The sequence below is a fragment of the Thioalkalivibrio sp. ALJ15 genome (assembly GCF_000383695.1).
GTDB lineage: Bacteria > Pseudomonadota > Gammaproteobacteria > Ectothiorhodospirales > Ectothiorhodospiraceae > Thioalkalivibrio.
In genome coordinates this window covers 273965-330966 of record NZ_KB912059.1, presented here as the reverse complement: position 1 = coordinate 330966, position 57002 = coordinate 273965, and the positions used below count along the sequence as shown (strand labels likewise).

Sequence of the window (57002 nt, the reverse complement as noted above, 5' to 3'; positions counted from 1 at the left end):
GCTGCGCGGCCAGCGCGCTGACGGCCAGGGTGGGGGAGGGCTGGATGCGCTGAACGCGATCGGAGAGCTCGATATCCAAGGCGGGCCTCATGCGGGTTGGGCGGGGTGGGCGGCCGGGCGCGAATGCATAACCGGCCGCAAGTGGCGAAATAATACTGAAATCAGGCGCGGAGGATAAGGCGTGCAGCCAGATGAAGGCGAACAATTCAAGGTGGTATCGCAGTATCAGCCTGCCGGCGACCAGCCCGCGGCGATCCGCGCGCTGATCGATGGCATCGAGGCGGGGCTGGCGCATCAGGTCCTGCTGGGTGTGACGGGGTCGGGCAAGACCTTCACGATCGCCAACGTCGTCGAGAACCTGCAACGCCCGACTATCATCCTGGCGCCGAACAAGACCCTGGCCGCGCAGCTGTATGGCGAGTTCAAGGAGTTCTTCCCGAACAACGCGGTGGAGTACTTCGTCTCGTACTACGACTACTACCAGCCGGAGGCCTACGTCCCGTCCTCGGACACCTACATCGAGAAGGATGCCTCGATCAACGACCACATCGAGCAGATGCGACTGTCCGCGACGCGCGCCCTGCTGGAGCGCCGGGATGCGATCATCGTGGCCTCGGTCTCCGCCATCTACGGCCTCGGCGATCCGCGCAAGTACCTGTCGATGGTGCTCCACCTCCAGCGCGGAGATCGCATTGACCAGCGCGACCTGCTGCGGCGTCTGGCAGAGCTGCAGTACACCCGCAACGACACCGAGCTGCGGCGCGCCACCTACCGGGTACGTGGGGAGGTCATCGACATCCATCCCGCCGAATCCGAAATCGAGGCCGTGCGCATCGAGTTGTTCGACGACGAGATCGAGCGGCTGTCGTACTTCGATCCGCTGACCGGCGAGCAGCTGCGCACCGTCCCGCGCCTGACCATCTACCCGAAGACGCACTACGTGACCCCGCGCGAGACACTGCTGGAGGCGGTGGACCATATCCGCGACGAACTCAAGGAGCGTCTGGATTTCCTGCGCAAGGAGGATCGCCTGGTCGAGGCGCAACGCCTGGAGCAGCGCACGCTGTTCGACCTGGAGATGATCCTCGAGATCGGCTACTGCAACGGCATCGAGAACTACTCGCGTTATCTCTCCGGCCGGGCACCGGGCGAGCCGCCGCCCACCTTCTTCGACTACCTGCCGAAGGACGCGCTGCTGGTGGTCGACGAGTCGCATGTGTCGGTGCCCCAAGTGGGCGGGATGTACAAGGGCGACCGCTCGCGCAAGGAGACGCTGGTGGAATACGGTTTCCGACTGCCTTCGGCACTGGATAACCGCCCGCTGCGCTTCGAGGAATTCGAGGCCCTGCAGCCGCAGACCATCTACGTGTCCGCCACACCGGGGCCGTACGAGCGCGAGCATGCCGGGGCCATCGTCGATCAGGTCGTCCGGCCCACGGGGCTACTGGACCCGATTCTCGAGGTGCGCCCGGCGGGCAGCCAGGTCGACGACTGTCTGTCCGAGGTGCGCGACCGGGTGGAGCGCGACGAGCGTGTATTGATCACGACGCTGACCAAGCGCATGGCCGAGGACCTGACTGACTATCTTTCGGAACACGGCGTGCGGGTGCGCTATCTGCATTCGGATATCGACACCGTCGAGCGTATGGAGATCATCCGCGACCTGCGCCTGGGCGAGTTCGATGTGCTGGTGGGGATCAACCTGCTACGCGAGGGCCTCGACATGCCCGAGGTCTCGCTGGTGGCGATCTTTGACGCCGACAAGGAGGGCTTCCTGCGCTCCGATCGCTCGCTGATTCAGACCATCGGGCGTGCCGCGCGCAACGTGAACGGCAAGGCGATCCTGTACGCCGACAAGGTGACCGGATCGATGCAGAGGGCGATCGACGAGACCGAGCGCCGGCGGGAGAAGCAGATCGCCCATAACAAGGCGCACGGCATTACCCCGCAGGGCATCCGCAAGAATGTCGCCGACATACTCGAGGCCCGCAACGCTACGCCAGGCTCCGGGCGGCGTCGTGGCCAGAAGAAGGTGGCCGAGGATGCGCCCGACTACATCGACGCCCCGGAGCAGGCCGCCAAGGAGATCGAGAAGCTGGAACAGGAGATGTTCCAGAAGGCCCGCGACCTGGAGTTCGAGGAGGCCGCGCGGATCCGTGACCGCATCGAGAAGCTCAAAGCACTCGCGTTCCGCCCGGAAGCCTCGCTATCCTAAAAAGATTGCTCGGGTCACGAGCGCCAGTTGAGTACAGGTTCAATGGCTACTCCCGTATCCCTGCCCCTGGGGCCGGTCATGCTCGATGTGACAGGCCTGGAACTGACCCCGGAAGACCGTGAACGCCTGCGCCACCCGGCGACAGGCGGCGTCATCCTCTTTGCCCGCAACGCCGGTACGCCCGAGCAAGTGAGGGCACTCACCGATGCGATACGCGCGGAGCGACCCGGCATCCTGATCGCGGTGGATCAGGAGGGTGGGCGCGTACAGCGTCTGCGAGACGGTTTCACCGCGCTCCCGCCCATGCGCGAGCTGGGGCATGTCGATGATTACGATCGCAACAAGGCCTGTGAGCTGGCCCATGCGACCGGGGAATTGCTGGCGCTGGAACTGCGCGAGGTGGGAATCGATTTCAGTTTCACGCCTGTACTGGACCGGGACATCGACGTCAGCGAGGTGATTGGGGATCGTGCGTTCCACCATGATCCCGATGTCATCGCACGCCTGGCAGGCGAGCTGATTCGCGGGCTCGCGGCCGGCGGCATGGCCAGTGTGGGCAAGCATTTCCCCGGACACGGGGCCGTCCAGGCGGATTCCCATCTCGCGCTCCCGGTAGATGACCGCCCGCTGGCCGAGATCGAGGCCGATGACATCGCGGCCTTTCGCCCGGTGCTGGGCGATCTCGATGCCGTGATGCCCGCGCACGTCCTGTACCCACAGGTGGATGACCAGCCCGCCGGATTTTCGCGGATCTGGCTACAGGACATCCTGCGCCGCGAACTTCGGTTCCGCGGGGCAATCCTCAGCGATGATCTGGCCATGGCCGGCGCCGAGGCCATCGGCAGCCCGGCCGAACGGGCCGCGGCAGCGCGTGCGGCAGGCTGCGACATGGTGCTGATCTGCAACCAGCCCGAGCAGGCCGACGCCATCCTCGAGGCGCAGGAGGGACAGCCGCTCGATGCCCAGGCATTGCGAAGAGTCGAGGCATTGCGCGCACAGTCCACTGCGCATGAACCCAGGCGAATTCACGCCCTTCGCGCTCAGCTGCATCACTGGCTCGCGGCCCGTCAGGCAGCGACGGCCTGAAACCCCGTTCCGCGGCGGGGGAGTCACTCATTGGCGCACAGGCGCTCGCGCGCCTATAATGCGCCACCGGTTTGCGCTTGAGCAGCTGTTAATATTCACACTCACCACTGAAGTTGGAGATCAAAAATGGCCGACAAGCTCCTGATCGTCATGGTTAATACCGATCCGAGCAACCCGTCTGAACTGGGTGCCCCGTTCTTCCAGGCCACCGTGGCCGCCGCGATGGAATATGACGTTGAAGTCGTCATGACCGGCCGTGCCGGCGAGCTGGCCAAGAAGGGCGTTGCCGAAAACCTGTTTGTCCAGGAAGGCTCCAGCAAGAGCGTCTACGATTTCATGAAGGACGCCCACGAAGCCGGCGTGGTGATGAAGGTCTGCACCCCGACTCTGGATCTGTGGGGCAACGACCTGATCCCGGAAATCGAAGAAACCGTGGGCGGCGCCTACGTGATTTCCGAAGCCATGGACGACGACACCGTGACCTTTACCTACTAAGGGTCCACACGTCCGTAGCTTTGCCATCCGGCCGGCCCTTGTGCCGGCCGGTTGCGTTTAAGGGCCCTGTAGGGCCCGCGCATACCGGACCCAGACCTTGCCGTCTGCCAGACGCTCGGCCAACATCCTTCCTCCACCCCCCCACCGCAGGACCCTTGATGAGCCCGGAACAGGCCCGTGCAACGCTCCGAGATGCCGACTGCCTCTATAGCCGCGATGCAGTCGAGACCGCGATCGACCGCCTGGCCGAACGCTCGGCGCAGGTGCTCAAGGACCGTAACCCCCTGGTTCTGGGCGTGATGAATGGCGGGGTCGTCCTGATGGGCGGGCTGCTGACTCGCTGGTCGTTTCCAATGCAGGTCGACTATCTGCACGCCACGCGCTATCGCGGCGGCACGCGGGGAGGGGAGCAGCTGCACTGGCTGGCGCGCCCCCAGACTCCGATCCAGGGGCGCACCGTAGTGATCGTGGATGACATCCTCGACGGTGGCATTACCCTGGAAGGCATCCAGGCTTTCTGCGAAGAGCAGGGCGCCGAGAAAGTTTATTCCGTGGTGCTGGTGGACAAGGCCAACCCGGAACGCGATCCGGCCATTACCGTCGATTTTGCGGCCCTGGAGGTGCCGAATCGGTACGTGTTTGGCTACGGGATGGATTACCAGGATTACCTCCGCAACGCACCCGGCATCTTTGCCGTCGCGAACCACTAGGGATACCCGCCATATGTCGACACCCCGTCTTGCCGTGATCGGCGGCACCGGACTGACCCAGCTGAAGTCGCTGGAGATTACCCGCAGGCAGGTCATGCATACCCCGTATGGCGAACCGTCGGGGCCGCTGGTCTTCGGGCGGCTGAATGACACGGAAATCGTGTTTCTGCCGCGCCATGGCGCACGTCACACTATCCCGCCGCACCAGGTGAACTACCGGGCCAACATCTGGGCCCTGAAGCATGCCGGGGTCGACAACGTGATTGCGGTGGCCGCCGTGGGCGGCATTACCGAATCGATGAAGCCGGGCATGATCGCGATTCCCGATCAGATCATCGATTACACCTGGTCACGCGCCAACACCTTTTTCGAGGGCGGTGACCTCGAAGAGGTCACCCATATCGACATGACCTGGCCTTACAACCAGGGCGTGCGGGACACGCTGCTGAACGCGATTGATGACCTGTGCATCGAGGCTGCGGACCGAGGGACGTACGGGGCCACCCAGGGCCCGCGGCTGGAGACGGCGGCCGAGATCGACCGCATGGCGCGAGATGGCTGCGACCTGGTGGGAATGACCGGCATGCCGGAGACGGCGCTGGCGCGCGAACTGGAGCTGAACTACGCCTGCTGTGCCGTGATCGCCAACTGGGCGGCCGGTCGTGCCGAGGGCGAGATCACCATGGACGAGATCGGCCGCAACCTGGATCAAGGGATGACGCGGGTGAAGGATGTGCTTACGCACGTGATCGAGACGCTGTCCTGAGGCGCAGGACCGGGAACGATCGTCGTTTTCGGCCAGGGGAGCAGGCGGGCTAGAACAGACAGCTGACCCTCACCGATCCCCGACTTAACATAATATGTATTATGCGTCGTAATGGGTGGCGTTAACCAAGAGCCCCTGTCACCGGATTCGCAGATTCATTGTGCTGTTCAGACCATGGCAACGCGAACGCGTGACATGCCCATTCTTCGTCAGGACCAGGTCCAGATATCCCGGCCCACTGAGTTGTACGACCCTGCAATCCACTCCGATCCCTTCAAATTCCACTTCCAGTGGCACGACGCCTTCGAATTCCACTTCCTCGACGTCGTGGATTCGGGTGACCGTGCATGTAATGGAATACGCAGTACCCTCGGGCCCGGAGGCTTGCAGGCCGATACGCGATTCGTTGGGCGATGTCGACATCGCGTGAACACCTCCAGCCAGGGGCAATCCGGCAGGGATCGCCAGGAACACGACGGATCAGGATGTCTGGCCGATCGCGGGCGTCGGGTCGGTGCAAGTTCCGGCATCGCCGCCAGGCAGGCTTGAGTGCCCCTTGCGGCAATTGCAGGAATGAGGCGGCCTCCGACCGTTAATCCAACTGCAGTATGGCGGTCGGATTGGCAGCAGGCATCAGAATAACGGGTGGTTTTCCGGGAGAGCTTTGTCGGTCGTTATCAAGCGAGAAGTATGAGCCATGTGGGTGCGACTCGACCGAGGATCGCGAGCTACGCCAGTCGTTCGTCCTAAGCTCCCGGTGTGACTGATGGCGCAGGCACATCAGCTTCGGGCATTGCACCCGTTTGGTGAGGACGGTTCGGCAATTGCAGCCGCCCTCACCCCTATCGCCCCGCCCAGGGGCCAGGAGCCAGCGCGCGTTAGACGGCGCGCGCCTCGGCACGACGGCGACGCCACATCACCTGGGGTGGCGGAGCGCCCAGATGATCCTTGGCCCAGTTGATCGCCTGCGTGCGGTTTTTGACCTCGATCTTGCGGAAGATGTTGTACAGGTGGGACTTGACCGTGTGTTCACTGATGAACAGCTGTTTCGCGATATTCATGTTCGTCTCGCCTGAACCCAGCATGGCCAGAATCTCCAGCTCGCGCTGAGTCAAGCCACAGGCGGGCCGATAGGTGTTGGTGCGCTGCTGACGATACAGCCGCACCAGCCGTGTCATCAGGTGCCGGGACATCCAGAAGTCACCGTTCAGCAGGCACAGGATCCCCTTGCACAACAGGTCCAGCTGATCGGTCTTGTAAAAAATGCCCTGCAGGTACAGCACATCGAGGAGCCGGAGTGCCTCGTCCTCGCTGGGAATATTGAATCCGGCAAAGACCGTTTTTGCCCCGTCCGCGACGGCCTGCTGAACATGCCCAATGTCACGCTCGTCAAGGGAACTGGCGTCAAACAGGGCAAGGCTGTAATCCCTGAGCGTCTGGGCGACCTTTGGGGACCCAGGTTCTAGTCCCGTTACCGAACATTTGGTTTTCTCGGAAACGTACTCGATAAAAAGGGCCGACTGGGGGGATGCCGACGTTACAATCAGTACTTGTGAATCATCGTTTGAATCGTTCATGACGTCACCTGCTCTCCACATTTGAACCATTGATATTGGAAAGACGAGGCGGGTTCGAGTCAACCGATTAGATTTTTCAGACTTACCTCGGGTGCCCTTCCGATGGGCCTAGTACCAACTGCGTATGCGCACTTTTAGAAAGTATATAGACACAGGTCCGATGGTCCGTCAAGCACAGCGCGATGAAACTCATCCAACGGGCATACAAAGTGATTAGACGGCGTTAAGGCCGATGTGTGGCGCGGTCGATACCCTCGGTCATCACCTCGACAAGGAAGTCGATCTCATCCTCCGTGATTACGTAGGGCGGCATGAGGTACGAGACATTGCCCAATGGACGCAAAAGCGCACCTCGACCAAGGGCATACCGGTAGATTTCCAGGCCTCGACGTTCCTGCCAGGGGTAAGGCGTACGGGAGGCCTTGTCTTGTACGAGTTCAACCGCCGCAATCATGCCGTGTTGTCGCACGTCGGAAACATGGGGGTGATCCATAAGCGGAGCAAGACGTTTGGAGATGTGGGAGGCCAGCCCCTGGTTCCGCTCAAGAACGGGTTCTGTAGTAAAAATGTCGAGCGTGGCCAGGGCAGCACGACACGCTAAAGGATTACCCGTGTAAGAGTGCGAGTGGAGAAACATATTGAGTTTCTCATAGTCATCATAAAAGGCGCGGTAGATTTGCTCCGACGTCAGCACAGCTGCCATGGGCAGGTAACCGCCTGTCAGCCCCTTGGAAAGGCACATAAAATCCGGGATGACCGGCCCCTGCTCGCAGGCGAACATGGTGCCCGTGCGCCCAAAGCCCACCGCGATCTCGTCTGCGATCAGGTGAACGCCATAACGGTCACATGCAGCACGAAGCAGGCGCAGATATTCAGGGTCGTACATACGCATGTGCCCTGCGCACTGCACCAAGGGCTCCACGATGACCGCACAGACTTCATCCGCGTGTTCCGCGAGTGCGGCCTCCATATGGATGAACTGGCGCCGGGCCACATCGGCACAGGTCTCCCCGGGCTCGCGCTCGTAGCAGTCCGGAGCCGGTACGGTGATGACATCCAGCATCAGGGGCTTGTAGGTGGCGCTGTAGAGCGGGACATCGCTGACGGAAAGTGCGCCCAGGGTCTCACCGTGGTAGCTGTTCGACAGCCGTATGAACCGGGTCTTTTCGCTCCGGCCGCTGTTCAGCCAGTAGTGGAAGCTCATCTTGAGCGCGACCTCCACGCCGGCACTGCCGTTGTCCGCCAGGAAGACCCGGTCGAGTCCATCGGGGGTGAGGTCGATCAGCCGCTCACACAGCTCCACGACGGGTTCATGCGTACAGCCCGCAAGGATCACGTGCTCGAGCTGGTCCAGCTGGTCGCGCACCGCGGCATTGATTCGCGGGTTTGCATGGCCGAACAGGTTGACCCACCAGGAGCTGATGGCATCGAGGTACCGATTGCCGTCGAAGTCGTACAACCAGACGCCCTCCCCGCGCTGAATCGGGAGCAGGGGCAAGGTCCCCTCCTCTCCGTAATCCTTCATCTGGGTACAGGGGTGCCATAGGGCACGCAGGTCCCGGCGTTTGAGCTGTTCGTTATCCATGCGGTGAACTCTTTGGCGCTGTGGGCCCCTAGCCGCTGGAAACGCACCGGAGGGGCCAGTTTTCGATGGGCGGAAAGTAGCAGGGGGTCCCTGACCGGACAAGGCATCGCGCATGCGCCCCGGGATTCAGCCGGCCCCCTCTTCTGAGGTACTCTTTTCTGCCGGCCAGGAGGATCCCATGCATCCCGAATTTCCACAGCAGGACATCATCCATCTGAACCACGCGGCGGTCGGCGCCTGGCCGAGGCGTACGGAAGAGGCCGTTTGCGAGTTCGCGCGCGAGAACGTACGCCAGGGCTCGAAGGACTATGGCCGATGGCTCAAGCAGGTGGATGCGACGCGCGAGCTGGCACGCGCCCTGATCGGGGCCCGCGACGCGGCGGATATCGCCTTCGTCAAGAACACCTCGGAAGCGCTGTCGATGGTGGCCTTCGGCCTGCCGTGGTCGGAGGGGGAGAACATTGTCTTTCCCGCTGGGGAGTTCCCGTCCAACCGGGTCGTCTGGCACGCGGCGGGTGAGCGGTTTGGCATTGAGGTACGCGAGGTCAAGGTGGGTGATGAACCCGAACGCGACCTGCTGGCTGCCTGCGATCGCCGGACACGGCTGGTCGCGACCAGCGCGGTGCGCTATGACTCGGGCATCCGCGTGGATATCCAGGCACTCGGGGCAGAGCTGCGCGCCCGCGGGATCCTGTTCTGTGTCGACGCGATCCAGCACTTGGGGGCGCTGCCCTTCGACGCCCCGGGTTGCCACGCGGACTTTGTGATGGCGGATGGCCACAAGTGGATGCTGGCACCGGAGGGGATCGGGATCTTCTACGTCAATCCGGAGGTTCGCGACCAGCTCCGGTTACAGGAGTACGGGTGGAACATGCTGGCGCACGCCGGCGACTTCGCGAATCCGAGCCTGACCCCGGCCCCGTCGGCACGCCGTTTCGAACCGGGCAGCCACAACATGCTGGGCATCCATGCGCTGCATGCCAGCCTCTCGCTGCTCCTGGAGGTCGGGATCGAGAACATCGACCACGACATCTGCTTCCACTGGCACCACCTGGCCGAGGAGCTGGAGGCGATGGGGTGCGAGGTGCTTACGCCGCGTGGCCGCCGCGCGGGGATCCTGACTTTCCGGCCCCCTGCGGCGGATCTCGACGCCGTCTATGCGCGGCTTCAGGCCGGCGGAGTCCTGTGCGCGGTACGGGGCGGGGGCATCCGCTTCTCGCCCCACTACTACCTAACGGATCAGCAGATCGGGCGTGCCCTGGATCAGGTGAAAGAGGCGCTTGGGATCGCGGCCTGACGGGCCGCAGGGGTCGGATGCTCAGAACGTGTGGGTCTTGCGGTCGGAATTGAGCATGCCGCCCAGGTGTTCCTCGATCCGTCGGTGCGTCACACCCTTGTCGGACTTGTTGAACTGCACGCCAATGCCGCGCAGGCGGTTGCCCTGCGCCCTGGGCGGCGTGATCCACACGACCGTGCACGGGGTCGGCAGGCGGTCGGAATCCTCCAGCAGAGACAACAGCAGGAAGACCTGGTCCCCGAGCTTGTAGGATTTGTCCGTGGGGATAAACAGCCCGCCGTTGGTCACGAAGGGCATGTACGCGGCGTACAGCGCCGGTTTTTCCTTGATTGCCAAGGTCAGCATGCCCTGCCCGGCCATGTTCCCTCCCGTGACGGTGTCTGGACTCGCGAGTATCCCCTATCCCGCGTGGCGCGCGCCACCCCCCCTTTGGGGCATCGCTGTCAGCGTCGCCCCAGCGCAAGCGCGATGGTCTCGCTGCGAAGCGCCGGATTCAGGTTTGCGCCACTCTGGCGTTGCCACTCCAACGCCTGCTGCGCGAGCCATGCGAGACGACGCGCGCCCCGCGCGCGTGCGAAGTCCAGCAGCCGCTCACGCGGGAACTGCTCGCCAAAGGCATCCAGCTGCCCCACAAGTAGCAGGCGCTGCGCCGACAACAGCAAGGCCTGCAGGCGAGGGATCAGGCGTTCCGGCACGCTGCGCTGCAGGGCAGCAGCGGTGGAATGCAGATCCGCCGCACTCAGGAGCCCCGTCAGGATCTGTCGATCGGTCTCCCAGGCCTCCAGCGCCGCGGAATCGGTCAGGATCTCCCGCGCCAGGAGCGGACGATTGAGGCTCGCAGCATAAGCCTCCGCGACTCGTTCATACTGATCGGTTTCAGCCGCAAGCCACTCGTGGACCTGTTCTATCGAGGGACAGGCGACATCGACTTGCTGGCAACGACTCCGAATGGTTGCGGGGAGACTGGCCGGACGCGCTGCCTCGAGAAACAGCGTGGCCCCGGCGGGAGGTTCTTCCAGCGTCTTGAGCAGGGCATTGGCTGCGTTGACGTTCAGTGCGTCGGCCGGACGGATAATCAGCGCGCGCAGCGCCCCGCCCGAGCCACTCAGGGTGAGGAATTCCGTGGCGTCGCGTACGGCATCGACCAGGATATCCTTGCCGGGCTCGGCGGGCTCGGCGGGCTCCAGTAACCGTACCTCCGGGTGCACGCCGCCCTCCAGGCTGCGACAGGCGTTGCACTCGCCGCAGGCGGGTTCATCACTGGACACACGCTGACACAGCAGGCTCTGGACCACGCTGGTCGTCAGCAGGGCCTTGCCCACCCCGGGGCTCCCGCTGATCAGAACCCCGCTGGGGAGCCATCCATCCCGCCCGCGCAGCACGAGCCGCTGGCGGATGGGTTCGAGCCAGGGTGGCTGGGTCGACATCAGGCGCCCCGGGGCATGATCTTGGTGCGCCACTCTTGCAGCGCCTGACGAACCCGTTCCGCCACCTGTTCAGGATCGGCATGCCCATCAATAATCCGGTAGCGATCCGGGTAGGCGCGGGCCCGCTCCAGGTAGGCCTCACGCACCCGTGCGAAGAAATCCAGCGCCTCGCGCTCGATGCGGTCCCGTCGACCCCGCTGCACGGCGCGTTCCAGCCCGGTGGCCGGATCGATATCCAGCAACAGGACCAGGTCGGGCCGCAGATCGCCCTGCACCCATTCTTCCAGCCGGGCCACGCGCTCCATCCCCAGTCCTCGCCCTGCACCCTGATAGGCAAAACTGGCGTCGGTAAAGCGATCACTGACTATCCAGCGGCCCGCCGCGAGTGCAGGCCGTATCACCGAGGCGAGATGTTGCGCACGGGCGGCAAACATCAACAGCAGCTCCGCCTCCGGACACATACCGGGAAGGTCGGGATCGAGCAGCAACCCCCGCAACCGCTCGCCCAGCGCCGTACCCCCCGGCTCACGCGTGCATTCAGGCTCGATGCCCATGGCGCGCAGGGCCTCCACCACCGTGGCGAGCTGCGTGGATTTGCCCGAGCCTTCGATGCCTTCCAGTACCACGAAGCGTGCATTGCTGGATGCGTCGGTGGTCATTGGCGGTTCCGGATACCGTAGCGGCTGCCATCGCCGCCGAGTTGATAGCGAATTACGGCCTGGCGATGCTCGCGATACGTTTCGGAGAAGTGGTGCGTGCCGTCGCCCCTGGAGACGAAGAACAGGTCGTTCGTCTCGGCCGGCTGCGCGGCCGCCTCGATCGCCGCTCGTCCCGGCAAGGCGATGGGGGTCGGTGGCAGCCCGGTGCGAGTGTAGGTGTTGTAGGGGTGATCGCGCTGGAGCTCGGCGCGGGTGAGCCGTTGCACGCCGGGCTCCTGGACATAGAGCAGCGTCGGATCGGTCTGCAGCAGCATCCCGCGGCGGAGCCGGTTCACGAACACGCCTGCGACTCGATCACGCTCCTCGCCGCGGCCCGTCTCGCGCTCGATGATCGAGGCCAGGATCAGGAGCTCGTACGGTGACTCGACCGGGTGGTCCTCGGTGCGGGAATCCCAGGCAGAGTGCAAGGTGGCATCCATCGCGCGGTACGCGCGCCGCAACACATCCAGGGCATCGGTCCCGGAGCCAAAGAAGTAGGTGTCCGGCAAGAACCAGCCTTCGGGATGCTCCAGCTCTTCGAGGCCCAGCGCGTCCAGCAGGTTATCGACCCCGACGGATTCGGCTGGTCCTTCGATCTCGGGATGCTGGCGCAAGGCGCGCAGGGCCTGAGCAATCGTCCAGCCTTCCGGGACGGTCAATCGATGCTGGACGACCTCTCCACGCGCCATGGCGTGCAGCAGGCTGCGCGGGGTCGCACCCGCGTCCACCGCGTATTCGCCCGCCTGTAGCCGCGGTGCCAGTCCCTGGCGCCGCCCGTACAGCTCGATCATCCAGGCTTGCTCGACCCAACCGCGCCGCTCGAACTCCTTGCTCACCTGACGCAGTCCTTGCCCGCGTTCAAGCTGGAACCGCTCTGTCTGGTCGAGCGCCAGTGGCTGGTTGAGATCCTGGTGATAGCGATCGGCAAACCACCAGCCTCCAGCCATCACGCCGACCAGCACAATTCCGATTATCAGACCACTAATCCGCTTCATGGAGCGCCATACTCAGAACCCTAACCGGGTCATCCTGCCACGCCGTGTCCGGCATGTCCGTTTCGATCAGGCGGGCTGGGTGTAATCCCAGGCGCGCATTGCTGACATAAAGCCCGTCCACCTGATCCAGCGCCTGCGGTTCCGCACTCTGCTCGTGCACGGCGAAGCCACAGGAAGCCGCATGGTCAAATATCCAGGCCCTGCGCGTACCCGCGATCCCGGCCTCGTCCACCGGGGGGGTGAACAGGTCCATCCCCTGACGCCACCAGAGATTGCCTTGCGTGGCGCTCACCAGCCGCCCCTGCGTATCGCAAACGACCGCCTCGTCCCAACCGGCCTCCCAGCTTTGCCGGATCACCACCTGCTCCAGGCGGCTCGTGTGCTTGAGTCCTGCCAGCGCGGGCTGAATCGCCATGGCGACCCGCGACCAGCCCATACGCAGTGGCTTCGGTTCGGCACCGCGAGACTGACGCAGCACGGGACCCGCGGACACAACCCTCGTCATCTCCACATTTTCGGGTGGCGCGTAACCCCGGGGCCCCTGCCCCCTGGTCACAGTAATGCGCGCCATACGCTGCCCCTCTGGCGCCACCTGCTGCAGTTCCTCGCGAAGGAGCGCTGCGTCAACGCGCGGAAAGCCGAGTCGTTTCAGTCCCCGTTCAAGCCGTGCGACATGATAAGGCCACAAGCGTGGCTGGCCGCCCTCCATCATGATCGTCTCGAACAGACCGTCGCCCAGCAACAGACCCCGATCGTCGCCCGGCACACAGCTCTCGACGCCGTTCACGAGGATCACGCCCGGTTCTCCAGTGCATCCAGCAGACCTTGGGCCTTGTGGCGGGTCTCGGCGAGTTCACGGTCGGGATCCGAGTCCGCCACGATGCCCGCGCCGGCACGAAAGCGCAGTTCGTTGCCGCGCAGCACCAGGGTACGGATCAGGATGTTGGTATCCATGCGCCCATGCCGGCTCAAATAGCCACAGGACCCGGTGTACGCCCCCCGGGGCGCGCCATCCTCGAGCTCCTGAATGATCTGCATGCTCCGTATCTTGGGACACCCGGTAATCGTCCCGCCCGGAAACACGGCTCGGAGCACATCGCCCGCGCGCGTCCCGGGCTTCAACCGCCCCACGATACTCGAGACGATGTGATGGACCCGTCGGTAACTCTCGACGGTCATCAATTCGGCTACCCGCACGCTCCCGGCAGAGGCCACCCGGCCGATATCGTTGCGTTCAAGGTCGACCAGCATCACGTGCTCGGACCGTTCTTTAATATTGCCCTGTAGCTCGCTAAAAAGACGAGAGTCTTTATCCGCGTTGTCGTCGCGGCGACGCGTGCCGGCGATCGGCCGCGTCTCGACCTCGCCACCATCCACAGACACCAGACGCTCGGGCGATGAACTGATCACCTGACCCTCGGGAAACTGCAACCAGGCGGCGAACGGTGCTGCATTTGCACGCCGCAGGCGGGCGTACAACGAAGCCCCATCGAGTGCCTCTGGGCTGGTGGCCTTCCACTCGCGCGACAGATTCACCTGAAAGGTATCGCCCGCTCGAATGTACTCAAGTCCCTGCTTCACCGCCTCGCGATAGCGCTCGGGCGTCTCCTCGTCGATCACGAGCTCCGGCAAGGCCCCTGGCACCAGCACATCCTCGCGGCACAACTCGACATCGGCCCGCATCTCCGCGAGCGGGTCGGGTCCCTCCTCGCTCACCAGAAAGGTCTGATCGTCGTGGTGATCCACAATGATGGCGGCGGGAAAGCGGATGGCCCGGGCGGTGGGCAGCCAGGGATCCGCGCGGCAGCGGCCCAGGGCCGGTTCCAGCTGCCATGCCCATTCATACCCAAAATAGAGAAACCAGCCGCCGAGAAAAGGCAGATGGTCATAACCCGGCTCGATTTCAGAGGAGGCCCTTGAACCGCTCAGGTCCTGATCGAGCACGGCCAACAGATCGTCATCCGTTCGGGCATCGACCGTTACACCCGGAAAGGCGAACAGGATGGAGTAACGAGCCGGCGCCTGACCAATCAGGGCCGACTCGAGCAGGTGGGGATAGCGCTCCGGAAAGCGCCGGGCCAGGGGCGCCAGATCGATCCCGCGCCCCAGGCGTTCGACTGCCATATGGGCGGACTAGAGGGTGCGGAACACCAGGGTGCCGTTCGTGCCCCCAAAACCGAAGGAGTTCGACAGGCCGACCTTCGTGTTCATCTCACGCGCCTCGTTGGCCACATAATCCAGATCGCAGCCTTCACTCGGGTTTTCGAGGTTGATTGTCGGCGGAGAGACCTGATCGCGAAGCGCCAGTGCCGTGAACACACCCTCGATGCCACCCGCCGCTCCCAGCAGGTGTCCGGTCATCGACTTGGTGGAATTCACCAGCAACTTGTAGGCGTGGTCGCCAAAGGCCTTCTTCAGGCCCTGCGTCTCGGCCAGGTCGCCCGCGGGGGTGGAAGTACCGTGGGCGTTGATGTAGCCCACCTCTTCCGGGTTCACGCCGGCATCTTTCAGTGCGCGAAGCATGCACTTGGCGGCCCCCGCGCCATCTTGAGACGGCTGCGTCATGTGGTAGGCGTCAGCGTTCCAGGCAAAACCGGCGACCTCGCAGTAGATATGAGCCCCGCGCGCCTTGGCGTGCTCGTATTCCTCGAGCATCATCACGCCGGCACCGTCGCTGAGCACAAAGCCGTCGCGATCCTGATCCCAGGGGCGCGAGGCCCGCTCGGGGTCGTCATTCCGGGTCGACAGCGCGCGCGCCGCCGCAAAGCCGCCGATCCCCAGTGGCGTGGTGGCCATCTCGGCTCCGCCGGCCACCATCGCATCCGCATCGCCATAGGCAATCATCCGAGCCGCATCGCCAATGTTGTGCGTCGCGGTCGCGCAGGCCGACACGATCGAGATGTTCGGGCCCTGCAGGTTGCGCATGATGGAGAGATTACCCGCCACCATGTTGATGATGGCGCTGGGCACGAAGAACGGCGAGATCTTGCGAGCACCGCCCTTGAGATAGGCGGCATAAGACCGTTCGATATACGGCAGGCCCCCAATGCCGGACCCAATCGCGACCCCGATGCGGTCCGCGTTTTCCTCGGTTACTTCCAGACCCGAGTCGTCCAGCGCCTGAATCCCGGCGGCCAGACCGTAGAGGACGAACGTGTCCATCTTCTTCTGGTCTTTCGTCGGAACATAGTCATTAGCGTCGAAGTCCCGCACGGCTCCGGAAATCTTGACCGGCATCTCCGATGCATCGAACACGTCGATGGGAGAGATGCCGCTCTTGCCGGCCTTGATGTTGGACCAGGCCTTGTCGATGGTAGAGCCGACCGGGGACACAATGCCCAGTCCGGTAATCACGACACGTCGCTTAGCCAATGATGTTCTCCTCGGAAAGACTGAAATACGCGCTCAACGAAACGACGAAGGGCCACTCTGCTCGCAGAGAGGCCCGTCCGCGTCCTGTTCGAGCGCCCAGGGGGGCGCCCAATCAGTCCTTCATGTGCTCGTTGATGTAGTCGATCGCCTGCTGCACGGTGGTGATCTTCTCCGCCTGCTCGTCCGGGATTTCCGTCTCGAACTCTTCTTCGAGCGCCATCACCAGTTCCACGGTGTCCAGCGAGTCGGCACCCAGGTCGTCGACAAAGGCGGCACTGTTGGTGACGTCCTCTTCCTTGACGCCCAGCTGCTCGACAACGATCTTCTTGACGCGTTCTTCAATGCTACTCATGGTTCAGAAATCCCCTTCCAATTGAGGCGGCTTCGTTTGAAGGTTCGCCATTCTAGAGAAAAGCCCGGCTGCGTTCCAGGGAGACGCGAACCTCTCGGGCCTGCGCGGGACCGAGGGCCCCGCGGGTTGATCAGTGCATGAACATCCCGCCGTTCACATGCAGTGTTTCGCCGGTGATGTAGCCCGCCTCCTCGGAGGCGAGAAAGCCCACAGCAGCCGCGATCTCATCCGGCGCGCCCAGGCGCCCCAGCGGGATCTGGCCCAGCAGGTGTTCCTTGGTCTCGTCCCCGAGTTCGCGGGTCATATCAGTATCGATGAAGCCCGGCGCGACCGTATTGACGGTGATGTTCCGGCTGCCCACCTCGCGCGCCAGCGAGCGGGCGAATCCCGCAAGCCCCGCCTTGGCCGCGGCGTAGTTCGTCTGGCCGGCATTGCCGGCGGAACCGACCACCGAGCCGATCAGAATGATCCGCCCGCGGCGCAGCTTCATCATGCCTTTCAGCAGGCGCTGCGTCAGCCGGGCGGCGGAGGACAGGTTCGTGTTGATGATCGCATCCCACTCCTCGTCCTTCATCCGCATGAACAGGTTGTCGCGGGTAATGCCGGCATTGTTCACCAGCACCTCCACCGGTCCTTCCTGCTCCTGGATACCCGCCAGACCGGTCGCGACCGAATCGGCGTCCGTGACATCCATAGCGATACCGCGCCCGTTCCATTCGGACAACGCCTCGCTGATGCGCTGGGCGCCGGATTCGCTGGTCGCGGTTCCCACGACCTGCAGGCCCTGCTCCGCCAGACGACGGGCAATGGCCGCGCCAATGCCGCGGCTGGCCCCGGTCACCAGGGCCACTCGTTTGTTATCGGACATCATTCGCCTTCTGTAATTGGACGTACTGGGAATCGAGTGTAGAGGGTCAGCCGGCGTTCAGCCGGTTCACGGTGGCATCCAGGGTATCGCGATCGGCCACATCGAACAGTTCCAGCCCGCGATCGATCCGCTTGGCCAGGCCGGTCAGCACGCGCCCCGGTCCGCATTCTACCTGTACCGCAACACCCTGGCCGCGAAGCCCCTGTATGGCCTCCACCCAGCGCACCGGCCGGTAGAGCTGAGCGGCCAGATTGGCCTTGATCGCATCGGCCGTCTCGGCGGGCGCCGCGGTCACATTCTGCCAAACGGGGATTTGCGGGGCCGCAAAGCTCGTAGAGTCGAGAACCGACTGCAAACGCTCGGCGGCCGGGCGCATCAGCGCGCAATGGGACGGCACGGATACGGGCAGCTTGAGCGCCCGTTTCGCCCCGGCGTCCTTGGCCGCACCGACCGCTCGGTCGACCGCCGCGGCCGCCCCCGCGATCACCACCTGCCCGGGGGCATTCAGGTTGACGGCCTCCAGGACCCCGCCGCTCGCGTTGTCCGCACAGAGCTGCTCGACCGCAGCATCGTCGAGACCGAGAATCGCAGCCATTGCGCCCTCGCCCTCGGGCACGGCGGCCTGCATGGCGCGGGCACGTTCGGCCACCAGCCGCACGGCATCGGGGAAGCGCAGCACGCCGGCCGCGACCAGCGCGCTGTACTCGCCCAGGCTGTGGCCGGCCACAGCCGCGGGGCGCGCGTCCGCCTGCTGCGTCAGCAGCCGCCAGGTGGCCACGCCGGCAGCGAGCATGACCGGCTGAGTCCATTCTGTCTGGTTCAGTTGTTCGACCGGACCGTGCTGGCACAGGCTCCAGAGGTCGGCATCGAGGCAGTCCGACGCCTCCTGGAAGGTATCGCGTACGACCGCGTGGTCGTCGCCCAGATCGGTGAGCATGCCGGTGGACTGGGAGCCCTGCCCCGGAAAGACTGCGGCCCAGGTAGTGGTCATTCGCTATTCATCTCGCGCGTAAAAAGCGGGCGTAGTGTAGGGCCACGGGAAACACTGATCAATGTACACGCTCGCCATCCTCCGCGAATGGCGGCCACTCGGCGACCGGCACGGAGCCCTGCCACGCCGAAAACCCCGTGTTGACTTGTGTTCGCGCGTGGCATCCGGATAATGTCGCCACCGAATTCAATACGCGAGGAACTGCATGGCGAAGGAAGACGAAATCGAGCTGGAAGGAACGGTGGTAGAGACCCTGCCGAATACGACGTTCCGGGTAGAGCTCGAAAACGGGCACACCATCACCGCCCACATCTCCGGCAAGATGCGCAAGCACTACATCCGCATCCTGCGTGGCGACAAGGTGATCGTGCAGATGACCCCCTACGACCTGACCAAGGGCCGTATCGTCTACCGCAACAAGTAGTTCCGCCCCGGGGGTTGCGGGGCCGCTCGTAAGACATAAGGGTCGATCCCCCGAATGACGAAGCCCCGGCTGGACCGGGGCTTCGTGGTTTCTGCAGGCCGGGGTTTGGCTCAGGAGACAGCCGGCTCGCGGATATCGAGCTCCAGCCCGGATTCGCCCACCCGGACCACAACCTCGCCCCCCTGCGCCAGGCGCCCGAACAGCAACTCGTCGGCCAGCGGCTTCTTGATGTGCTCCTGCAGCGTACGCGCCATCGGACGCGCGCCCATCTTCACGTCGTAGCCATGCTCGGCCAGCCAGGCACGGGCATCCGGCTCCACCGTCAGGTGCACCTTCTTCTCGTCCAGCTGGGCCTGCAACTGCGTCAAGAACTTGTCGACGACATTCAGGATGGTCGCCTCGTCCAGCGGACCGAACTGGATGGTGGCATCCAGGCGGTTGCGGAACTCCGGCGTGAAGGTCCGCTTGATCGCCTCCGTGGAATCGCTGGAGTGATCCTGCTGGGTAAAGCCCACCGACGGGCGGCTGGCCTGCTCCGCACCGGCATTCGTGGTCATCACCAGGATCACGTTGCGGAAGTCCACCTCGCGGCCATTGGCGTCCGTCAGCGTGCCGTGGTCCATCACCTGCAGCAGCACATTGAAGACATCCGGATGGGCCTTCTCGATCTCGTCCAGCAACAGCACCGAGTGCGGATGCTTGAGGATGGCATCGGTCAGCAGCCCTCCCTCGTCGTAGCCGACATATCCGGGCGGCGCCCCGATCAGGCGCGAGACCGTATGGCGCTCCATGTACTCGGACATGTCGAAGCGCGCCAGATGAATCCCCAGCTGCTGCGCCAGCTGACGCGTCACTTCGGTCTTCCCGACCCCGGTCGGCCCGGCGAACAGGAACGAGCCGATCGGCTTGTCCATGTCGCCAAGCCCCGAACGCGCCATCTTGATCGAGGTTGCGAGCGTCCCGATCGCCTCGTCCTGGCCGAAGACGGTCATCTTCAGGTTGCGTTCGAGGTTGCGCAGCGTCTCCTTGTCGGAGCTGGAGACCGATTTCGGCGGGATGCGCGCGATCTTGGCCACGATCGTCTCGATATCCTGCACGCCGATGGTCTTCTTGCGCTGACTCATTGGCAGTAGCTGCCGGCTGGCACCGGCTTCGTCGATCAGGTCGATCGCCTTGTCCGGCAGAAACCGGTCGGTGATGTAGCGATCCGCCAGTTCCGCCGCGGCCCGCAGCGCCGGACGCGTGAAGCGGACATTGTGGTGTGCCTCGAAGCGTGACTTCAGCCCCCGCAGGATCTGCTCGGTCTCGTCCACGGTCGGCTCCGGCACTTCGATTTTCTGGAAGCGACGGGCCAGGGCGCGGTCCTTCTCGAAAATGCCGCGATATTCCTGGTAGGTGGTCGAGCCGATGCACTTCAGCTCGCCCGAGGCGAGCATCGGCTTGATCAGGTTGGAGGCGTCCATCACCCCGCCGGAGGCGGCACCCGCACCGATGATGGTGTGGATCTCGTCGATGAACAGCACCGCGCCGGGTTCCTTCTTCAGCTGCGCCAGCACGCCCTTCAGGCGCTTCTCGAAGTCACCGCGGTACTTGGTGCCCGCCACCAGCGCGCCCAGATCGAGCGCATAGACGGTCGCGGATTCGATCGCCTCGGGCACCTGTTCGTCGACGATACGGCGCGCCAGGCCCTCGGCGATCGCGGTCTTGCCGACACCGGCCTCGCCCACCAACAGTGGGTTGTTCTTGCGTCGGCGGCAGAGGATCTGGATCGTGCGCTCGATCTCGTGGTCCCGCCCGATCAGCGGGTCGATCTCGTCCTTGCGCGCCTTCGCGTTGAGATTGGTCGCGTACAGCTGCAGCGCATTGGTCTTTTCCTCGCGCTCGCCCTCGACCTGCTCCGGCTGTGGGTCGTTCGGGTTCTGCTGGGCCCCCAGCTCGTCTTCGCCCACCTTGGAGATGCCGTGCGAGATGAAATTCACCACGTCCAGGCGGCTGATGTTTTGCTGTCCGAGCACGTAGAGGGCCTGGCTGTCCTGTTCGCCGAACAGCGCGACCAGCACGTTTGCCCCGGAGACCTCCTTGCGGCCACTGGACTGCACATGAAAGACCGCCCTTTGCAGGACCCGCTGGAACCCCAGGGTCGGCTGCGTCTCGCGTGAGTCATTCGGCGGGATGCGCGGGGTGTTCTCGTCAATGTACACCTCGAGCTCGTCGCGGATGCGGTCGAGGTCGCCCCCACAGGCGCGCAACACCGTCGCGGCACTGGGGTTTTGCGCGAGCGCCATCAGGAGGTGCTCCACGGTCACGAACTCGTGGCGCTTCTCTCGCGCTTCCTTGAAGACCATGTTCAGGCTGAATTCGAGTTCCTTGTCGAGCATGGGAGTCAGACCTCCTCCATCGAGCAAAGCAGTGGATGCTGGTGGCTACGGGCGTAATCGTTCACCTGTGCCACCTTCGTCTCGGCCACGTCCCGGGTATAGATGCCGCATACTCCCTTGCCGCGTGTATGCACGTGCAGCATCACCTGGGTGGCCTTTTCGCGATCCATACTGAAGAAGGTCTCCAGCACCTCGACCACGAACTCCATTGGCGTGAAGTCGTCGTTGAGCAGTACCACCTTGTACTGCCGCGGTGGCTTGAGCTCCGGCCTCGATTCTTCGACCGCGGTATTGCTGTCGTGATCGGGGATCTGGGGCTTTTTCTCACTCATCGGTCGAACTCACGCTTTCAGCGGTTTAGTCATGCCAGTTCGGCCATCCAGGGAAACACGAATCCAATGTCTCCCTGGCTCCTTAGGCCACGTTCATGGTCGTTCGGTTCCGGGCTCGGACCAAGTGCCCGCACCCGCTGTCGTTACATGTGCTTGATCAGGGCCTCGCCAAAGGCCGAGCAGCTCACCGGCTCGACGTTGTCCATCAGGCGCGCGAAGTCATAGGTCACCTCGCCCGCGCTGATCGCGCCACCCATACCCTTCACCACCAGATCGGCGGCCTCGGGCCAGCCCAGGTGGCGCAGCATCATCTCGGCCGACAGGATCAGCGAGCCCGGATTGACCTTGTCCTGGCCGGCGTATTTCGGGGCGGTCCCGTGGGTCGCCTCGAACATCGCCGTGGTGTCGGACAGGTTGGCGCCGGGTGCGATCCCGATACCGCCAACCTGCGCGGCCAGCGCATCGGAGATGTAGTCGCCGTTCAGGTTGAGCGTGGCGATCACCGAGTAGTCCTCCGGGCGCAACAGGATCTGCTGCAGGAAGGCGTCCGCGATCACGTCCTTGATCACGATGTCGCGGCCGGTCTTCGGGTTCTTGAAGGTCTGCCACGGACCACCGTCCAGATCCTTCGCACCAAACTCCTCGCGCGCCAGTTCGTAGCCCCAAGCCTTGAACGAGCCCTCGGTGAATTTCATGATGTTGCCCTTGTGCACCAGCGTCACCGAGGGGCGATCGTTGTCGATCGCGTACTCGATCGCCTTGCGCACCAGGCGCTTGGTGCCCTCGCTGGAGACCGGCTTCACGCCGATGCCGGCGGTATCCGGGAAGCGGATCTGGGTTACGCCCATTTCGTTTCGCAGGAAGTCGATGACCTTCTTCACCTCCGGCGTGCCGGATTCGAACTCGATGCCGGCGTAGATGTCCTCCGAGTTCTCGCGGAAGATCACCATGTCGGTCTTTTCCGGCTCCTTCAGCGGGCTCGGGGTGCCCTCGTAGTAGCGCACCGGGCGCAGGCAGACGAACAGGTCCAGCTTCTGGCGCAGCGCGACGTTAAGCGAACGAAAACCGCCGCCCACCGGGGTGGTCAGCGGGCCCTTGATGGACACGCGATAGTCCTTGACCGCCTCCAGGGTTTCATCCGGCAGCCCGGAGTCGTCGTCGTAGACCTGCGTGGCTTTCTCGCCCGCGTAGACCTCCATCCATTCGATCGCCTTCTGGCCACCGTAGGCCTTTTCCACGGCCGCATCGGTCACCCGGCGCATCACCGGCGTGATGTCCACACCGATCCCGTCCCCCTCGATAAAGGGGATGATCGGGCGTTCTGGCACCACCAGCTTGCCCTGCTCGTCGACGGTGATGCGTTCGCCCTTTTCCGGGACCTGAATGTGCTGGTAGGCCATGCAAACTCCTTGTGCGCAAGAATTGAAATCGTTCTCCCGGATTATACATACCCATCCGCCCCCGCCGAGGGGAACGTGGTCTCGAGAACGCCAGCAAGACGGGCCGCTGCGTTATCATTCACGGCATGACCGAACGCCTGCCCTGCCATATCACCGTCGCCGCCGTCATCGAGCGGGACGGGCGCTTCCTGTTCGTCGAGGAGACCGACGACGGCCGCCATGTACTGAACCAGCCGGCCGGCCATCTCGATGCCGAAGAAGACCTGGTCGAAGCGGTGATCCGCGAGGTCCGCGAAGAAACCTGTCTGGACTTCCAGCCGGAGGCCCTGCTTGGCTGCGACCTGCTCGCGCTGGCGAATGGCGCGGTGACGCTGCGCGTCGCGTTCTGCGGCACGACAAGCGACCCCAGCCATCCGCCGGCCCGCGATCCCGCCATCCATGCCCTCCACTGGCTGACACCGGATGAGGCGCGTCGCGGATGGCCGCTGCGCAGCCCGCTGGTCCTGCGCAGCATCCGCCGCTATCAGGACGGGATGCGCCTGCCGCTCGCGGCGGCCGGCTCACTGGTTCATGCGGAGGGGCCGTGAGCGGTCCCGATCGGGTCATCGTGGGCCTGTCGGGCGGGGTGGATTCGGCCGTGGCGGCCAGCCGCCTGCTGGAGGCCGGCTATCGCGTGGAAGGCCTGTTCATGAAGAACTGGGAGGATGACGACGACGCGGAATACTGCGCGGCCGAGGCCGACTACGAGATGGCCCGCGAGGTCGCGGACTGTCTCGAGATCCCCTTGCACAAGGCGAACTTCGCCGAGGACTATCGCCAGCGGGTGTTCCGCCACTTCCTGCACGAGTACGAGGCTGGCCGGACGCCGAATCCGGACATCCTGTGCAACCGCGAGATCAAGTTCCGCTCGTTCCTGGAGCACGCCCGGCAACTCGGTGCGCAATGGATCGCCACCGGCCATTATGCCCGCGTGCGCCACCTCCCTGACCACAGCGAACTGTGCATGGCGGCGGATGCCAACAAGGATCAGACCTATTTCCTGCACACCCTGACGCAGGAGCAGCTGCGCCCCGCGCTGTTCCCGCTGGGGGACATCCCCAAGGATCAGGTCCGGGCGCGTGCCCGCGAGCTGGGTCTGCCCAACCACGCCCGCAAGGATTCCACCGGCATCTGTTTCATCGGAGAACGTCGCTTCCGCGATTTTCTGGCGCAGTACCTGCGGGCGCCGGAGGGCGAGATGCGCACGCCGGAAGGTCAGGTCGTGGGGCACCACCAGGGCCTGATGTTCTACACCCTGGGCCAGCGCCAGGGACTGGGCATCGGCGGGATCGACGGGTTTCCCGAGGCCCCCTGGTATGTCGTGGACAAGGACTTGGGAGGCAATCGGCTGATTGTCGCGCAGGACCCGCAGCATCCGCTGCTGATGAGTCCCGAGATCGAGACGGAGGCCGCCCACTGGATTCACCGCCCGCCCGAACCGGGACAGCCAGTCATGGCGCGTCTGCGTCATCGCCAGCCCTTGCAGCCCTGCCGGCTGGAATCCGTCGATGGGGACCGTCTACGCGTTCGCTTCGAAGCCCCTCAGCGTGCGACCACGCCCGGTCAGTCGGCGGTTTTTTATGACGGCGACGTGTGTCTGGGGGGGGGCGTGATTGCCACCCGCCGCACACTCGCCAGTGAGTCAGAAGCCCCGGTTCCGGTATAGTAGGCGCGTTTTCCGTATCCACCCACTCACGCCTGCTCCGGGAGCCCTCCGGCTTGGACCGTAACGACCACAACCGCACCCTGGCGCTGGCCGCCCTCTTCCAATGCGCGAGTCTGGTCAAGGACCTGGCCTGGCGCGGCAGCTGCGACGAGTACGAATTCGAGATCCTGATCGGCAGCCTGTTCGCGTTCGACGCGGAGACGCCCGAGGATGTCTACCGCGGCGCCAGCAGCTTGCGCCCGGGCCTGGAGCGGGTGCAGAGCCAGCTGCAAAACGGCGGCAAGCCACCGGATATGGAGATCACCCGCTACGCGGTGGGCCTGATCTTTCTGGAGCGCAAGCTGCAAAAACGCCCGGACATGCTGCAAAAACTAGGCGACGGCCTGCAGGGTGCCCAGCGGCAGGTGGACTATTTCACCATCACGCACGAGAGCGTGATCGCGCGCCTGGCCGAGATCTATAAGGAGACCATTTCGGAGCTGGGCCCCCGGATCGTCGTCCAGGGCGAACAGAATCATCTTTCCAATCCCGAGATCGCCGCGCGCGTGCGCGCCCTGCTGCTGGCGGGCATCCGTGCCGCCGTGCTCTGGCGCCAGGCGGGTGGATCTCGGTGGAAGCTCCTTCTGGGCCGCAAGCGACTGATTCGCCAAGCGGACCACATCCTTCAACGACTGAACACCTGACAGCGGATAGCGCATCATGAGCCACGCAGAACCGAAAAAGACCGAAAACCTCTCTGCCGGCGGCCGCGAGTGCCGTTACGTGCCGATTACCGATGACCCGCGCGCCCGGGACCTGCCCTACGCGCTGAAGATCCTGCTCGAGAACCTGATGCGCTTCGAGGACGAGCGCACGGTCAGGCGCGCCGATATCGAGGCCCTGCTTGACTGGGACCCGAAGGCCGAGCCCACGCAGGAGATCGCCTTCCGCCCGGCCCGCGTACTGCTGCAGGACTTCACCGGTGTGCCTGCGGTCGTGGACCTGGCGGCCATGCGCGACGCGATGGAGGCCCTCGGCGGCGACCCCAAGAAGATCACGCCGCTGCAGCCGGCCGAACTGGTAATCGACCACTCGGTGCAGGTCGACGAGTATGGCAATGCGAATGCGATGAACCTGAACGCAGAGCTGGAATACTCCCGCAACCGCGAGCGCTACAGCTTCCTGAAGTGGGGCCAGCAGGCGTTCGATACCTTCAAGGTCGTCCCACCGGACACCGGGATCGTGCACCAGGTCAACCTTGAACACCTTGCGCGCACCGTGTTCGTCGAGGACCGTGAAGACGGTTCCTGTCTGGCCTACCCGGACACCCTGGTCGGCACCGACTCGCACACCACGATGATCAACGGCCTGGGCGTCCTGGGCTGGGGCGTCGGCGGCATCGAGGCCGAGGCCGCGATGCTCGGTCAGCCGATCTCCATGCTGATCCCGCAGGTAGTGGGTTTCCGCCTGACCGGCCGGCTGGCCGAAGGGGCCACCGCCACCGACCTCGTGCTGGTGATCGTCGAGATGCTGCGCAAGAAGGGCGTGGTCGGGAAGTTCGTCGAGTTCTTCGGGGACGGGCTGGCCGATCTGCCGCTGGCGGACCGCGCCACCATCGCCAACATGGCACCGGAATACGGCGCGACCTGCGGCATCTTCCCGATCGACGACGAGACCCTCGAGTACCTGCGCCTGACCGGCCGCGAGGCGGGCCATATCGAGTTCATCGAGGCCTATGCCAGGGCCCAGGGACTGTGGCGCAATGACAACGCCCCGGTGGCGCGCTACACCGACATGCTGGAACTCGACCTTGCGACGGTCGAGCCCAGCCTGGCCGGGCCCAAGCGCCCGCAGGACCGCATCGCCCTGAGCCAGGCCGGAGCCGAGATCAGCCGCCACCTGGACACCATGCTCAAGGAGCGCGACAGCGGCGCGGACGAGCCGGAGGAGGCCGAGCGCTTCGCGGCCGAGGGTGGTCATACCGCAGTCGGCGTTGAGCATCAGGCCGAAGAGCCGCGCCATACGGCCATCGAGATGAACGGCGAGACCTTCACCCTCGACCACGGCGACATCGTGATCGCGGCCATTACCTCCTGCACCAACACGTCGAACCCGTCGGTCATGCTGGGCGCCGGCCTGGTCGCCCGCAAGGCCCGCGAACGCGGCCTGCAGGTCAAGCCCTGGGTGAAGACCTCCCTGGCGCCCGGCTCCCGGGTGGTGACCGACTATCTGCAAAAGGCCGGGGTGCTCGAAGATCTCGAGGCGCTGGGTTTCCACGTGGTCGGTTATGGCTGCACGACCTGTATCGGCAACTCCGGACCGCTGCCCGAGCCGATCAGCGAGGCCATCATCAAGGATGACCTGATCGTCAGCTCCGTGCTCTCCGGCAACCGCAACTTCGAGGGGCGGATCCATTCCGAGGTGCAGATGAATTTCCTCGCCTCGCCGCCCTTGGTGGTCGCCTATGCGCTGGCCGGGCGCAGCACCCTGGATCTGTACAACGACCCCATCGGAGAGGACGCACAGGGCAACCCCGTGTTCCTGAAGGATGTCTGGCCAACCACCGAAGAGGTCAACGAAGCTGTGCAGGCGCATGTCGATGCCCAGAGCTTCACCAAGGCCTACGGTGATCTCTACAGCGGCGAGGATCGCTGGCGCAACTTGGAGGCCCCCACTGGGGACCGGTTCGAGTGGCAGGACGACTCCACCTACGTGCGCAACCCGCCCTATTTCGACGGCATGGGCATGACGCCCGAGCCGTTGACCGACATCCAGGGTGCCCGTGTGCTGGCCCTGCTGGGTGATTCGGTGACCACCGACCACATCTCCCCCGCCGGCTCCATTGCCAAGGACAGCCCGGCCGGACGTTACCTGGAAGAACAGGGCGTGAAGCCCGCAGACTTCAACTCCTATGGCTCGCGGCGCGGCAACCACGAGGTCATGATGCGCGGCACCTTTGCCAACGTGCGCCTGCGCAACCTGCTGGCTCCCGGCACGCAGGGGGGCGTCACGGTCCACCTGCCGGATGGCGACCAGATGTCCATCTATGACGCGGCCATGCAGTACAAGGAGCAGGACACGCCCCTGATCGTGATCGCCGGGCAAGAGTACGGCACCGGCTCCTCGCGCGACTGGGCAGCCAAGGGCACACTGCTGCTGGGCGTGAAGGCCGTGATCGTGGAGAGCTTCGAGCGCATCCACCGCTCCAACCTGGTGGGCATGGGTGTGCTGCCGCTGCAGTTCCTGGCGGGCGACAACGCGGCCAGTCTGGGGCTGACCGGTCGGGAGACGTTCTCGATCACCGGCGTGAACAACGGCGAGGCACGCGAGGCCACCGTCACCGCCGTGGCCGATGACGGCGAGCGCACGACCTTCAACGTCCGTGTGCGGCTGGATACCCCGCAGGAGATCGACTACTACCGCCACGGGGGCATCCTGCCCTACGTGTTGCGCCAACTGGCGCAATGAGACTAAGGTCACAGCATGACGCGTCGGGTATCCATAGAGGACGTGAGGTCCGGCAATACACTGGCGACTGCGGTTTATGACCGCTCGGGCAGGCTGCTGATCCCCGCTGGCATGGTCCTCCAGGACAAGCAGATTCGAGTACTGCTGTCCTGGGGAATCACAGCGGTTGAAGTGCTCGACGAGGGTGCCGACGACGTCTCCATGTCGTCCCCGCACGAGCCTGATGAGCCCCCCGCCACCGAGCCCACCCCAGAGATAGAGGCCCGCGCCGACGAGATCCTGGCCGAGCGTTTTCAGCATTGCTCGATCGAGGATCACCCCATGTCTGGCATCTACCTTCTGGCGCGGAAAGCCCTGCTGGATGACCTGTGCCGCTACGCACCGAGAAGGCAGAGTGAACAGGCATGACCGTTGACGAGTTCCTCGCCACCGACGATGCCCTGTGCAGCTTCTCCGGAAGCTACAACACCATCTTCACGCGCCTGAGCGACCCGACGGCCAACGTCGCGGCCATCACCGAGGCTGTGGAACTGGACCCCACGATCGCGGCCAAGACGCTCAAGGTGGCGAACTCCTCGCTCTATGGCTTCCCGGAACCGATCGACACCCTGCACAGGGCCGTCTCCATCATCGGCCTGCAGCAGATGCGCCAGATCGTGATATCGACGGTCGTGATCGAACACTTTCGCGGCGTGCCGGTGATCGGCGTGGACATGGAGTCCTTCTGGCGGCACAGCCTGGCCGTCGGCGTGCTGAGCCGCTCGATCGCGCGATTCCGGCGCGAGGCCAACATCGAACGGCTTTATCTCTACGGGATCATGCATGACCTGGGACGTCTGCTGATGTTCCTGCATCTGTCCAGTCGCACCGAGGAGCTGATCAATATCCGCGAGCGCGAACGCATGCTGCTGTTCGAAGCGGAAACCGAATTTCTCGGCTTCGACCATGCCGCCATTGGGGCGGAATTGATGGAGCGCTGGGGCATGTCACCGGCACAGGTGGAGGCCACCCGTTTCCACCATGCGCCGGGTGACGCACAGGCGTTCCCGGTCGAGACCGCGATCGTCCATGTGGCGGACAGCATCGCCAACGCCTTGCGGCTGGGCTCGTCTGGCGAACGCTTCGTTCCGCCCGTGGAAGCAGAGATCTTCGACCGCATTGGTCTGGAGATGGAGACCTACGAGGCCGTGATCGGCGATGCCCGGAAACAGCTCGGACAGATGCAGGCGATCCTGCTGGACTGACGAGGGACGGATGAGCGCACGGATGCAGGTAAAGGACGACCCGGCATGAGCCCTTCGTACAAAACGCCTGAAGAGGTCAATGCGCTGCATGAGCGCATCCGTTTCCTCGAGGAAGCGCTGGAGGCGAACGCCTACGCGATGGACGTGCTCGCCTCGACTACCGCGATCTTTGGCGACACCGACCGCAATCGCAGCCCAGACCTGATCATCCAGAGCAGTCTGGAATCCATCCGGCGTCTGCTGCCGGCCCGCGACATGGCCGTCTACATCCTCGACGGCGAGTCTTCGTTTGATCTCGCCTATCAACAGCATCCTCAGGAGGATGAATACGGCCTCGCGGATGCCGTCGAGGACCTGATTCAGGAAGGCACTTTCTCCTGGGCGCTGCATCAGAATCATCCGGTCTGCCTGCCTTCACGCTTCGACGGCGAGAACGTGCTGCTCCATGTCATCTCGACCCGGACCCGCATTCGCGGCATGTTTGCCGCCCGCTTTCGCCAGAACGACCTCCAGCGCCACGAGATGACCCTCTCGACCCTGACGATGGTCCTGTTCAATACCGCCTATGCCCTCGAGAGCGCCGACCTGTTCCAGATGATGGACCGGCGCCAGAAGGCCTTGCAGCGGATTACCGAGCACCAGTCACGCGAACTGCTTCATCACCAGTCCCACGACTCGCTGACCAACCTCCCCAACCGGATGCTGTTCAGTGACCGTCTGTCCCAAGCCATTACCCGCCATCAGGGAACCGATCATCACATCGCGTTGATCCTGCTGGATCTGGACAACTTCAAGCGCCTGAACGACTCGCTCGGCCATCGCGCCGGCGACGAGCTGATCCGAAAGGTGGCACAGGATCTCGGAAAGCTGCTGGATCGCAGCCACGACCGATCGGGGCGTCCCTTGCGCGCGACCCTGTCGCGCCTGGGGGGCGACGAGTTCGGCATCCTGGTCGAGGATCTACAGGGTCTCGAGGGCTGTGTGCGACTGGTCACCGACGTCGTGCGCACGACCGCGGTCGAACGTACGATCTTTGATCGGCCCGTGGTGACCAGCGCCTCCTGCGGGATCGCCGTGTTTCCCTACGACGGGGAAGACTCTGATGTTCTGCTCAGCAACGCCGATGCGGCCATGTACGAGGCCAAGCAACGTGGCCGCAACGGCTTCCGCTTCTACACCCAGGACCTGAATTCCCGCACCTTTCGCCATTTCGAGCTGGAAAAGGAACTGGGGACCGCCATTGAGCAAGATCAACTGGTCCTGCACTACCAGCCAAAGGTCGACCTGCATACCGGCGATATCCTCGGCGCAGAGGCGCTGATCCGCTGGCAGCACCCGAAGCTTGGGCTGTTGCCCCCCAGCCACTTCATCGAGCTGGCGGAGGACATGACCCTGATCGAGGCCATTGGGGAGTGGGTGCTGCGCCAGGTCTGCCAGGACCTCAAGCGGCTGCCCTCGCAGGGCCGGGATCACGCCTTCCGTGTCGCCATTAACGTCTCCGCACGGCAGCTTCGCCATCCCGACCTTGCCGGAGACTTTCACGCCATCCTGCAGGCCGCGAATGTCGCGCCCGAGTGCATCGAGCTGGAACTGACCGAAACCACCATCATGGATGACCCGAAGGGTGCCGCCCGCATGTTCGAGCGCCTGCGCAAGATCGGTATGCGGCTGGCCGTGGACGATTTCGGTACCGGCCATGCCTCGCTGATTCAGCTGAAGAAGCTGCCAGCGGACACCCTCAAGATCGACCGTTCCTTCGTCCAGGACCTCGAACGCAGCGACGGCGACGCGCGGATTGTTCAGGCCATCATCCAGATGGCGCATACCCTGGGGCTGAACATCATCGCCGAAGGCGTCGAAACCGAACGCCAGGCCGAAATCCTGCGCGAATTCGGCTGCAACGAGGCACAGGGCTATTTCTTTGCGCACCCCATGCCCTTCAATGACTTCCACACCCTGCTGCAGGACCGGACCCGCCTCCCGTGGGCCGGATAAGCCTTACCCGCCGGCACCCTCCGGGCCCGTCAACTTCGCCGGATCCAGCAGTACCTGCAGCCGCTCGCGCGGGATATCCGTGTGCTCCGCCGCGACGTCCAGGATGGGCCGCCCGGTGGCATAGGCCTCCTTGGCGATGCGCGCCCCCGCCTCGTAGCCGATCTCGGCGTTCAGGGCCGTGACCAGGATCGGGTTGCGATCCAGCGCGGCCCGCAGGTTGTCCTCGTTCACGGTGAAGCCCGCGATCGCCCGATCCGACAGATGGGTAGAGGCCCGTGCCAGCAGACCGATCTGACTCAACAGATTGTCGGCAATCAGCGGGAGGCCGACGTTCAGCTGGAAATTGCCCGCGGCGCCGGCGGCGGTGATCGCCGCATCCAGGCCGATCACCTGTTGCGAGGCCATAATCACGGCCTCCGGGATTACCGGGTTCACTTTGCCCGGCATGATCGAGCTGCCTGGTTGCAGGGCCGGCAAGGCAATCTCGCCCAGCCCCGCCAGGGGGCCCGAGTTCATCCAGCGCAGATCGTTCGCGATCTTGGTGAGCCCGACGGCCACCGTGCGCAACTGCCCGGAAAGCTCCACCGCACTGTCCTGACTGGCCAGTGCCGCAAAACCGTTACCCTCGTGCACAAACGGCAGGCCGGTTCGCTCGGCCAGGCGCCCTGTTACACGCGCGCCGAAGGCCGGCGGTGCATTGATGCCGGTGCCCACTGCAGTCGCGCCAATGGCCAGACGCTGGGTGCGCACACGGGTGTGCTCCAGGCGATCCAGGTCCAGTTCCAGTTGGGTACGCCAGCCGGAGAGTTCCTGCCCCATCGTCACGGGCATCGCATCCATCAAGTGCGTACGCCCGGTCTTGACTAGCGCCCCCACATCGCGCTCGCGGCGGGCGATCGTGGCAATCAAGTGGCGCAGCGCAGGGACCAGTTCCTCCTCCAGCGCCAGCGCCGCAGATACATGCAACGCGGTCGGGATCACGTCGTTGGAGCTCTGCGAGCGATTGACATGATCGTTCGGATGGACCGGTTCCTCACTACCCGATGCGATCCGCGCGAGCACCTCGTTCATGTTCATGTTGGTGCTGGTGCCCGACCCCGTCTGATAGACGTCAACCGGGAAGGCGTCCGCATGCTCGCCCGCCGCGACCGCCTCGGCCGCCGCCACAATCGCGTTCGCCACGGCGTCCGGGAGCTGCCCCAGTTCCTGGTTGGCCTCCGCACAGGCCGCCTTGGTCAGCGCAAGGGCCCGAATGAACGCCTGCGGCATGGGCCGGCCGGCAATCTGAAAGTTGTCGATGGCGCGTTGGGTCTGGGCGCCCCACAGGGCATCCCTGGGGACTTCCACCGGTCCGAGGCTGTCCTGCTCCTGGCGGGTCGGGGACTTCGACATGCACTCCTCCAAATGATCGGGCGTAGCTTTGTATTATACTGCGCCGCGTCAATCGACCGTCCGCAGGGCGCATGCCCCACGCCCCCCTGACGGACCCCACCCATTCCGACTCGAGTGCATCATGTCCCTGAGCCCCCTGTCCGCGATCAGTCCCGTCGATGGCCGCTACGCCCGGCACACCCGCGACCTGGCCCCCTATTTTTCCGAACAGGGTCTGATGCAGGCCCGGGTACGGGTGGAGATTGCGTGGCTCAAGGCCCTGGCGGCGGAGCCCGCTATCCCCGAGGTCCCGCCGCTAACCGCAGAGGCGGAGGCGTTCCTGGACGAGATTGCCCTGGAATTTGACGAGGTCGCCGGCACCCGGGTGAAGGAGATTGAGGCCACGACCAATCACGACGTCAAGGCTATCGAGTACTACATCAAGGAGCAGATGCGCGACCGGACCGATCTGCAAAGCCAGATCGAGTTCGTGCACTTCGCCTGCACCTCCGAGGACATCAATAACCTCGCCTACGGGGTGATGGTCCGCGAGGCGCGCAATCACGTGATGCTGCCGGCGCTCGATGCCGTGCTGGAGCCGCTGCGCGAGCTCGCTCGGCGCTTCGCCGATCAGCCCCTGCTGGCCCGGACCCACGGTCAGCCGGCCTCGCCCACGACCATGGGCAAGGAACTGGCCAACGTGGTCCACCGTCTGGAGCGGCAGCGCGCCGCAATCGCCGCCAACGAATGCCTGGGCAAGATCAACGGTGCGGTGGGTAACTTCAATGCCCACTATGCGGCCTACCCGGAAGTGGATTGGCCATCGCTTTCGCGGCGCATGGTGGAGAGCCTCGGGCTAGCCCCCAACACCCACACCACCCAGATCGAACCGCACGACTTCCTGGCCGAGCTGTTTCACGCCTTCATGCGTCTGAACACGATCCTGCTGGATGCCTCGCGCGACATCTGGGGCTACATCTCGCTGGGTTACTTCAAGCAGAAGGTCGTGGCCGGCGAGGTCGGGTCCTCGACCATGCCGCACAAGGTCAACCCGATCGACTTCGAGAACGCGGAAGGCAACCTCGGGCTGGCCAATGCCGTGTTCGATCACCTGGCGAGCAAGCTCCCGGTCTCGCGCTTTCAGCGTGACCTGACCGACTCGACCGTGCTGCGCAACATCGGCATGGGCTTCGCCTGGTCGCTGATCGCCTACAAGGCCTTCCAACGCGGTCTGGGCAAGCTGGAGATCGAACCCGGCCGCCTGGACGAGGATCTCGACCAGAACTGGGAGGTGCTGGGCGAGGCTGTGCAGACGGTGATGCGCCGTTACGGGATCGATTCTCCCTACGAGAAGCTGAAGGCGCTGACCCGTGGCCAGCGCATTACGCCGCAGGCGCTGGCCGAATTCATCGACGGCCTGGAGATCCCGGACGAGGCGAAACAGAGCCTGCGCAAGCTGACCCCGGGCCGCTACACGGGGATCGCCAGCCAGCTGGCGCGCGACGAGTAACGCGTTGCCCGCCTACGACCCGAATCAGGCCCTGGAGCTGCTGGGCGGGCTCTCACCGGCGGAGTTTCTCCGGGACTACTGGCAACAAAAGCCTCTGCTGGTGCGCGGCGCAATCTCGGGCTTTTCCAACCCCATCGAGCCCGACGACCTGGCCGGACTCGCCTGTGATCCGGATGCCGGCGCCCGGCTCGTACTCGGCCACACTGACCACGGCGACTGGGAAGTCGAATACGGCCCGTTCGAAGAAGATCACTTCGCCTCCCTGCCCGATCGCGCCTGGACCCTGCTGGTCAGTGACGTCGAGCGCTTCTGGCCCGAGGGGCGGGACTTCCTGGCCCGGTTCGACTTTGTCCCGCGCTGGCGCCGCGACGATCTGATGATCTCCTACGCAGCACCCGAGGGATCGGTCGGGCCCCATGTCGATGCCTACGATGTCTTTCTCTTTCAGGCGGCCGGGCGTCGGCGCTGGCAGATCCAGTCGCCACCGGGACCGCTGGACTGCCACGACGACCTGCCGCTGGCGATCCTGCGCGAGTTCGAGCCAAGCGAGAGCTGGGATGTTGAACCCGGTGACCTGCTCTACCTGCCCCCCAACCTGCCCCACTACGGCCTCTCCCTGGATGATCAGTGCATGACCTGGTCGGTCGGCTTTCGTGCCCCGACCTACCTCGATCTGCTGACCGGGTTCCTGGAAGAACGGGCCAACCGGGTCGGCGAAGCGCCCCGATACAGCGATCCCCAGCGCCCGGTGTCCGCCTACGCGAGCGAACTGCCGTCACACGACCGCACCCGGCTGCGCGGCATCCTGCGCGAGATGCTCGCCGCCGACGACACGGAACTGGATGCCTTCCTCGGGCGCGTACTGAGCCGGCCTGCGGGGAACGTCGAACTGCATCCCGGAGATCCTCTCGCCGCAGCGAGGGCGTGCCGTATTCACCCGGGTATTCGGCGCCACTGGCTGAAGACGCCGACGGGGCCGGTCCTCTGCGCCGCCGGGCACAGCTACCCGGCCGACACCCTGTCGCCGGACCAACTGGAGCAGCTGTGCGCTACGGAGACCCTCGATCCGCGGCACTGGGAACACCAATGGCCGGAGATTCACGAAATGCTTCGCGACGGCCTGGAGGAAGGCTGGCTGGAGCCCGCTGAGGACTCCACGCAGACCTGAGGCCCGGACATTCAGGCACAGGCCCGCAGGCAGGGCTCCGCCGCACGCTCGATCAGCTCCGGTCCGGCATCCGGCCGATGTGCACCCTCGGTCAGGATGCGCCGCCACTGGCGCGCCCCCGGCTCGCCGTGAAACAGACCCAGCACATGCCGTGTCAGCCGTGCCAGCGGGACGCCCTCGGCGCGCATCTCGCGGGCCATGTCGATCAGACCCTGCAGCACGGCCTCGCGTGTCACCGTCCCGGGCTCGTCGAAATAAAACCGGTCGACCTCGGACAGCACCCACGGCTGGTGGTAGGCCAGTCGCCCGAACATCACCCCGTCCACCCGCTCGAGATAGCCGTGCGCCGCACGGACATTGTCCAGGCCGCCATTCAGCACGATGGTCAGTTCCGGAAACTCCGCCTTCAGACGGAACACGCGCTCGTAGTCCAGTGGCGGAACATCGCGGTTGTCCTTGGGGCTCAGGCCTTGCAGCCACGCCTTGCGGGCATGCACGATGAATTGCTGGCAGCCGCCCCGCGCCACAGTTTCGACAAACGTGCGCAGATCGGCCTCGGAATCCTGTTCGTCAATCCCGATACGATGCTTGACGGTCACCGGAACGTCGACCGCATCCTGCATCGCGCGCACCATTTCGGCCACCCGCTCCGGTTGCGCCATCAGGCAGGCGCCGAACGTGCCCGACTGCACGCGGTCGGAGGGGCAGCCGACGTTCAGGTTGATCTCGTCAAAGCCTCGCTCTGCCGCGATGCGGGCGGCCTGAGCGAGCGTGTCGGGATCCGATCCACCTAGCTGCAGCGCCAGCGGGTGTTCCGCCGCGACATGGCCCAGCAGCCGGTCGCGATCACCGTGAATCACCGCGTTGGCGTGTACCATCTCGGTGTACAACAGAGCGCGCCGGGTCAGCAGCCGATGGAAACGCCGGCACCAGGAGTCGGTCCAGTCCATCATCGGCGCCACCGAAAAACGCGGATCGGGAAACCGCAACGATTCAGTCACAGCGCCGCCCGCCCTGCGGGTGGTGCCCGGAATGCCAAGGGATAAATACGCATGTCGGAAAACGAAACGCCGGAAACCTTTCTGGACAGTGTCTCACACATGGTCGATCGCGCCATGCATTTCCTCGAGTTGCCCGAAGGTGCGATGGATGCAATCAAGGCCTGCGACTCGGTCATCCAGGTGAGCTTTCCGATCCGCTTTCGCGACCGCATCGAGGTCTTTACCGGCTGGCGTGCCGTGCACTCCTCCCACCGTCTCCCGGTCAAAGGGGGGCTGCGATTCTCCCCCACCATGGACCAGGGACATGCGGAGGCCCTGGCCGCCCTGATGACCTACAAGTGCGCGATCGTGGATATCCCGTTTGGGGGTTCCAAGGGCGGGCTGCGCATCGATCCGCGCAAGTATGACGAGTGGGAGATGGAGCGGATCACCCGCCGTTTCGCCCACGAACTGATCCAGCGCGACTACATCAGTCCCGCGCAGAACGTGCCGGCCCCGGACGTCGGGACCTCGCAGCGCGAGATGGCGTGGATCATGGAGACCTATCGCGAACGCCATCCGGAAGACGTCAACCACAGCGCCGCCGTGACCGGCAAGCCCGTCGACCTGGGCGGCATGCGGGGTCGTCTGGAGGCCACCGAGCGCGGCGTTCAGTACGCCCTGCAGGCCTTCTTCCGCGAGGGCAATGCCGCGCGCGAAGCCGGGCTGGAAGGCGGCCTGGGCGACCAGCGCATCATCGTTCAGGGCTTCGGCAATGTGGGCTATCACGCCGCCCATTTCCTGCAGAACGACGACCACGCCAAAATCGTCGGGGTGATCAAGAGTGATGGCGGGGTCTACTGCGAGGACGGGATCGATGTCGACGCCCTGAACGACTATGTACGCCGTTCCGGCACCATGGAAGGCTTCGCCGGCGTGGAATTCGAGCGCAATGGCAACCGGATCATGGAACGCGAATGCGACATCCTGATTCCGGCGGCACTCGAGGGCGCGATCCATCGCGAGAATGCGCCCAACATCCAGGCCCGACTGATCGCGGAGGCCGCGAACGGCCCGGTGACCTTCGAGGCCGACCAGATCCTGCAGGACCGCGGCATTACCATCCTGCCGGATGTCTTCGTCAATGCAGGCGGCGTCGTGGTCTCGTACTTCGAGTGGGTGCGCAACCTCGCCCACATGCGCTTCGGACGCCTCGAGCGGCGCTATGACCAGTCGCAGGGCCAGCATCTGGTCACCGCGATCGAGATGTCCACGGACCACAAGCTGCCGGACTGGATACGCGAATCCATCGTGCGCGGCGCAGAGGAGATCGACCTGGTCCGCTCCGGCCTCGATGACACCATGCGCGAGGCCTTCAGCGAGATGTACGAGACCCGCGAGGTGGAGAGCAATGGAGCGGTGCTGGATTACCGTACTGCGGCCTACCTGATTGCCCTGCGCAAGATCGTGCGGGCCCGCAGTGACCTGAGGCTGATCTGACGCACATCCGGGCGCCTGCGTAGACCGGCGGCCGGCTCAGCCCCGCTCCGCCTCCGAGGCAAGCAGTTCCTGCAGCCAGTGGCCGCCGCGGTCCGCCTTGGTACTGAGATAGCGCAAGTTGTGGGGGTTGAGCGTGCCGTGGACGGGCTCGCGGGCCACCACCTGGATGCCCCCGGCGCGCAGCGCCTCGATCTTCGCGGGGTTGTTGGTCAGCACACGCACCGTGTCGATGCCGAGAAATTCCAGCATCTCCACGGCCGCATCGTAGCGGCGTCCATCGGCCTCGAACCCCAGCTGGCAGTCGGAGTCAATCGTGTCCAGACCCGCCGTTTGCATGGTGTAGGCGCGCAGCTTGTTGGCCAGGCCGATGCCCCGCCCTTCCTGAGCCAGATACAGCAGCACCCCGCCACCACTCTCGTTGATCGTCTTCACACCGAGACGCAACTGATCGCCGCAGTCACAGCGCAGGCTGCCAAACAGATCGCCCGTCAGGCAGGCCGAATGCAGCCGTACCGGGACGGCCTCCGGCCATTCGTTCGGCTCGCCGATGACCACCGCCACGTGTTCCAGGATCCCGTTCCCCTCCCGGAACAGCATGAAGCGGGTCACCGGGGCATCGGCCAGGGGTACCGGGGCCTCGCTCACGTAGGCCAGTTCCAGGCGTGGGTGATGTGCGACCGCTCGTGCCTCGCGCTCGTCCACGTCCAGGAACATCCCGTCGGCCAGCGCCGAGTGGATGGCCTCGGGTACGGGTTCGGGCACGCGCGCCGATACGACGGCAGGCAGCAGACGACCGGCGCGGGCCAGCTCCAGCGCCGCGACTTCCGCGGGCTCGGCGGGCCGAACGTCCGCCTGGTCCAGCGCGTGGGTCGGGTGCTCGCCCTCGTTAGAGGCCTCAGGCGCACTGGCCAGGGTAAACAGTGCCTCGGGGTCCGTTCCGGGCGCAAACTCCAGCGCCACGCCTTCCCATCCCTCGGCCAGTGGTTGCGGCCAGCCCATTGCGGACGCGCGGTGGGGCGTTAGAATCAGACGGGGGCGGCCGCCGGTCATATGCGTCAGGCGATCCAGCAACACCGGGGTCAGACCTTCAACGGCAGCAACCAGTACGCTGGACTGCTCGCCGCTCAGCAAAACCGGATGGCCCCGGCGAAGGTCGAAAATCCCACGATCGGCGTTGTGCATCAGGTCCTTCCCAATGGAGTTTTTCTTATGACCAGCCCGCAGGACGCGAATTCCACTCTGTCCAGCCGCGACCCGTCACCCCTGTCGTCTCCCCCAAGCCTATCGCATGTGCCCCTAAAGGGTCGCGAAACCCGGGTTTTCCAGGCATGACCGCCTATCCGGTGACCGAGGAAGAGGCCTGGCGCTGGCTGCTGGCCCAGCGTGCCGATCCGGGCTGCTGCCCCCTGCCCGGCCCCCTTGCCCCGGCTGCGCACGACCTGCTGGAGCTCTACGGCCCGATCATCGAGGCGGAGAGCATCACCGTCGCGCAACTGGGCCAGAGCCTGGACGGCCGCATCGCCACTCAGAGCGGGCACTCCCAGTATGTAACCGGCCCCGAGGACATCGAGCACCTGCACCGCTTGCGTGCGTTGGTGGACGGCGTCGTAGTGGGTGCCGGCACCGTAGTCGCCGACGACCCGCGTCTCACCGTCCGCAAGGCCGAGGGCGTCCATCCGGTGCGGGTCATCCTCGACCCGGATGGACGAATCCGGTCCAGTGCCCGCGTCTTCCAGGACGGCGAGGTGAAAACGCTGGTCGTCCACGCCGAGGGCCACGGCCCCTGCGACATGCCCGGCCACGTCGAATGCATGGAGATGCCCGTCGATGCCGATGGCCGCTTTGCGCCGCCCGAGCTCCGCGACCGCCTGGCGGCCGAGCATGGGCTGCATCGACTGCTGGTCGAGGGCGGAGGCCGGACGGTGTCGCGCTTTCTCGCCAGTGACACTCTCGATCGCCTGCATCTGACGATCGCACCGATGCTGATCGGCTCCGGGCGCCAAGGCATCACCCTGCCCGAGATCGACACCCTCGATCAGGCCCTGCGCCCGCCCTGCCGCATCTTCCGGCTTGGTGGCGACACCCTCTACGACCTGGACCTGCGCAGCAAGCCCTGAGCACTTCGGGGCTGCTCGCTGCGATTATTAAAGGGTCTCAGGCGAGGTTGTCGCGGATCGCGCGGGAGACCGCGTCCAGCTCCGCCGGGACCTTGGTCGGCTGGACCACGCTCTGTGCGATGGCCGTGTCGGGATCCTTCAGGCCGTTACCCGTGAGGGTGCACACCACGGTGGAGCCCTCCCGAATCTTGCCCTCACGGATATCGCGCAGGGCGCCGGCCAGCGACGCCGCCGAGGCGGGCTCGCAGAACACGCCTTCCTTCTCGGCCAGGAGCTTCTGCGCGGCCAGGATCTCGTCGTCCTGGCACTCGTCGAACCAGCCGCTGGATTCCTCGCGCACCTTCCAGGCCATGTCCCAGGACTGTGGGTGCCCAATGCGGATCGCAGTGGCCACGGTGTCCGGGTCGTCGACCATTGCGCCGCGCATGAAGGGCGCGGAGCCGGCCGCCTGATAGCCGACCATGTGCGGGCGGTTACCCACCATGCCACCACCGGCGTACTTGCAGTGGCCCTTGCAATAGGAGCAGGCATCCGTCACGTCGTCGCTGCTCTTGGCGGCCATTTCGCTGTAGCCGATCCAGTGCGCGGTGATGTTGCCCGCATTGCCCACCGGCAGACAGTGATAATCCGGGGCGCGGCCCAGTTCCTCGACGATCTCGAAGGCCGCGGTCTTCTGGCCCTGCAGGCGATACGGATTGACCGAGTTCACCAGGGTCACCGGCGTGTTGGAGGCGACCTCCTTCACCAGGCGCATGCCATCGTCAAAGTTGCCCTCGATCTGGATCACGGTGGCGCCGTGCATCATCGCCTGGGCCAGCTTGCCCATCGCGATCTTTCCATCTGGGATGACGACGAATGCCGTGATCCCGGCGCGTGCCGCATAGGCGGCGGCCGCGGCGGAGGTGTTACCGGTGGAGGCGCAGACAATCGCGCGCGAGCCTTCTTCCACGGCCTTGGTGACCGCCATGGTCATGCCGCGGTCCTTGAACGAGCCGGTCGGGTTCAGGCCCTCGAACTTCACGTAAATCTCGACCTCGCGCGCCAGGTCCCGCGGGATATTGTTCAGGCGGATCAGCGGTGTATTGCCCTCGCCCAGCGAGATGATGCGCGTGTCGTCGTGCACCGGCAGGCGGTCACGGTAACGTTCGATCAGTCCGGTATAGCGATGTCCAAAGGCCATGGTGTTCTCTTTAGCGTGTTGCGCAGGAAACTCGGAGCCTAGCGGCCCAGCGCTTCCATGCGGATACGAGTAATCGGGGTTAGCAGGTGATCCAGCGCCTCGAGCGCGGCGATCGCCTCGTTCATCGCGCCCTCGCGGACCTTGTGCGTCAGCATGATGATCGTGGCCTCGCCGCGCTCCGGATCCGGCTCGCGTTGCAGGATCGCCTCGATACTGATGCCGTGCTCGCCCAGGATACGGGTGATGTCGGCCAGCACGCCCGGACGGTCCTGGGTACGCAGGCGCAGATAGAAGGACGTCTCCACCTCGGACAGATCCAGCACCGGCTTGTCCGACAGGGCATCCGGCTGGAAGGCGAGATGCGGGACCCGGTTCTCGGGGTCCGTGGTCAGGGCGCGCACGACGTCGACCAGATCGGCCACCACCGCCGAGGCGGTGGCCTCGGCACCGGCACCCGCGCCGTAGTACAGCGTCGGGCCCACCGCGTCGGCATTGACCAGCACCGCGTTCATCACGCCGTCGACGTTGGCGATCAGCCGGCGCTCCGGGATCAGGGTCGGGTGCACGCGCAGTTCGTAGCCCTTGTCGGTGCGCCGGGCAATCCCCAGATGCTTGATGCGGTAGCCCAGTTCGGCGGCGAAACCGACGTCCTCGCGGGTGATATTGCTGATGCCCTCGACCGCAACCCGGTCGAACTGCAGCGGGATACCGAAGGCGATGGACGCCAGGATCGCCAGCTTGTGGGCGGCATCGATGCCCTCCACGTCGAAGGTCGGGTCGGCCTCGGCATAACCGAGCGCCTGGGCTTCGGCGAGGACGTCGTCGAAGTCGCGGCCCTTGTCACGCATCTCCGTCAGGATGAAGTTGCCGGTCCCATTGATAATCCCGGCGAGCCACTCGATCTGGTTGCCGGCCAGGCCCTCGCGGATGGCCTTGATAATCGGGATACCCCCGGCCACCGCAGCCTCGAACGCGACCATCACGCCCTTCTCCTGGGCGCGCTGGAAGATGGTGTTGCCGTGCAGGGCGATCAGGGCCTTGTTCGCGGTGACCACATGCTTGCCGGCGTCGATTGCGGCCAGCACCAGGTTCAGCGCCGGGTCAGTGCCGCCCATCAGTTCGACAACGACCTCAACCTCCGGGTCATTGACGACCGCCGCCGGGTCCGTGGTCAGGCGGATCTGCGAGCAATCGCAGTCGCGCTCACGCTTGATATCACGCGCGGCGGCTGCGACCACCTGGATGCCACGGCCAGCCCGGCGCGCGATCTCGATTCCGTTACGGTCCAGCACATTGACGGTGCCACAGCCAACCGTGCCCAGCCCCAGGATTCCAATCTTTACCGGCGTCATAAAAGCCTTGTCTTGTCTGCGTGCGGGCGCTACCGCCCGAATGAGTGCTTGATTGCTATTCGCCCCGAGCCGGCTCGGTCGGCTCGGTCGGCTCGACGGTGGCATCCGCCAGGATCGAGTCAGCGCGGAACATGGCCTTGATCCCGCGCAGGGCCTGCCGCGTGCGCTGTTCGTTCTCGATCAGGCTGAAGCGCACGAAGTCGTCGCCGTAGTTGCCGAAACCAACGCCCGGCGAGACCGCGACCTTGGCGTCCCGCAACAGCTTCTTGGCGAACTCGAGCGACCCCATCTCGCGATAGGCATCCGGGATCGGCGCCCAAACGAACATGGTCGCCTTCGGCTTCTCCACATGCCAGCCCAGCTTGCCGAGCCCCTCGCACAGCACGTCGCGGCGAGAACGATAAAGCTCGCGAATCTCGTCGACGCAGTCCTGCGGACCCTCCAGCGCGGCGATCGCGGCGACCTGGATCGGCGTGAAGGTGCCGTAATCCAGATAGGACTTGATGCGCGCCAGTGCGGCTACCAACGTCGGGTTGCCGCACATGAAACCGACTCGCCAGCCCGGCATGTTGTAGGTCTTGGACAGGGTGTAAAACTCGACCGCGATATCCTTCGCACCCGGCACTTCCAGAATCGAAGGGGCCTTGTAGCCATCGAAGCTGATCTCGGCATAGGCAAGATCGTGCACGATCCAGATGCCATGCTCCTTGCAAATCGCCACGACCCGTTCGAAGAAGTCCCGGTCCACGCACTGCGTGGTCGGGTTGGCCGGGAAGTTCAGGATCAGCATCTTCGGCTTCGGCCAGGAATCCTGAATCGCCCGCTCCAGCTCGGCGAAGAAGTCGACGTCCGGCGTCAGCGGCACATGGCGTACGTCCGCCCCGGCAATCACGCAGCCATAAGGGTGGATCGGATAGGCGGGATTCGGAACCAGCACCGCGTCCCCGGGCCCCAGGGTGGCCAGCGCCAGATGCGCGAGACCTTCCTTGGACCCGATGGTCACGATCGCCTCGGTCTCCGGGTCCAGCTCCACATCGAATTCGCTCTTGTACCAGCGCGTAATCGCCCTGCGCAGCCGCGGAATGCCCTTGGACACCGAATAGCGATGCGTATCGCCGCGCTGCGCGGCCTCGCAGAGCTTGTCGACGATGTGACGCGGGGTCGGCTGGTCCGGATTGCCCATACCGAAGTCGATAATGTCCTCGCCGCGGGCACGCGCCTCGGCCTTCAACTGGTTCACGATGTTGAAGACGTAGGGCGGGAGGCGCTCGATACGGGGAAAGACGTCGGTCACAGGTCAGGTCCTGGTTGGGCCAAGCGAGCCGGCAGCAGGTCGGGGAGACGCCGCGGAATCCCCTTGAATACCGCACCGGAAAGCGCGCCAAAGTATAACCCGGGCCCGCCTCTGTCAACGAATCGGGCACCAAACTGGCCCGGCTACAAATGCCTGATCTTGAGCCTGCCTCGCGCGCGGAGTAGCGTGTAGCGCATGCTGTTCTCCGAAGTCACCAGCGAAGAGACCTACATCGTGACCGGCTACGAGTCGGGTGCGGTGGGGATCAACCAGGTGGGGTACACCCGCAGCCTGATCGTGCGCCCGAATGCGCTGCAGCAAGACTGGCCGGTCGATTCCGTCGACGCGCTGGCGGTCGAACACCTGCAACCCGTGATCGATCATCCCCCGGAGGTGCTGCTGATCGGTACCGGCGAGGTGCAACGCTTTCCGGATCGGGCCGTATGGCGGCATTTGCGCCGCGAAGGATTCGGCGTGGAGATCATGGATACCGCTGCCGCCTGCCGGACCTACAATCTGATCATGGCCGAGGGTCGCGAGGTGGCGGCCGCCCTGATCATCGACGGCGGCGACTGAGCTAAGCCTTACGGCACCTCGCCGTCAGGAGTTGGGCAGTACCTCGTCGCCCTTCATACCGCGTGACTCAAGCAAACGCCGCAAGCGCTTCAGGGCATCCATCTGAATCTGGCGCACCCGTTCGCGTGTCACGCCGATCTCGGCCCCCACCTGCTCCAGGGTCGAACGCTCGAATCCATGCAACCCGAAGCGTCGCACAAGCACCTCGCGCTGCTTGTAATCCAGTTCACCCAGCCACTCGTCCACCAGGTGCTGAATGTCCTGATCCTCCAGCAGCGACGACGGCTCCTGCGCATTCACGTCCGCCAGGATATCCGTAAGCGAACGTTCGCCGTCCGGCCCGGGCGGCAGGTCCATGGAGGTTGACGGCTCCGACATCGCCCGGAGTTTCTGGATCTCGGCCACGGGCTTGCCCAGGCGCTGGGCCAGCTCTTCCTCGGTGGGGTCACGGCCCAGTTCCTGCGTCAGGTTGCGGGCGATCCGCGCGTGCATCCGCAGCTCCTTGCTGACATGCACCGGGATGCGAATCGTGCGCCCCTGGTTCATCAGGGCGCGCTCGATCGTCTGCCGGATCCACCACGTCGCGTAGGTCGAGAACCGAAAACCGCGTTCGGGGTCGAATTTCTCCACCGCGTGCATCAGGCCCAGATTGCCCTCCTCGATCAGATCCAGGAGCGGCAGACCGCGATTCAGGTAGCGCCGCGCGATCTTCACCACCAGCCGAAGGTTGCACTCGATCATGCGGCGCCGCCCGGATTCGTCGCCATCACGGGCCAGGCGCGCGTACTTGCGCTCTTCTTCGGGGGTCAGCAGGGGCCGGTATTCAATGTCACGCAGGTAAATCTGGATGGCGTCGAGCTCGGCCGGCCGGGCATCGCGCAGTGTTCGGGGGCGTACTGGAACATCCTGTTCCGGGGAGAGTTCCTTCTCGTCTTCCGGGGGCGGGACCTCGACCTCTTCGGGACTCTCTCCAGTCGCCAGAGGATCGCCGTTCGCGCCGAGGTGTTCGGCAGGATTCTCCTCACCCGACTGACCGGTTCCGTCATCCATCAGGTGTTCTTCGTCCAGTGCGGAATCGACCGGCTTCCGGGATTTAGCCATGGATGCCCTGTACTCCCTTTTCTATCTAGCGATCCGGCAGATATCGGGTCGGATCCACGGGTGTTCCGTCTACCCGTATCTCGAAGTGCAGCATTGGGCGCTCCGCACCCGATGAACCCAGACGCGCTATCGTCTCGCCGGCCTCGACCTGATCCCCTTCGGAGACCAGGAGCTCGTCGTTGTGGCCATAGGCGCTCAGAAAGCGCGCGTCGTGTTTCAAGATGATCAGTCGACCATACCCCACGAGGCCGCCACCTGCATAGACCACCTCTCCGGACCGCGTCGCCCGCACCTCGTCGCCGCGTTCTCCGCCAATCGCGAGCCCTCGCCGCGTTCCGCTGCTGGAGAAACCACGAAGGACGTCGCCATCCGCCGGCCAACGCCACCCACCCGGGTCATCCGGCGGTGGATCCGAGCGCGCGGCTTCCCGCGATGCACCACTATCACCGTCACTGCTGCTCGCGGTTGAGGATTCCTGCCGCTGCTGGCGTGGGGCCTGCGGCGGCGACGAGCGCGCAGCCCCGCGCAGACGCAGTTCCTGCCCGGGGTATATGATGTACGGCGCGCTAATCGCGTTGCGCTGGGCGACTTCACGCCAGTCCAGACCGTAGCGGTGGGCAATGCGGTAAAGGGTTTCTTCGCGCTGAACCGTATGGGTCGCAGGCACCGGGCCACTGGCACGCGACGTGTCGCTGCTGCCGCTGGGGGCACGTGTCGCGCAACCGCTGACCAAAGCGACAACCAGGCCCGCGATGGCCACCAGCATGAGCGTTTGCAAGAATCGCCGACTCAAGGCGTCATTCCATCAACAGCACGATCACCATCGCGCCCAGCAGCACGACCACACCTGCCCAGCCAATACGTTCCATATAGGGCCGCAGGTGCTGCTCGGCTCGAGGCCCCGCCCAGGCCATCACGAGTGCGACCAGGAAGAACCGCAGCCCCCTCCCGATCAGCGATGCAATCACGAATGGGATCAGGGCCATCGACAGGGCCCCGGCGGTCACCGTGAACAGCTTGTACGGGATGGGCGAGAACCCGGCGATCAGCACCACCCACACGCCCCAGACGGCAAACCAGGCCTCGGCCTGCGCGATCTCGCCGCCGTATCCCCAGCGTTCCAGCCATGGTCCAATCCATTCGAACGCGGCCCACCCGATCAGATACCCCAGCAAGCCGCCCAGTACGGAGAAGATCGTCGTCAGGGCGGCGAGGCGCCAGGCCGCCCGTGGTCGGGCGGCCGCCATCGGCGCCAGCATGACATCCGGCGGCACTGGAAAAAAGGAGGATTCGGCAAACGACAGTGTCGCCAGGTAGCGCGGGGCATGACGGTGGCGGGACCACTGCATGACCCGATCGTACAACGGCTCAAACAGCTTCATGCCGATCCCCGGTGGCTGCAGACATCACGCCTCGGCACCCGCGCACCTCACTGCTCGGCCCCGGGTAACATAGGAACGAACATGACCGCATCGAGGATATCGCGCACATAGGCCTCTTCGGTCCGCGTATAGCGCACCAGTTGCTGGCGCCCGTCCGGTCCCTCCACAGGGGCTACCAGACGGCCGTTGAGGGCCAGCTGTGTCAGCAGGGTCTCCGGAACGTTGTGCGGTGCGGCGGTCAGGATGATGCCGTCGAACGGCGCGCGCTCGGGCCAGCCTTCCGCCCCATCGCCGTGCCGCAGGTTCACGTTGTTGATCCCCAGGCGGCTTAACAGCTCCCGCGCGTTGCGGCTGAGCGCCTGGATGCGTTCGACGGAGTAGACGCGGTCCACGAGTTTGGCGAGAACGGCCGCCTGATAGCCGGACCCGGTGCCAATCTCCAGCACCGTGCTCACAGGACCGCCCTCCAGCAGGGCCTCGGTCATGCGCGCGACAATAAACGGTTGCGAGATCGTCTGACGATGCCCGATAGGCAGCGCGATGTTCTCGTAAGCCCGATGGCTCAGCGCCTCCTCGACAAACAAGTGGCGAGGGACATCGCGAACGGCCTCGAGCACCCGGCGGTCATGGATACCCTGACCTTCCAGCAAGCGGATCAGTCGTTCTCTTGCTCGGCCCGACGTCAAACCGGCCCCGCGCGCATCAGGAACCATGATGGCTCCCGGGCGTTGCATCCTCCAGCCAGCGGCCCACCGTATCGATGGCGTCGTAACGCGTTAAGTCCACCTGAATAGGAGTCACCGACACATAGCCCTCTCGCACCGCATGAAAATCCGTACCCGGCCCGGCGTCCTGTTCCGACCCCGCCGGGCCCACCCAGTAGATCGGTCGCCCACGCGGATCGGCGTCCGCGATCATCGGCTCGGCCCGGTGCCGGTTACCCAGGCGTGTCGCCTGTACACCGCGGATCTCGTCACGCGGCAGATCGGGGACATTGACGTTCAGGATCGTCGCGGCCGGCAGGGGAACGCGATGAATCCGGTCCAGCAGATCCAGCACGATACGGCCGGCCGCGTCATAGTTCGTGAGGTCCGTGCCGACGAGCGAGACCGCAATAGCCGGCAAACCCAGGAAACGCCCTTCCATCGCTGCGGCGACGGTGCCGGAATACAGCACATCGTCACCCATATTGGCACCGGAGTTGATCCCGGAGATCACGACATCCGGCTCCCACTCGCCCAGCAGGCCGGTCAATGCGAGATGCACACAGTCCGTCGGCGTCCCGTCCACCTGAATCCCGTCATGCCCCACTTCCCGTGCTCGCACCGGACGCACCAGCGTCAGGCTGTTGGACGCACCGCTGCGGTCACGATCCGGCGCCACAACCCGCACCTCCGCGACTTCACGCAGACATTTGGCCAGGCACTGGATGCCGGGCGCATGGATACCATCGTCGTTGCTTACCAGAATGCGCATTCGGATTGGGGTCGCTGGGAAGTGGCCTAATATACTGGATTCGGAACACCGAGCGCGGTCACGAACCTCACCGTCTGCCTGAGGTTCTTCTCCGTCCACGCCACGGAAAACGCGAGTATCCTGCCATGAACTCCGGTGATGATCCCAACGATATGCCCGATGACGCGGACGAATTCCTGCGTGCGATTGGCGATGTGCGACGCCTGCACCATGACCAGGCCGACACCGGCAAGCCGCGCCCCCCTGCCCGCGCCCATCAACGTGACCGCGACGAGGCGGCCGCCCATTCCGACTGGCTCAGCGATCCGATCGGCGCCTCCGAGCTCCAGCCGGGTGACGAGCTGCGCTATGCCCGCGACGGCATCAGCCACCGCATTTTTCGTAAACTTCGCAGTGGCCACTACCGCGTGGAAGATGAACTCGACATGCACGGCATGTTCGCGGACGAGGCGCGACAGGCGATCGGGCAGTTTCTCGATCAAGCCCGCGCGCATGGGCGCCTCTGCGTCCGTGTGGTGCATGGCAAGGGCATGCGCTCGCGGCAAAAAGGACCCGTCCTGAAGGGGCTCACGGATCACTGGCTGCGCCAGCGCCACGACGTGCTGGCGTTCTGCTCCGCGCCGCCCGCCGATGGTGGTACGGGCGCCGTGTATGTCCTCCTGAAGCGGCCGAAAGCGCAGCGCTAGCACGCGCATTACCACGCCCACCAGCTATACTTAAGTCACATATTCCCATTCGCTGATTCTTGGGCTTAGACTGATTCCAGGCTGGGGATTCAGCGCGGGACTGGTTCACGTTTTTCCTACGCCAGTCCTTGCAATCTTCGGTAATCCGTACCATGCTCTGTACAAGTCTTGTACAGTTCTACGGGACGCAACGGACACTGCATTGGGAGGTCCTGTTCATGAAGAATTGGAAGCTAACCCCGATCGCCCTTGGCTTGGCCGCGTTCGTCAGCACTAGCGGACACGCCCTTGGCGACGATCACGCAAAAGAAATGACCGAAGCAGAACTGCAAGAACGCATCGCCGAAACTCGAGCGGCGATCGAACAGTTCGCAAGCACTCTCCAGGGGGAACTGGTCGCCGCCATGGAAGAAGGCGGGCCGACCCAGGCCATTGAGGTCTGCAACCAGCGGGCTCCCGAAATTGCGGACGAGATTGCGGCCGACACCGGCTGGGAAGTCGGTCGCACGAGCCTGAAGATCCGCAACCCTGACAACAGTCCGGACGAATGGGAACGCATCCAGCTGGAGCATTTCCAGTCCCAGCATGCCGACGGTACCCCCGCCAACGAGCTTGCTCCGCGCCACGAAGTGGTCGAGGGCGACGATGGCGCCCGTTTCCGCTTCATGGCGGCGATTCCGACCGGCGGTGCTTGCCTGGCCTGCCACGGTTCGGACATTGGTAGCGACGTCAAGCACGCGCTCGAGCGTCTGTATCCGGATGACCAGGCAACCGGGTACAGCGAAGGCGACGTCCGCGGTGCATTCACTATCACGCAAGAGATGTAATCCAGCGGGCATCTCGCCCCCTGAAAGGCCGCCTCCGGGCGGCCTTTTTCGTGTCCGGCGCAAAAAATGCCCCGCGAGGGGGCACATTCGTGATATTTTCGAGACACTTGATTCTCAAACACGGGCATCCCCCTGAAGGACGGTCCCGCCCGCCAGACCCGAACACGAACGTGACCGAACTATGACGCGAACGATTGATGCCGAACTCCTGGCCCTCGCGATAGACGCCTCCAACGACGGTGTCGTAATCGCCGAACGCGAAGGCGATGACAACATCCTGATCTACGTCAATCGCGCCTTCGAAGAACTGACCGGCTATCGCTCCGAGGAGATCCTCTACCGTGATTGCCGCTTCCTGCAGGGGGGCGATACCGATCAGGAGGCAATCGCTGAGATCCGAGCTTCAATCCAGGAGAACCGTCCCTGCCGCGTCACACTGCGCAACTACCGCAAGGATGGCTCGCAGTTCTGGAACGAGCTTTCGCTTACGCCGGTGTTCAACGACGAAGACCATCTGACCTACTACATCGGTATCCAGAAAGACATCACGGCCCGGGTCGAGGCCGAGCAGCGCGCCGAGAAAGCCGAACAGAAGCTCAAGCGGACCGAGGCCCGCTCCGCCTGAGCGCGGCCGCTCCCTAGGGGGTATCCGCTTTCGGTGCGCTGTCCATCAATGCGTCGATGACGCTGGTCGCGTACTCGCCGGGGCCAAGTTCCAGCTCAAGCCGCAGGTCATTCCCCTGCCACTCGAAACCGAGTGACCCCGGAAGCATGCGCAGGGCACGGCGTGCCGACTTCACGCCCTGGGCCTCCAGACCGGACGCCAGGCTCTCGAAACGACCGGCACACTCTGCCTCCCGCGCACGCACATCGCCCGCCGTCAGTGGCTCGCCACGACCCCACAGCGGGCCCGTCGGGTGTATCACCCCCTCCGCCAGGCGTTGTTCGATATCAGCAGTCACCTCCGGGACGGCAAACACACTGCCGGAGCCTTGAAACGTCGCCACGTCACCGGGCAGAAACCGTGCCCAGGAATCGTCGGCTACCCGTTCTGCCAGAACGGCATTGAAGATCGCGGAGCGCGCCGCAGAGAGCAGCAGGCTGCGCTGGTTGCGCCCCCGCGGCGCCCTCCCCCCGCTTAGCCACTGCTCGGCCTGTTCCAGGTTTCGGCGGCCAAACCGCTGCTGACCGAAGTAATTCGGGACCCCCTCCTCCCGGATACGCCGAAGGATCTGCCCCGCCATGTCCCGATCGCCCGCAACGTCCCGCAGCCAGACGACAAAACGGTTCCCCGCGAGGTGTCCGGTACGCAGCTTGCGCGAATGCCGCTCGGCCCGCAGCACTCGGGCCTCGCCCACAGCGTCCTTGCCCATGCGTTGTATCAAGGTCGCTGGATCTTGCCAGTCCGGTTCGGCAGCGGCCGTGCACTGCACGCTGAACCACTGCCGCGTCACGGCCTGCCGGTCCTTGCGCCCGGCATAGCTCACCTGGCCGCGCGGCACCCCGCAAGCCCGCGCCAGCGCGACGGCGACATCTTCGGTGTTGAGCAGCCGCTTTTCGATCTCCAGCCACAGGTGCTCGCCACTGCCTTCCGGTTCGGTCGCAGGAAGCTCGAATACGCAGAAATCTTCCGGGGCCTCTTTCATGCGCCCGGTAATCGGTGGCGACCATGGATATACCGGCGTCATGTCTTCGCCCCTCGCGGACTGGGCGGCGCGGCAACGTTATCGCGCAGGTAAACCGGCTGCGCCTGTTCGGGCGGAATTGCCTCGCCCCGTGCCCATGCATCCACGGCCAGCATGGCCACCTCGCGCGCCCGCGGCAGTGCGTCCGGATAGAGCCGCTCCTCGCCCAATCCGCAGCGTTCGCCCAGTTCAGGATAGGCGGCAAAACCGGAACCGATGCCACGGTCGGGTGCGCCACGCCAGGCGGGGGATATCTGTCCGGGCGCCGCGACCTGTTCCGCCGCTGCCTGCGCACGCCCTTCGACGACCGTATTCAGACTCCAGTACACCTCGCCCATGCGGGCGTCGAGGGCCGCAAGGATCTCGCCCGACGGTGAGTCGGGCCGTTCGCTGACCAGTTGCTGCGCAAGCGCCTGCAGGGTCGATATCGGGAGCACCGGGCAATCCAGGGCGAAGGCCATGCCCTGTGCGACACCCAGCCCAAGGCGAACGCCGGTAAATGCCCCCGGTCCACGGCCGACGGCAACGGCATCCAGGGACGAGCGTGCAATATCCGACCGCGCCAGCAGCTCCTCCACCTGCCGGAGTATCAGTTCGCCATGCTTGCGTGGGGCACGCACCTCGACGCTTTCCAGGGCCCCATCCACCCACAACGCGGCGGAGCACATCTCGGTGCAGGTCTCGATGGCGATCAGTCGCATTCGACACGCTCCCGTGCGGTCGCCAGAAACTGCAGAGCCGCGATCGGGTCCCGCGTCCGATAAAACGGTGGAAGGCTGGCCAGGAACCGGCGTCCATAGGACTTTCCGGTCAGCCGGGGATCACAGATCGCAAGGATGCCGGAGTCATCCGCATCACGAATCAGGCGTCCAGCCCCCTGCTTCAGGGCCAGCACCGCCTGCGGCAGGCTGAACTCCATGAACGGCGAACGCCCTTCGGCCTCCAGGGCCTGCGCGCGGGCTTGCAGCACCGGGTCGTTTGGCGCCGCAAACGGCAGGCGGTCGATGATCACCACCGACAGCGCCTCCCCGCGGATATCGACGCCCTCCCAGAAGCTGTGGGCACCCAACAACCAGGCGTTACCACTCTCGCGAAACCGTGCCAGCAGGTCGTTACGGGGCTGCTCGCCCTGTACCAGCAGTTCGCGATCGGGCAGCTCGGCCCGTAGCAGTGCCGCCGCCTCCTGCAGAGCACGATGGCTGGTGAACAGAAAAAACCCGCCGCCCGGGTTGTCACGCAGCAGAGGCCAGGCCCAGGCGACACAGGCGCGCGTGTACTCGGGGCTGTTCGGGTTGGGCAGCGGAGGCTGCGGATGCACCAGGCAGGCCTGCCGGGCAAAGTCGAAGGGGCTCTCCAGGCGTTCCTGGGCGACGTCCGCGGGCAGTCCCAGACGGCGCGAGGCATGGGTGAAGTCCTCTCCAACGGCCAGCGTAGCCGAGGTGAAGACCCAGGCAGCCGGGCGCGCGGCCCGCCGTTGCGCCAGCGGTCGCGCGGCATCCAGCGGCGTCCTGTGCAGGATCAGACTCTGCGCGAAGCGCTCCACCCAGGCTACGGTATCCGGCGTGTCCTCGCGCCAGGTCTGCAGACGTTCCCGCATCAGCAGTACCCGCCCCTGCACCTGCTCGAGGCCGGGTCCGCGCTCGGTGGCCGGGGCCAGCGCATCACTCAACCCGCAAAGGGCCTCGTCCAGCTCCTCGATCGACGGCTCCACCCGGCCCTTCTCGTTCACCACGTCCCAGGCGGCGCGCGGTTCCATGCCCTGTGTCGCGTCGAGCAGCTTCTTCGCCACAGTCTCAAGCTCGACCGCAGCCTCGCGGATCACCACCATCTCCGGGGCGGCCTGCTCCTGCTCCCGGCGCACATCGCGCGCCAGGTCGCGCAACGCCCGGCTCCCCACGGCAACGCCGAAGAACGCTCCGGCGATCTCCGGCAGCTGATGGGCCTCGTCGACGATCACGGCATCCACCTCCGGCAGGAGCTCGCCGAAACCCTCTTCCTTCAGCGCCATATCGGCGAGCAGGAGGTGGTGATTCACGACCACGATATCGGCGTCCTGCGCGCGCTTGCGCGCCTGCACCACGAAGCAGTCGTTGTATTGCGGACACTCGCTGCCCAGGCAGTTGTCGACGGTGGAGGTCACCTGCGGCCACAGGGGCGAGTCTTCGGCCAGGATGCCCGCTTGTCCCAGATCGCCCGTGGCATGGGTGCGCGCGAACTGCCGCAGCGCCTCGATAACGGGCATGCGCTCGCGCTGCGCGCTACGTTGCGTCTGGCCCCCGGCCTCGGCGGCCGCGAGTTCCAGGCGGTAATGGCACAGGTAGTTAGCGCGGCCCTTTAGCAGTGCGGTGCGCGGGCGATAGCCCAATGCTTCGCATACGGTCGGAAGATCCCGTTCGAAGAGCTGGTCCTGCAGCGTCTTGGTGCCCGTCGACACCAGGGCCTTGCGGCGTGACTGGAGGACCGGCACCAGATACGCAAAGGTCTTGCCCACCCCTGTGGCGGCCTCCACGAGCAATGCAGTCGGGGCCTGCCCCAGGGCCAACTCCACGGCCGCCGCCATGCGCTGCTGCGGCTCGCGCGGGCGAAACCCGTGCAGTGCCTCGGCCAGATCGCCGCCGGGGCTCAGCGCGCGCACGGCCGCCGACCCGGATGGGGCCGTCGCGGGTGATTCGGCGGACTTAGACAACGCCGGTTTCCAGCCTCTGAATGGCCTCCTGGGCCTCCCGGACGCCTTCTTCGTCACCCATCGCCTCGCGCGCGGCCTTGATCACACGCCAGTTCTCCAGAGCAAGCGAGCGATCCCGTTCGCCGCCCAGTTGCAGCGAGCGCCCTGCCAGACGGTCCGCCTGCGGGTAATTGCCCTGCTCCAGCCGGATGTGGGCCATCTGATGCCACAGCGAGGCATCGCGCGGCGCAATCCGCAGCGCACGCTCCAGCTGCTGGGCGGCGCGCTCGAGGTTCCCCTCGCTGCGCGAGCCTTCAGCCTGCTCGGCCAGGGCCAGCGCGGCCGACGGCGTGGCGTCTGGCTCCGCCGCCGGTTCAGGCTCGCGCGACTCCTCGTGCGGGATCGCCTCAGGCTCCGGTGCCTCGGCCGCCGGCGGCTGCTCGGGGGCCGGGGCCCGTGTCTCCGGCACCGCACAGGCCGCCAGAAACAGCACCGTCAGCAGTGCGGCGACCGGGCGAGGTCGAAACGGCAGGCTCGAGCGTAAGGAGGTGGTTGAAGTCATCAGCGGAACAATCTCTCGAAAAAGCCCCGCTCATCCGGGGTACGGCCCGTGTCGCAGTCGGCACGGCTCTCGGGGATGGAATTCTGCCAGAACGGGAGCGTTTTCACCGCCTCGCAGGCATGGTCGTCCTGCTCGACACGGAGCCCGGACTTCAGGTCAATCGCCTGATAGGCAATCTCCGGATGACGGTCGAGGCGCAGCGACTGGGCGCCGAGACCTGCCATTATGTCCGCCCAGATGGGGGCGGCGGCCGCCCCTCCGGTCAGGCCGGTCGCCTCGTTGTCGTCCATCCCCAGCCAGACCACCGTGACATGGCGATCATCGAACCCGGCGAACCAGCTGTCGCGGAAGTTGTTCGTGGTGCCGGTCTTGCCGGCCACGACGCGCCCCGGGAGGCGCTGGCTGATCTGCCGCCCGGTCCCCTCGGTAGTCACATCATGCAGGGCGTGGGTCAGCAGGCTGACCGCCCCATCGGGTACGGCACCGCGCAATTCCAGCCCGTAGTGGGACAGGACCTCGTCCTCGAGATCGAGGACATCGCGAATCGCGCGGGTGCCGGTCGCATAGCCGCCATTGGCAAGCGCCTGGTACAGCCCGGCCACCTCCAGTGGCGACAACTCGATCGCCCCGAGGGCCAGCGAGGGCAACGGCGCCGGGGTGCGCTGCAAGCCGAGCGTCTGCAGCACGTCGATCAGCTGCGAAATACCGATCTCTTCGGCCAGCTGGACCGTGGCGACGTTGTAGGACTGGACCAGTGCCTCCCACGCCGTCACGTCGCCGCGGTGCTCGCGATCGAAGTTGCGCGGCGTCCAGGGTTCGCCATGCGGCAGCTGGATGGTCATTGGGCTGTCATCCAGCAGACTTGCTAGCGTATAGCGCCCGGGTTGCGTGAGCGCGGCCAGATAGACGAAGGGCTTGAGTACCGACCCGACCTGACGTTGCGCCTCGACCGCCCGGTTATAGCCGGGATACTGCGGATCGCGGTCCCCGACCACCGCGAGCACTTCCCCCGCCTGGGGATCCGTCACAACGGCAGCCGCCTGCAGGCGCTCCAGGCTGGACCCGCGCTGCTCGATCACCCGATCCACACCTGCCTTCACGCGCTCCTCCAGCGTGAGCTGCACGACCGGGTCCATCGTGGTGAAGATGCGTAGCCCCTCGCTGCGCAGATCTTCGTCCGCGTAGTCAGCGCGCAACTCGCGGCGCACCATGTCGAGAAACGCCGGGAATCGGCTGCGGCCCTGGGGCACCACGGGGGTTACATCGAGTTCAGTATCGAGCGCGGCCTCGACCTGGTCGGCATCGGCCAGCCCGGTCTCCAGCATCGCCCGCAGCACCTGATCACGGCGCGCCTCGGCACGCTGGGGGTGACGCCGGGGGTCGTAGTAGCTGGCACCGCGGGCGAGCCCTACCAGAAGCGCCAACTGGTCCAGGCGGAGTTCGTTCAGCGGACGTTGATAGTAGAACTGGGACGCCTGGCCGAATCCGTGAATCGCGCGCTCGCCCGACTGGCCCAGGTAGACCTCGTTGATATAGGCCTCGAGGATCTCGCGCTTGGAATAGCGTCGCTCCAGCAACAAGGCCATGACCGCCTCGTTCGCCTTGCGCGCCAGGGTCTGGTCCCGTGTCAGGTAGAAGTTCTTGACCAGCTGCTGCGTCAGCGTGCTGCCACCCTGCACCGTCCGCCCCGCGCGCAGATTCGCCATGGCGGCCCGGGCAATCCCCGCCGGGTCCACCCCGCGGTGCGACATGAAGCGACGATCCTCAATTGCGAGCAGTGCACCGATCAATTCACGTGGCACCTCGTCTATGGCCACGAGGATGCGATCCTGGCCATGGGTCGGGTAGATGCTCCCGATCAGCAAGGGCTCGACCCGCATCAGATCGACGCGCTCTCCGTTCCCCTGCTCCTGGACGGACTGCACCCTTCCACCTGAGAAATCCACCCGCACCGAATGGGCCGGTTCCGGACCGTCGCCGAAGGTGAACGGGCGCGTGGTAAACGACACCCGGTTGCCGTCCACGCGATACTCGCCCGGGCCACTTCCCTGTGCGCTACTGCGGTAGTTCAGTGTCTCCAGTTCGGTTTCCAACGCCTGGGGCGTTAGCGCCCGACCCTCGTACAGCTCCAGCGGTCGCGCGTAGACGCGCGCCGGCAAGGCCCAGCGCTGGCCTTCGAAGCGCTCGCGAATCTCCTGATCGAGCGAGACG

At 65.0% G+C, this 57002-nt stretch carries 55 protein-coding genes (2 of these 55 running past the window's edge); 22 read left to right on the top strand and 33 right to left on the bottom strand.

What is annotated here, in order from left to right:
• A protein-coding gene (locus G015_RS0110785; protein ID WP_018139276.1) for a pyridoxal phosphate-dependent aminotransferase crosses the window boundary here: on the bottom strand, positions 1-79 show its start. The gene continues 1112 nt to the left of window position 1, outside the view; 79 of the gene's 1191 nt are visible here — the first part of the coding sequence; its start codon is at positions 77-79; its stop codon lies beyond the left edge, outside the window.
• Between the two features lie 102 nt (positions 80-181).
• On the opposite strand from G015_RS0110785, the gene uvrB reads away from it, so the two are divergent.
• From uvrB to G015_RS0110760, 5 genes are all read left to right on the top strand, one after another.
• The gene (gene uvrB, locus G015_RS0110780) at positions 182-2215 is read left to right on the top strand and encodes an excinuclease ABC subunit UvrB (RefSeq protein ID WP_020146687.1); all 2034 of its coding nucleotides are present in this window, start codon (positions 182-184) and stop codon (positions 2213-2215) included.
• Between the two features lie 78 nt (positions 2216-2293).
• Positions 2294-3301 carry a beta-N-acetylhexosaminidase gene (gene nagZ, locus G015_RS0110775; protein WP_018649503.1) on the top strand — a complete coding sequence of 336 codons (1008 nt, stop codon included), beginning with the start codon at positions 2294-2296 and terminating at the stop codon, positions 3299-3301.
• 126 nt (positions 3302-3427) lie between these two features.
• Positions 3428-3796 (top strand): DsrE family protein, encoded by a 369-nt coding sequence (locus G015_RS0110770; protein ID WP_012982643.1) that lies wholly within the window; start codon positions 3428-3430, stop codon positions 3794-3796.
• A 158-nt stretch (positions 3797-3954) separates the two neighbouring features.
• The gene (locus tag G015_RS0110765; RefSeq protein ID WP_020146686.1) at positions 3955-4506 is read left to right on the top strand and encodes a hypoxanthine-guanine phosphoribosyltransferase; all 552 of its coding nucleotides are present in this window, start codon (positions 3955-3957) and stop codon (positions 4504-4506) included.
• Positions 4507-4519: 13 nt separating this feature from the next.
• On the top strand, positions 4520-5272 hold the full coding sequence (locus G015_RS0110760; RefSeq protein WP_020146685.1) for an S-methyl-5'-thioinosine phosphorylase: 753 nt from the start codon (positions 4520-4522) through the stop codon (positions 5270-5272).
• Between the two features lie 138 nt (positions 5273-5410).
• Here G015_RS0110760 and G015_RS14380 read toward each other — a convergent pair whose 3' ends face one another.
• The 3 genes from G015_RS14380 to G015_RS0110745 form a co-directional block, all read right to left on the bottom strand.
• Positions 5411-5695 (bottom strand): hypothetical protein, encoded by a 285-nt coding sequence (locus G015_RS14380; RefSeq protein WP_018139431.1) that lies wholly within the window; start codon positions 5693-5695, stop codon positions 5411-5413.
• A gap of 455 nt (positions 5696-6150) precedes the next feature.
• Complete coding sequence (locus tag G015_RS14375; protein WP_038038767.1) at positions 6151-6849, bottom strand: LuxR C-terminal-related transcriptional regulator; 699 nt, start codon at positions 6847-6849, stop codon at positions 6151-6153.
• A gap of 223 nt (positions 6850-7072) precedes the next feature.
• Complete coding sequence (locus tag G015_RS0110745; RefSeq protein ID WP_018174351.1) at positions 7073-8434, bottom strand: adenosylmethionine--8-amino-7-oxononanoate transaminase; 1362 nt, start codon at positions 8432-8434, stop codon at positions 7073-7075.
• A 178-nt stretch (positions 8435-8612) separates the two neighbouring features.
• Between G015_RS0110745 and G015_RS0110740 the strand changes: the two genes are divergently transcribed.
• Positions 8613-9731, top strand: coding sequence for an aminotransferase class V-fold PLP-dependent enzyme (locus G015_RS0110740; RefSeq protein WP_018139428.1), 1119 nt, complete (start codon positions 8613-8615; stop codon positions 9729-9731).
• A gap of 21 nt (positions 9732-9752) precedes the next feature.
• Here the strand turns inward: G015_RS0110740 and G015_RS0110735 are convergent, their stop codons facing one another.
• From G015_RS0110735 to fabD, 10 genes are all read right to left on the bottom strand, one after another.
• On the bottom strand, positions 9753-10091 hold the full coding sequence (locus tag G015_RS0110735) for a PilZ domain-containing protein (protein WP_018139427.1): 339 nt from the start codon (positions 10089-10091) through the stop codon (positions 9753-9755).
• A gap of 83 nt (positions 10092-10174) precedes the next feature.
• Entirely contained in the window at positions 10175-11191 is a 1017-nt protein-coding gene (locus tag G015_RS0110730; protein WP_020146684.1) for a hypothetical protein, read from the bottom strand.
• A complete protein-coding gene (tmk, locus tag G015_RS0110725) occupies positions 11158-11817 on the bottom strand; it encodes a dTMP kinase (RefSeq protein ID WP_018139425.1) in 660 nt (219 codons plus the stop codon). Before tmk ends, G015_RS0110730 begins: the two co-directional genes overlap by 34 nt.
• The gene (gene mltG / locus G015_RS0110720) at positions 11814-12851 is read right to left on the bottom strand and encodes an endolytic transglycosylase MltG (protein WP_018139424.1); all 1038 of its coding nucleotides are present in this window, start codon (positions 12849-12851) and stop codon (positions 11814-11816) included. Before mltG ends, tmk begins: the two co-directional genes overlap by 4 nt.
• On the bottom strand, positions 12838-13647 hold the full coding sequence (pabC, locus tag G015_RS0110715) for an aminodeoxychorismate lyase (RefSeq protein ID WP_018139423.1): 810 nt from the start codon (positions 13645-13647) through the stop codon (positions 12838-12840). The genes mltG and pabC overlap by 14 nt, the downstream gene beginning before the upstream one ends.
• Complete coding sequence (locus G015_RS0110710; protein ID WP_020146683.1) at positions 13644-14975, bottom strand: aminodeoxychorismate synthase component I; 1332 nt, start codon at positions 14973-14975, stop codon at positions 13644-13646. The genes pabC and G015_RS0110710 overlap by 4 nt, the downstream gene beginning before the upstream one ends.
• Before the next feature lie 9 nt (positions 14976-14984).
• Positions 14985-16205, bottom strand: coding sequence for a beta-ketoacyl-ACP synthase II (gene fabF / locus G015_RS0110705; RefSeq protein ID WP_018139421.1), 1221 nt, complete (start codon positions 16203-16205; stop codon positions 14985-14987).
• Between the two features lie 130 nt (positions 16206-16335).
• Entirely contained in the window at positions 16336-16575 is a 240-nt protein-coding gene (gene acpP / locus G015_RS0110700) for an acyl carrier protein (protein WP_012982657.1), read from the bottom strand.
• 130 nt (positions 16576-16705) lie between these two features.
• The gene (gene fabG, locus G015_RS0110695) at positions 16706-17443 is read right to left on the bottom strand and encodes a 3-oxoacyl-ACP reductase FabG (RefSeq protein ID WP_026182229.1); all 738 of its coding nucleotides are present in this window, start codon (positions 17441-17443) and stop codon (positions 16706-16708) included.
• A 46-nt stretch (positions 17444-17489) separates the two neighbouring features.
• Positions 17490-18434, bottom strand: coding sequence for an ACP S-malonyltransferase (gene fabD / locus G015_RS0110690; protein ID WP_020146682.1), 945 nt, complete (start codon positions 18432-18434; stop codon positions 17490-17492).
• Between the two features lie 205 nt (positions 18435-18639).
• Here fabD and infA point away from each other — a divergent pair, with 205 nt between their 5' ends.
• Positions 18640-18858, top strand: coding sequence for a translation initiation factor IF-1 (gene infA / locus G015_RS0110685; RefSeq protein ID WP_012982660.1), 219 nt, complete (start codon positions 18640-18642; stop codon positions 18856-18858).
• Positions 18859-18968: 110 nt separating this feature from the next.
• Here the strand turns inward: infA and clpA are convergent, their stop codons facing one another.
• The 3 genes from clpA to icd all read right to left on the bottom strand — a co-directional run bounded on the left by clpA (position 18969) and on the right by icd (position 22968).
• On the bottom strand, positions 18969-21236 hold the full coding sequence (clpA, locus tag G015_RS0110680; protein WP_018139418.1) for an ATP-dependent Clp protease ATP-binding subunit ClpA: 2268 nt from the start codon (positions 21234-21236) through the stop codon (positions 18969-18971).
• 5 nt (positions 21237-21241) lie between these two features.
• Positions 21242-21568 carry an ATP-dependent Clp protease adapter ClpS gene (gene clpS, locus G015_RS0110675; RefSeq protein WP_018139417.1) on the bottom strand — a complete coding sequence of 109 codons (327 nt, stop codon included), beginning with the start codon at positions 21566-21568 and terminating at the stop codon, positions 21242-21244.
• Positions 21569-21711: 143 nt separating this feature from the next.
• A complete protein-coding gene (gene icd, locus G015_RS0110670) occupies positions 21712-22968 on the bottom strand; it encodes an NADP-dependent isocitrate dehydrogenase (RefSeq protein ID WP_018139416.1) in 1257 nt (418 codons plus the stop codon).
• Positions 22969-23093: 125 nt separating this feature from the next.
• On the opposite strand from icd, the gene G015_RS0110665 reads away from it, so the two are divergent.
• From G015_RS0110665 to G015_RS0110635, 7 genes are read left to right on the top strand one after another with little or no spacing between them, the layout of a single operon-like run.
• Complete coding sequence (locus tag G015_RS0110665; protein WP_018174357.1) at positions 23094-23555, top strand: NUDIX hydrolase; 462 nt, start codon at positions 23094-23096, stop codon at positions 23553-23555.
• Entirely contained in the window at positions 23552-24673 is a 1122-nt protein-coding gene (gene mnmA / locus G015_RS0110660; protein WP_020146681.1) for a tRNA 2-thiouridine(34) synthase MnmA, read from the top strand. The genes G015_RS0110665 and mnmA overlap by 4 nt, the downstream gene beginning before the upstream one ends.
• Before the next feature lie 53 nt (positions 24674-24726).
• Positions 24727-25356 (top strand): high frequency lysogenization protein HflD, encoded by a 630-nt coding sequence (gene hflD / locus G015_RS0110655; RefSeq protein WP_018139413.1) that lies wholly within the window; start codon positions 24727-24729, stop codon positions 25354-25356.
• Positions 25357-25372: 16 nt separating this feature from the next.
• Positions 25373-28120 carry an aconitate hydratase AcnA gene (gene acnA, locus G015_RS0110650; protein WP_018139412.1) on the top strand — a complete coding sequence of 916 codons (2748 nt, stop codon included), beginning with the start codon at positions 25373-25375 and terminating at the stop codon, positions 28118-28120.
• A 15-nt stretch (positions 28121-28135) separates the two neighbouring features.
• Entirely contained in the window at positions 28136-28528 is a 393-nt protein-coding gene (locus G015_RS0110645) for a hypothetical protein (RefSeq protein WP_018139411.1), read from the top strand.
• Positions 28525-29364, top strand: a complete 840-nt coding sequence (locus G015_RS0110640) for an HDOD domain-containing protein (protein ID WP_018174360.1) — start codon at positions 28525-28527, stop codon at positions 29362-29364. The genes G015_RS0110645 and G015_RS0110640 overlap by 4 nt, the downstream gene beginning before the upstream one ends.
• 45 nt (positions 29365-29409) lie before the next feature.
• The gene (locus G015_RS0110635; protein WP_020146680.1) at positions 29410-31359 is read left to right on the top strand and encodes a bifunctional diguanylate cyclase/phosphodiesterase; all 1950 of its coding nucleotides are present in this window, start codon (positions 29410-29412) and stop codon (positions 31357-31359) included.
• A 3-nt stretch (positions 31360-31362) separates the two neighbouring features.
• Here the strand turns inward: G015_RS0110635 and G015_RS0110630 are convergent, their stop codons facing one another.
• The gene (locus G015_RS0110630) at positions 31363-32751 is read right to left on the bottom strand and encodes a lyase family protein (protein ID WP_020146679.1); all 1389 of its coding nucleotides are present in this window, start codon (positions 32749-32751) and stop codon (positions 31363-31365) included.
• Positions 32752-32872: 121 nt separating this feature from the next.
• Between G015_RS0110630 and purB the strand changes: the two genes are divergently transcribed.
• Both purB and G015_RS0110620 read left to right on the top strand, forming a co-directional pair.
• Positions 32873-34240 carry an adenylosuccinate lyase gene (gene purB, locus G015_RS0110625; RefSeq protein WP_018139407.1) on the top strand — a complete coding sequence of 456 codons (1368 nt, stop codon included), beginning with the start codon at positions 32873-32875 and terminating at the stop codon, positions 34238-34240.
• 4 nt (positions 34241-34244) lie between these two features.
• The gene (locus G015_RS0110620; RefSeq protein WP_019592508.1) at positions 34245-35408 is read left to right on the top strand and encodes a cupin domain-containing protein; all 1164 of its coding nucleotides are present in this window, start codon (positions 34245-34247) and stop codon (positions 35406-35408) included.
• A gap of 11 nt (positions 35409-35419) precedes the next feature.
• Here G015_RS0110620 and dusA read toward each other — a convergent pair whose 3' ends face one another.
• Entirely contained in the window at positions 35420-36397 is a 978-nt protein-coding gene (gene dusA, locus G015_RS0110615) for a tRNA dihydrouridine(20/20a) synthase DusA (protein ID WP_156000533.1), read from the bottom strand.
• A 63-nt stretch (positions 36398-36460) separates the two neighbouring features.
• On the opposite strand from dusA, the gene G015_RS0110610 reads away from it, so the two are divergent.
• The gene (locus G015_RS0110610) at positions 36461-37888 is read left to right on the top strand and encodes a Glu/Leu/Phe/Val dehydrogenase (RefSeq protein WP_020146678.1); all 1428 of its coding nucleotides are present in this window, start codon (positions 36461-36463) and stop codon (positions 37886-37888) included.
• A 36-nt stretch (positions 37889-37924) separates the two neighbouring features.
• On the opposite strand, the gene ribA is transcribed toward G015_RS0110610, so the two are convergent.
• Positions 37925-39070 carry a GTP cyclohydrolase II RibA gene (gene ribA, locus G015_RS0110605; protein ID WP_018139403.1) on the bottom strand — a complete coding sequence of 382 codons (1146 nt, stop codon included), beginning with the start codon at positions 39068-39070 and terminating at the stop codon, positions 37925-37927.
• 146 nt (positions 39071-39216) lie between these two features.
• Between ribA and G015_RS0110600 the strand changes: the two genes are divergently transcribed.
• Entirely contained in the window at positions 39217-40005 is a 789-nt protein-coding gene (locus tag G015_RS0110600) for a RibD family protein (RefSeq protein ID WP_018139402.1), read from the top strand.
• Between the two features lie 37 nt (positions 40006-40042).
• On the opposite strand, the gene thrC is transcribed toward G015_RS0110600, so the two are convergent.
• From thrC to alaC, 3 genes are read right to left on the bottom strand one after another with little or no spacing between them, the layout of a single operon-like run.
• A complete protein-coding gene (thrC, locus tag G015_RS0110595; protein ID WP_012982677.1) occupies positions 40043-41185 on the bottom strand; it encodes a threonine synthase in 1143 nt (380 codons plus the stop codon).
• Positions 41186-41223: 38 nt separating this feature from the next.
• Positions 41224-42537: a homoserine dehydrogenase gene (locus G015_RS0110590; RefSeq protein WP_018139401.1), complete on the bottom strand. Its 1314-nt coding sequence runs from the start codon at positions 42535-42537 to the stop codon at positions 41224-41226.
• A 55-nt stretch (positions 42538-42592) separates the two neighbouring features.
• Positions 42593-43831 carry an alanine transaminase gene (alaC, locus tag G015_RS0110585; RefSeq protein WP_018993893.1) on the bottom strand — a complete coding sequence of 413 codons (1239 nt, stop codon included), beginning with the start codon at positions 43829-43831 and terminating at the stop codon, positions 42593-42595.
• Positions 43832-44026: 195 nt separating this feature from the next.
• Here alaC and G015_RS0110580 point away from each other — a divergent pair, with 195 nt between their 5' ends.
• Complete coding sequence (locus G015_RS0110580) at positions 44027-44407, top strand: Mth938-like domain-containing protein (protein ID WP_018139399.1); 381 nt, start codon at positions 44027-44029, stop codon at positions 44405-44407.
• A gap of 24 nt (positions 44408-44431) precedes the next feature.
• On the opposite strand, the gene rpoS is transcribed toward G015_RS0110580, so the two are convergent.
• The 5 genes from rpoS to surE are packed head-to-tail and all read right to left on the bottom strand — an operon-like array spanning position 44432 to position 48366.
• Positions 44432-45508 (bottom strand): RNA polymerase sigma factor RpoS, encoded by a 1077-nt coding sequence (rpoS, locus tag G015_RS0110575; protein ID WP_018139398.1) that lies wholly within the window; start codon positions 45506-45508, stop codon positions 44432-44434.
• Between the two features lie 25 nt (positions 45509-45533).
• A complete protein-coding gene (locus G015_RS0110570) occupies positions 45534-46274 on the bottom strand; it encodes a peptidoglycan DD-metalloendopeptidase family protein (RefSeq protein ID WP_018139397.1) in 741 nt (246 codons plus the stop codon).
• Positions 46275-46305: 31 nt separating this feature from the next.
• Complete coding sequence (locus G015_RS0110565) at positions 46306-46890, bottom strand: YqaA family protein (protein ID WP_018139396.1); 585 nt, start codon at positions 46888-46890, stop codon at positions 46306-46308.
• Between the two features lie 47 nt (positions 46891-46937).
• Positions 46938-47603: a protein-L-isoaspartate(D-aspartate) O-methyltransferase gene (locus G015_RS0110560; protein ID WP_026182228.1), complete on the bottom strand. Its 666-nt coding sequence runs from the start codon at positions 47601-47603 to the stop codon at positions 46938-46940.
• Entirely contained in the window at positions 47593-48366 is a 774-nt protein-coding gene (gene surE, locus G015_RS0110555) for a 5'/3'-nucleotidase SurE (protein WP_018139394.1), read from the bottom strand. The genes G015_RS0110560 and surE overlap by 11 nt, the downstream gene beginning before the upstream one ends.
• A gap of 125 nt (positions 48367-48491) precedes the next feature.
• On the opposite strand from surE, the gene G015_RS0110550 reads away from it, so the two are divergent.
• From G015_RS0110550 to G015_RS0110540, 3 genes are all read left to right on the top strand, one after another.
• The gene (locus G015_RS0110550) at positions 48492-49052 is read left to right on the top strand and encodes a Smr/MutS family protein (RefSeq protein ID WP_018139393.1); all 561 of its coding nucleotides are present in this window, start codon (positions 48492-48494) and stop codon (positions 49050-49052) included.
• 218 nt (positions 49053-49270) lie between these two features.
• Positions 49271-49879: a DUF3365 domain-containing protein gene (locus G015_RS0110545; RefSeq protein ID WP_038050185.1), complete on the top strand. Its 609-nt coding sequence runs from the start codon at positions 49271-49273 to the stop codon at positions 49877-49879.
• A 181-nt stretch (positions 49880-50060) separates the two neighbouring features.
• The gene (locus G015_RS0110540) at positions 50061-50504 is read left to right on the top strand and encodes a PAS sensor domain-containing protein (protein WP_020146677.1); all 444 of its coding nucleotides are present in this window, start codon (positions 50061-50063) and stop codon (positions 50502-50504) included.
• 13 nt (positions 50505-50517) lie between these two features.
• Here G015_RS0110540 and truD read toward each other — a convergent pair whose 3' ends face one another.
• The 5 genes in view from truD to mrcB are tightly spaced (at most 43 nt apart) and all read right to left on the bottom strand, a layout consistent with a single transcriptional unit that may run on beyond the window.
• Entirely contained in the window at positions 50518-51567 is a 1050-nt protein-coding gene (gene truD / locus G015_RS0110535) for a tRNA pseudouridine(13) synthase TruD (protein WP_081622320.1), read from the bottom strand.
• Entirely contained in the window at positions 51564-52265 is a 702-nt protein-coding gene (gene tsaB / locus G015_RS0110530; RefSeq protein ID WP_018139389.1) for a tRNA (adenosine(37)-N6)-threonylcarbamoyltransferase complex dimerization subunit type 1 TsaB, read from the bottom strand. The genes truD and tsaB overlap by 4 nt, the downstream gene beginning before the upstream one ends.
• On the bottom strand, positions 52256-54199 hold the full coding sequence (locus G015_RS0110525; RefSeq protein ID WP_020146676.1) for an ATP-dependent DNA helicase: 1944 nt from the start codon (positions 54197-54199) through the stop codon (positions 52256-52258). Before G015_RS0110525 ends, tsaB begins: the two co-directional genes overlap by 10 nt.
• Before the next feature lie 43 nt (positions 54200-54242).
• Positions 54243-54791 (bottom strand): tetratricopeptide repeat protein, encoded by a 549-nt coding sequence (locus tag G015_RS0110520; RefSeq protein WP_018139387.1) that lies wholly within the window; start codon positions 54789-54791, stop codon positions 54243-54245.
• On the bottom strand, positions 54791-57002 hold the 3' portion of the coding sequence (mrcB, locus tag G015_RS0110515) for a penicillin-binding protein 1B (RefSeq protein WP_155987371.1). Its footprint extends 131 nt past the window's final position; only the last 2212 of its 2343 coding nucleotides appear in the window; its start codon lies beyond the right edge, outside the window; it ends in the stop codon at positions 54791-54793. Before mrcB ends, G015_RS0110520 begins: the two co-directional genes overlap by 1 nt.

Coding starts and splice junctions, on each gene's coding strand:
- nagZ (WP_018649503.1), top strand. CDS start 2,294: ATGCTCGATGTGACAGGCCTGGAACTGACCCCGGAAGACCGTGAACGC.
- G015_RS0110770 (WP_012982643.1), top strand. CDS start 3,428: ATGGCCGACAAGCTCCTGATCGTCATGGTTAATACCGATCCGAGCAAC.
- G015_RS0110765 (WP_020146686.1), top strand. CDS start 3,955: ATGAGCCCGGAACAGGCCCGTGCAACGCTCCGAGATGCCGACTGCCTC.
- G015_RS0110760 (WP_020146685.1), top strand. CDS start 4,520: ATGTCGACACCCCGTCTTGCCGTGATCGGCGGCACCGGACTGACCCAG.
- G015_RS14380 (WP_018139431.1), bottom strand. CDS start 5,695: ATGTCGACATCGCCCAACGAATCGCGTATCGGCCTGCAAGCCTCCGGG.
- G015_RS14375 (WP_038038767.1), bottom strand. CDS start 6,849: ATGAACGATTCAAACGATGATTCACAAGTACTGATTGTAACGTCGGCA.
- G015_RS0110745 (WP_018174351.1), bottom strand. CDS start 8,434: ATGGATAACGAACAGCTCAAACGCCGGGACCTGCGTGCCCTATGGCAC.
- G015_RS0110740 (WP_018139428.1), top strand. CDS start 8,613: ATGCATCCCGAATTTCCACAGCAGGACATCATCCATCTGAACCACGCG.
- G015_RS0110735 (WP_018139427.1), bottom strand. CDS start 10,091: ATGGCCGGGCAGGGCATGCTGACCTTGGCAATCAAGGAAAAACCGGCG.
- tmk (WP_018139425.1), bottom strand. CDS start 11,817: ATGACCACCGACGCATCCAGCAATGCACGCTTCGTGGTACTGGAAGGC.
- mltG (WP_018139424.1), bottom strand. CDS start 12,851: ATGAAGCGGATTAGTGGTCTGATAATCGGAATTGTGCTGGTCGGCGTG.
- G015_RS0110710 (WP_020146683.1), bottom strand. CDS start 14,975: ATGGCAGTCGAACGCCTGGGGCGCGGGATCGATCTGGCGCCCCTGGCC.
- acpP (WP_012982657.1), bottom strand. CDS start 16,575: ATGAGTAGCATTGAAGAACGCGTCAAGAAGATCGTTGTCGAGCAGCTG.
- fabG (WP_026182229.1), bottom strand. CDS start 17,443: ATGTCCGATAACAAACGAGTGGCCCTGGTGACCGGGGCCAGCCGCGGC.
- fabD (WP_020146682.1), bottom strand. CDS start 18,434: ATGACCACTACCTGGGCCGCAGTCTTTCCGGGGCAGGGCTCCCAGTCC.
- infA (WP_012982660.1), top strand. CDS start 18,640: ATGGCGAAGGAAGACGAAATCGAGCTGGAAGGAACGGTGGTAGAGACC.
- clpA (WP_018139418.1), bottom strand. CDS start 21,236: ATGCTCGACAAGGAACTCGAATTCAGCCTGAACATGGTCTTCAAGGAA.
- clpS (WP_018139417.1), bottom strand. CDS start 21,568: ATGAGTGAGAAAAAGCCCCAGATCCCCGATCACGACAGCAATACCGCG.
- icd (WP_018139416.1), bottom strand. CDS start 22,968: ATGGCCTACCAGCACATTCAGGTCCCGGAAAAGGGCGAACGCATCACC.
- G015_RS0110665 (WP_018174357.1), top strand. CDS start 23,094: ATGACCGAACGCCTGCCCTGCCATATCACCGTCGCCGCCGTCATCGAG.
- acnA (WP_018139412.1), top strand. CDS start 25,373: ATGAGCCACGCAGAACCGAAAAAGACCGAAAACCTCTCTGCCGGCGGC.
- G015_RS0110645 (WP_018139411.1), top strand. CDS start 28,136: ATGACGCGTCGGGTATCCATAGAGGACGTGAGGTCCGGCAATACACTG.
- G015_RS0110640 (WP_018174360.1), top strand. CDS start 28,525: ATGACCGTTGACGAGTTCCTCGCCACCGACGATGCCCTGTGCAGCTTC.
- G015_RS0110635 (WP_020146680.1), top strand. CDS start 29,410: ATGAGCCCTTCGTACAAAACGCCTGAAGAGGTCAATGCGCTGCATGAG.
- G015_RS0110630 (WP_020146679.1), bottom strand. CDS start 32,751: ATGTCGAAGTCCCCGACCCGCCAGGAGCAGGACAGCCTCGGACCGGTG.
- purB (WP_018139407.1), top strand. CDS start 32,873: ATGTCCCTGAGCCCCCTGTCCGCGATCAGTCCCGTCGATGGCCGCTAC.
- G015_RS0110610 (WP_020146678.1), top strand. CDS start 36,461: ATGTCGGAAAACGAAACGCCGGAAACCTTTCTGGACAGTGTCTCACAC.
- ribA (WP_018139403.1), bottom strand. CDS start 39,070: ATGCACAACGCCGATCGTGGGATTTTCGACCTTCGCCGGGGCCATCCG.
- G015_RS0110600 (WP_018139402.1), top strand. CDS start 39,217: ATGACCGCCTATCCGGTGACCGAGGAAGAGGCCTGGCGCTGGCTGCTG.
- thrC (WP_012982677.1), bottom strand. CDS start 41,185: ATGGCCTTTGGACATCGCTATACCGGACTGATCGAACGTTACCGTGAC.
- G015_RS0110590 (WP_018139401.1), bottom strand. CDS start 42,537: ATGACGCCGGTAAAGATTGGAATCCTGGGGCTGGGCACGGTTGGCTGT.
- G015_RS0110580 (WP_018139399.1), top strand. CDS start 44,027: ATGCTGTTCTCCGAAGTCACCAGCGAAGAGACCTACATCGTGACCGGC.
- rpoS (WP_018139398.1), bottom strand. CDS start 45,508: ATGGCTAAATCCCGGAAGCCGGTCGATTCCGCACTGGACGAAGAACAC.
- G015_RS0110570 (WP_018139397.1), bottom strand. CDS start 46,274: ATGCTGGTGGCCATCGCGGGCCTGGTTGTCGCTTTGGTCAGCGGTTGC.
- G015_RS0110565 (WP_018139396.1), bottom strand. CDS start 46,890: ATGAAGCTGTTTGAGCCGTTGTACGATCGGGTCATGCAGTGGTCCCGC.
- G015_RS0110560 (WP_026182228.1), bottom strand. CDS start 47,603: ATGGTTCCTGATGCGCGCGGGGCCGGTTTGACGTCGGGCCGAGCAAGA.
- surE (WP_018139394.1), bottom strand. CDS start 48,366: ATGCGCATTCTGGTAAGCAACGACGATGGTATCCATGCGCCCGGCATC.
- G015_RS0110550 (WP_018139393.1), top strand. CDS start 48,492: ATGAACTCCGGTGATGATCCCAACGATATGCCCGATGACGCGGACGAA.
- G015_RS0110545 (WP_038050185.1), top strand. CDS start 49,271: ATGAAGAATTGGAAGCTAACCCCGATCGCCCTTGGCTTGGCCGCGTTC.
- G015_RS0110540 (WP_020146677.1), top strand. CDS start 50,061: ATGACGCGAACGATTGATGCCGAACTCCTGGCCCTCGCGATAGACGCC.
- truD (WP_081622320.1), bottom strand. CDS start 51,567: ATGACGCCGGTATATCCATGGTCGCCACCGATTACCGGGCGCATGAAA.
- tsaB (WP_018139389.1), bottom strand. CDS start 52,265: ATGCGACTGATCGCCATCGAGACCTGCACCGAGATGTGCTCCGCCGCG.
- G015_RS0110520 (WP_018139387.1), bottom strand. CDS start 54,791: ATGACTTCAACCACCTCCTTACGCTCGAGCCTGCCGTTTCGACCTCGC.